We start from the raw sequence: 53,171 nt of genomic DNA, 5'->3' as shown, positions 1-53,171 counted from the left end.
GCTCCACCTGCCAAGGCGGCGAGTGAAGACTTCAGTCTGGATTTCGATTTGGATCTGGAACCCGAAGCCCCGTCTGCCAAGGCGGCAAGTGAAGACTTCAGTCTGGACTTGGATCTGGATCTTGATTTTGCGGCAGAAACGCCTGCAGCCAAGGCTCCGGTTAACGCATCCACCACCGAAAATCTCACCCTGGATCTTGACCTTGAACCTACCCCTTCTGCCCCCCAGGTCAGTGCCAAGTCAGCCTCCATGGATCTGGATATTCAGGAACCCCTTCCCCAAAATAAACCTGCCCGTGTTCTGGCGGCAGCTCCCATCATTAGTGCAGATGACTTTTCTGAAAGTAGAAAGGAAAAAGTTTCCGGAAAGCCTGAGCGAAAATCGCAGACACTTCGCGTTGTGCTACTTCTGCTTCTTCTTCTGCTGCTTATGGGAGCAGGTATTTTTGGCGGACTTCTTTATATGCAAAAAAACAATATTTCCCTGCCCTTCATTGGTGCATCCGGCAATGGGAACCATACGGTAGAAGTGCAGGATCCGGGTAATCTCAAAATTCAGACCATCGGGGTCACTCACCGTTTTATCAGCCATGAAAGTGCAGGCAGACTTCTTGTTATTTCCGGTAGAATCCGTAACGATTATCCTCAGCCCCGTCGTCATGTGCAGTTACGAGCCAGGCTGTTTTCCGGAGAGACGGCGGCGGCTACCCGCATGGTGTATGCGGGGAATGTGCTTCCTGAAATGGAATTGAGCCGTATGGGCATTGCGGACATTGAAAAGGTGCTGAACAAAAGGGGGGGAGACCGGAGTATCGGAGAAAATATTCCTCCGGGCAAAGAAGTACCTTTCATGTTTATCTTTTCAGATTTGCCCTCGGGTCTTTCGGGGTTTGAGATCGATATTCTGCGTTCTTCCCCCCTTTCCCAGTAAAAATAGGGAAAAGCCTAAAATTAAGGTTGACGTTATAAAGTGATCCTGCTAGAAAGCTTCCGTTTGTTTCGACAGACGGAAGTCCGTTTGGCGATGTAGCTCAGCTGGTTAGAGCATGCGGCTCATATCCGCAGTGTCCGGGGTTCAAGTCCCTGCATCGCCACCAATACCACAATTTAAGCCGCCGAAAGGCGGCTTTTTTGTTGCCTGAAATCCAGTCCCAACGCCCCTTTCAGCCTTTTTCCCCCGTGCAGACCCTATCCCTTTACCCATCACCATTGACCCCATGGTTCCTGCGTTCCAGCATCTTGGCCCTGTCATGGCCGAAATTCTGTATGCAGTCCAGAAACTGGATACGCCCCATTACTGGAGAATGGATTTCCGAGGCTACTGGCCCTGAGCACAGAAGCGCCCAGGGCCAGTATCCTCGGCAATCCTTTCTCAGGGAAAGGGGTATGATCGAAGCACCGGGACAATCCAGACCAAAACATGAAGCGTATCCGGTTTCTGGACTTCCTAAAGGCTTTTGGGTCATGGCAGTGTCCGGGATTCAAGACGCTGGAGCGTCTCAAGATGCATTCCCACGCTGGAGCGTGGGAACGATGGGTTCAATGCCGCATGGGCAAAATCTGCGATTGCATGACTAAGGTAAGGTGGTAATCAAATTCTTCTTTGTAAAGAACACAACAAAAGGATACCCAAAAAGTATTTTTTTTAGTAACCAGAAAACATGTAAAGAATAAACAGAAGGAAAGCGTCTCTTTGCAGATGGCACGTTAAAAATGTTTCCGTCTCCCATGTACCTCTGATCTCATCTTTTCCGGGAAAATCCTGCCCCGTATCCTCCAAATGGAAGAGTACCCATGTCAGCCCCTGATGTTACAATATTTTTGGCTATACCATTTTGTCTCAGCCTTTTTTTCTGTTTCTGCCTTGTATATTCCAGAGTACGCTTAAAAGAAAAACTGCGTACCACCGAACAGTCCCTTGTGCTTTGCGAAGAAAAACTGCGTTTTATTCAGGATGGGCAAGAAAGTCTTACACGTAGCCTGGAAGGGCTTTCTGCAAAAATCTTTGAGGAAAATCAGCGCTACTTCATGGAAATGGCGGACAGAAATTTTGCCAGACATCTGGATACGGCCCGGCACAATATGGAAATACGGGAGTTGAATTTTCGCAATCTTCTGGATCCTGTAAGGGACATGCTTTTTTCCTATGAAAAGGAAGTGCAGCGTTTTGCAGAGGAAAGAGAAAGAAGCCTGGGGGATCTTGGCCGTCAGCTCAGCCTGCTGGGTCATGCCCAGGCGGAATTGAAAACGGAAACTCAGCGTCTTGTTTCCTCCCTGAGGCAGCCTCAGGTACGGGGCCGCTGGGGAGAGATCACCCTGAGGCGGGTTGTGGAAATCAGCGGTCTTTCAAGTCATTGTGATTTTACGGAACAGGTACAGACAGAAACGGAAGAGGGGCGATTTCGGCCGGACATGGTCGTTACCCTTCCCGGAGGCGGTCAGGTTGTCGTGGACGCCAAGGTGCCCCTTGCGGCTTACCTGGATGCCATGGAGGCCGATACGGAAGAAGCTGCCAGGAAAGGTCTTGACGGACATGCCCGGCAGGTCGCTGAACATATCCGTCTGCTTTCCCAGAAAAGCTACTGGCGCCAGTTCACACCTTCTCCTGAATTTGTGATTCTCTTTATTCCTGGTGAAAGTTTTTTTTCTGCCGCCCTGGAAAAAAAACCGGGACTCCTGGAACAGGCAGCGGCCAGTAATGTACTTCTGGCCACACCCTCTACCCTCATCGCCATGCTGAAAACCATCGCTCTGGTATGGCGAGAGCAGGCTTCCTATGAAAACAGCAAAAATATTGTTGCCATGGGAAAGGAGTTGCACCAGCGTTTGCTGCGTTTTTCCGGCCACATGAACCGCCTGGGTCAGGATATGGAAAAAGGGCTGAAGGCCTACAACGAGATGGCGGGTGCCTTTCAGCGTCGTGTTCTTCCCTGTCTTCGGCAGTTTGAGGATATGGGTATTGCCGGGGAAACCCGTATCCCGGAATCCCGGAGTGTGGATATTCCCGTTCACCTTGCAGAGAACAGGATGCAGGAGGAAGTACCGCACCAAAGTGATCTTTTTTAAAGGAATTTTTAATGGTGTTTTTTTTAAAAAAAGCGATTCGACAAAAAAAGGGGGCGGGGCTTCTTCAGGCTCTCTTTGTGGGAATGGTGCTGATCTGGATGGGAGGATGTACGGGGAAAACTCCGGCAATACAGGATGCATCGGCATCTCCTCCGGAAGATCCGCCAGCTCTTGTGCGTCTTGCTTCGGAACAGTATCCTTTTTTTGAGGATGACCTTGAGTATGAAGGGCTGATGGCAGTTCTGCATGGGAGCTTTGAATTTTACCGTCGCCTGCCGCCGGAGCGGCCTGTCCGCTTTGGGGGGGATGTGTATTCTGCCCGCCATATGGCGGATTCCACCCTTTACCTCATGAATCTTATCCGGGAGCGGCTGGATGGCAGGGCCTTGAACGAGAGAATCCGGGAAACCTTTTTCGTTTACCGGGCCGCAGGTACACCGTCCCCGGGCAGCGATCTCCGGCCTGCGGGAAAGGTATTGTTCACGGGATATTATGAGCCTCTGCTTACGGGAAGTCTCCAGAAAAGCGAGCGCTTTTCCGTCCCCCTTCATGGCATGCCGGAAGATCTTGCAGAAGTGGATCTTTCCCCTTTCGGAAACGAGTACGCAGGAAAACGCATCCTGGGACGTTGGACAGGAAAAACTTTTGAGCCTTATCCGGATCGGGACAGCATTAGCCACGAAGGGGCGCTGGAGGGCAAGGCCCCGGTTCTTGCCTATATCGACTGCCCCATCGATAAATTTTTTCTTCAGGTGCAGGGATCCGGTATTGTGTATCTGGAAGAGGGCGGGTTTATCCGTATGCATTACAAGGGGCAGAATGGAAGGGTTTACCGTTCCATCGGAACCCATCTGATCCAGACAGGCAGGATTCCAAAAGAAGAAATGTCCATGCAGCGTATCCGGAGGTACCTTGAGGAACATCCGGAGGAACAGCGGGAAATTTTAGGCTCCAATCCCTCCTATGTTTTTTTTCATACGGTAACGGAAGGCCCCCTCGGTGCCCTGGGTTTCCCCCTGACTCCAGGTCGTTCCCTGGCTGTGGATCGCAGAATTTTTCCCGATGGTGCACCGGCCTTTATTCATACGCTCAAGCCTTTGCTTTTTGCGGATGGGAATATTGCCGGATGGCGGCCCTTTTCCCGCTTTATGGCTGCTCAGGATACGGGGGGGGCCATCCGGGGCAGCGGACGGGCGGATATTTTCTGGGGCAATGACGGGTACGCGGAAACAACGGCAGGCCATATGCAGCATCCCGGGGAGATGTTTTTTCTGGTGCTGAAACCGCAGTAGGGGGGGAAGGCAGGGGCAGTACGCACAGTATAAAATACACCATCCCTGGGGATGGTGTTCCAGGAGATGGTGTATTTTTTTTAAGAGGGCATACCCCGGAACTGTTTAACGGGCAGCCTTGGCTTTGCGGATCTGGTCAATCAGGGCGGGAACAATTTTGGAGGCATCCCCCACAATACCGTAGTGGGCAAAATTGAAAATTTCCGCCTTGGCATCCTTGTTGATGGCCACAATGGTTTTGGCTTCGGACATCCCCGTGGTATGCTGTACCGTACCGGAAACGCCTACGGCAAGATAAAGCTCCGGCCGGATGGTTTTGCCGGTCTGGCCGATCTGGCAGTCGTGGGTGATGAGGCAGGCTTCCACCACAGGACGGGTGCCCCCGACCTGGGCGTCCAGCTCTTTGGCCAGTTCTTCAAGCCGGGCAAAGGTCTGGGTATCCCCTGCACCCATTCCCACACAGACAACCCGTTCCGCTTCGCGGATATTGATACCGCTGTGCTCCCGTTTTTTCACGGAAAGCACTTTTACGGGATCTGCGGTTTCATCAATGGAAAGGCTCAGGGCCACCACTTCACCTCTGCGGGCGGTATCTTTGACGGGCATGTCCATGACACCGGGCCGCACCGTGGACATCTGGGGCCGGTGATCCGGGCAGAGAATGGTCGCCATCACGTTGCCCCCAAAGGCAGGGCGGGTGGAGACCAGAATTTTTTTCTCTTCATCAATATCCAGAAGGGTGCAGTCCGCGGTACATCCCGTATGGAGACGGAAAGAAATGCGGGGGGCGAGATCCCTTCCCACAGGAGATGCACCCACAAGCAGCACATCAGGTTTTCTCTCCAGGGCTTCCTTGCAGATGATGTCCGTGTAGTGTCCCGTCCGGTATTCAGCCAGGGCAGGGTCGTCGGCGAGAAGAACGATGTCCGCTCCGTAGAGAATCAGCTCTTCCGCCAGTTTTCCCACATTGTGGCCCAGGAGGAAGGCGGTCAGGGGGGCACCGAGCTTGTCGGCAAGTTTACGGCCTTCTCCCAGCATTTCCAGGGAAAGGGTCGTTCGGGTCAGGTTTCCTTCCTGCTGTTCAATGAAAACCCAGACGCCTTTATAATCACTGAAATCCTTGGTATCTGTCATGATAGGTTCACCCTGATTTAGATAAAGTTGTGTTCTTTGAGCTTTTCCACAAGCTTGCGGGCGGACTCTGCGGGATCACCCTCCAGAATCTCCACCTTCCCCTTGATCCGCTTGGGACTGAAAACCTTGCGCAGCCGTGTGGGCGAACCTTTCAGGCCGAAGTTGGCGGGGTCACCATCCAGGGCATCCATGCCCCAGATTTCAATTTCCTTGGCATAGGCTTCCATGAGCATGTCCATGGGGGCGACACGGGGTTCGTTCAGCTCTTTTTCTGCGGTGATGAGGCAGGGCAGGGGGGCTTCCAGCTCCCGTACCATGTCCCCCATGTTCTGCAGAACAAAAACCTTATCCCCTTCACAACGGATATCCAGGGCATAGGAGCAGAGGGGAAGCTTGAGGAAATCGGCAATTTCAGGCCCCACTTGGGCGGTGTTGCCGTCCATGGCCTCTACACCGGTGATGACCATGTCAAAGGCACCGATTTTCCGGATGGCAAGGCCCAGGGTATAGGCCGTTGCCCAGCAGTCGGCACCGCCGAATTTGCGGTCTGTCAGAAGGATGGCGCGGTCGCATCCCATGCCCAGGGCTTCCCGCAGGGATTCTTCCACCTGGGGAGGCCCCATGGAAATCACGGTGATGGTGCCACCGTGGACATCCTTCAGGGCGAGGGCCGCCTCAAGGGCATGTTTGTCATTGGGGTTGATAATGCTGGGAAGTCCGGTGCGGATCAGCGATCCGTTTTCATCCCATTTCACTTCCGTAACGTCCGGTACCTGTTTGATGCAGACAATAATATTCATGGTGCTTCCTTAAAATACTCCCTGGAAAAGGGCCGGTGACCAGGGCCAGCGGCCACATCAGTCCTGTTTCAGCGACCGGCCAGATAGGCCATACCCGCAATGGTCTTGTTGATTTCAAGGCTGGAGGCCACAATACCGCCATGCATGGCGTTGCGGAACAATTTTTCCACCTTGTATTCCTTGGAATAGCCGTAAGAACCATGGATCTGTACCGCCATACGGCAGACCTCCTGTACCATGGGCACCACAAAAACCTTGAGTTCGGCGGAGGGAACTTCAAAGGGTTTTTTCTGATCCTGAAGCAGGATGGCATTGTACACCATGAGCCGGCAGGCATCGACCTTGGTTTTCATTTCCGCCAGCATCCAGGTGAATCCCTGCATGAAGCCCAGGGGGAAACCGCTCACCACACGCTCCTTGCTGTATCGGGCCGCTTCTTCCAGAGCACCCTGGGCACCGCCCACAAGGGCAGCCGCCTGCTGGATACGTTCACCGGCAATCCAGCGCAGCAGAATCTTGAACCCCTTGCCCTGTTCACCGAGGATATTGGCCTTGGGAACACGTACATCCTTGAAGAAAATGTCGCAGGTGTCGGCACCGTCAAGACCCATCAGCTCATAATGGCCGGAGCAGGTGATGCCAGGGCTGAACTTGTCCACGATAAAGGCGGTTGTATCGGTTTTGGCACCCTGCATGGAAAGATCCTTGGCAAAAAAGATGCCGTAGCCGGGTTTGTTGGCCATGCTGATGAAACGCTTGGTGCCGTTGAGGATAAAATCATCCCCATCGGGTTCGGCCACCATGGTCAGGGCCTTGGGATCGGAGCCGGTTCCGGGTTCGGTGAAGGCCATGCTGGCCCAGGCGCTGCCATCACACAGAGGAGGCACAAACTTTTTTTTCACCTCTTCCGTACCCCAGTGACAGATGGTTTCCGCCACGGAATTGTTCATGAAAAAGGGCAGCATGCAGGTGGATCCGGTTTTGCCAATTTCTTCGGCAAAGAGGATGAGGTTGAAGTTGGTGCTGCCGATGCCCCCCAGCTCTTTGGGAACATCCATGCCCAGAAGTCTTGCCTTGGCAAAACGCTGGAGGAGATCGGGAGGATAATCCTTGTGCTCGGCCATATAGGCGTCAATTTTGGTAACTTCTTTGTCACAGAAATCTTTGGCGGTTTTCTGAACCATTTTTTCAAGGGGAGACAAATTGAAATCCATGGAAAATCCTTTCATTGACGACGTTCATAAAAAGGTAAGGGGGGTGCTGTACGGAATGTAATTTATTGTAGATCAAATGTTTGCGTACATAGCAAATACTTTTTCTGCTATCGGAGAATGGATCTGAATTTATTTTATGTTTTTCTTTAATTTTTTAAGAAAAACAAAGAAAATAAAAGATTATGTTTATTTATTCCATTCTCAGAAGGAATCTGGTTATATGAAATAAGAATATGGCTTTTTTCTACCGTGTAAAAATTCTCTTTTTTGGGAATAAACGCAGAAAAAGGGTGCTGCCCGTCCAGGGAGATCCTTGGCCGTCACTCTGCTCCTCTTACCGGAAAACAGTCTCCCCGTATCCGGCCGACTATTCTGGAACCCCTTGTTTTTCAAGGTCAAAGGTATTTTTTTAAAGGAAAAACTTGACGATTTTTCTGAAATGGGATTTAGTTAGTATGCAAGCTATTATGGTTTCATGCTTCCCCACAGTGCCCTTTCATTTGAAATTATCACCTGACAATAAAATCAAAACCCATGTGCGTCATGAAGGACATGAATCTGTAACCCAAAAATCTCATATAAATTTTGTATACGAAACTTTTTTTCCTAAGGAGGCAGTATGAGCAAAGTGACCCGAGGCATCGACCCCCTGTTCCAGGCCATCCAGATCGGCAGCATGACAGTAAAAAACCGCATCTACATGCCGGCCATGCACCTTGCCATGTGTGAAAATTATACGGTAAGCGAGCAGATTGTCGCCTTTTATGCGGAAAGGGCCAAAGGGGGGGCGGGTGCCATCTGCGTAGGCTATGCCACTGTCAATGAACTTGCCGCCAATCCCAGCCATATCGGTGCCCATGAAGATGCCCATATTCCCGGAATGAAACGCCTTGCCGAGGCCATCCAGGCCCATGGAGCCCGCGCTCTGGTACAGATCAACCACTCAGGCCGTTACAACCATTCCCTGCTGCTTAACGGAAAGCAACCTGTGGCCCCTTCGGCCATTGCCTCCAAACTGACCCATGAAGTGCCACGGGCCATGACTCAGGAAGATATCCGGCAGACCGTCAACGACTTTGCCGCAGCCGCAGGCCGGGTGAAAGCTGCGGGTTATGACGGGGTGGAAGTCCTGAGTGGCACAGGCTATCTCATCAGCGAATTTCTTTCCCCGCTCACCAACAGGCGGGAAGATGAATACGGTGGATCCTTTGAAAACCGATGCCGTTTTGCCATGGAAATCTTCACTGCCATCCGCAAAACCGTAGGCCCGGATTATCCTGTGATCATCCGCATGAACGGCAACGACCTCATGCCCGAGGGGATGGGGCGGGTGGAGCTGCGGGACTATGCCCGGAAACTCTCCGGATCTGGTCTGGTGGATGCCTTCTGTGTCAATGTGGGCTGGCATGAAGCCCGCATCCCCCAGATCGTCACCAGTGTTCCCAGAGGGGTCTATGCCTATCTTGCCCGGGGCATCAAGGAAGTGGTGACGGTTCCCGTAATCGCCAGTCACCGCATCAACGATCCCAAAGATGCCAGAAGGCTCATTGCGGATGACATGTGTGATATGGTGGCCATGGGCCGCAGTCTTATTGCCGATGCCTTTTTACCGAAAAAAACGGAAGAAGGGCGGGAAAATGAAATTATCCACTGCATTGCCTGCGCCCAGGGCTGTTTTGACAATCTTTTTAAATTCAAGCATGTGGAATGTCTCTGCAATCCCAGGGCGGGCTATGAATTCAAAATGGCTCCCGTCACCACGAACAAGCCCAAAAGGGTTTTTGTCATCGGTGGCGGGGCTGCGGGGATGTGCGCTGCCCTGGCGGCCCATGAAAAGGGGCATGATGTGACCCTTTTTGAAGCCTCAGGCCGTCTTGGAGGTCAGCTTTATCTGGCTGCGGCTCCTCCGGGTCGGGAAGAATTCGCGGAACTGGCGAAGGATCTGGCTGTTCAGGTGCAGGTGAACAATATCCGGGTGATGCTGAAAACCCCTGTGGACAAAGCCCTGCTGGAAAAGGAAAGGCCCGATGCCGTGATTCTGGCCACAGGTGCGGAGCCCCTTTCTCCCCCCATTCCCGGTGCAGATCTGCCCCATGTGGTGCAGGCCTGGGATGTGCTGGAAGATCGTGCCCATACGGGCAAAGAGGTGGTTATTATCGGCGGTGGGGCCGTGGGTGTGGAAACGGCCATCTTCCTTGGAGAAAAGGGAACCCTTTCCGGAGAGGAGCTGAAATTCCTCTTCGTCAACAGGGCAGATGATGTGGAAAAACTCTATGAGCTGGCCACAAAGGGAACCAAAAACGTGACCCTCATTGAAATGACCCAGGCTGTGGGAAAAGATATTGGGAGATCCACCCGCTGGACCATGCTTCAGGAAATGCAGCGCATCGGTATCCGGACGGATGTGACTACCAAGGCCCTTGAAATTACAAAGGAAGGGGTAAAGGTGGAAGGAAAGGATGGGCTGGAGCTGATTCCTGCGGACTCCGTGGTGCTGGCAGCAGGTTCAAGACCCCTTGCTGTGCTGAAAATGGACATTGAGGCCCTGAATATTCCCTGCACTGTGGTGGGAGATGCCGGTAAGATCGGTCTTGCCTTTGATGCTGTGCATCAGGGGTATGCCGCAGGCCGGGCTGTGTAAGGAGAAGCAGAAGCTTCAGGTTCAGACATACAGAAAACTAAGGGGCCGGGAAAATTCCCAATCCTGAATAAAAATCCCGCCTCCCTTTCGGGGGCGGGATTTTTCCGTTTTTTGATCTCCATCTGAGGGAACCGGGAAAAATTTTTATTTTTCCCGGTCTACTTCCCCAGCATTCCGGCCCGAACCGTCTTGTCTCCGGTGAAGGTGTCCTCTTCCAGAAGCCAGATTCTGAAAAGGCTTTCTTTGAAAGCCATCCCCTCAACATGCAGGGTCTGGGTGTCATTGTAATACATGGAGGTTCCTTTGCCGGGAATATAAACGATTTTTGTAACGGCATTTTTTTCACAGGGTCTGAGGGCCGCCATGAAGGCATCAATATTTTTCTGAAGGGATTCATCTTTGTTGATGGCCGCGTACTTGAAGGCCTCCACATAAACATCCGTGATCTTGTCAAGGGGGATGTCTCTCACCCAGACCATGGTAATGGCCATGGGCTCATCCGCTGCGGCAATTATTTTTGAATCCGAACTTTTTTCCTTCAGATAAAGCGATCCAACATAAACCTTAAACCCAAATCTGCTGCGTACGCCGGCCCCGTTCAGAACAAGGGATGTCGCACCGTCTTCCAGAGTCAGGGTTTCCGGTACATCAATCCTGCCAACTTCCCGCGCAGGAACCGTTGTGACGACAAGAAACAAAAGGGATAAGCACAACAGACTTTTCTTAAACATGAAAGCTCCTTTCAAAAAAATGTGCTGAAAAACAGACATCGTCCAAAAGCATGGGGAAACCATGCCCCCCTGTACCTTCTCCGTGATCCGGCAGCCTGTACGCCTGATCACAAAGGCTGCCGATCACGGAGATCCAAAAAAACCTCATACCTGAAACTGCCCCACAATCTGCCTGAGTTTTTCAGCCAGATGGGACAGGTCTTCGGCGCTGTTGTTGAGCCGGAGACTGTTTTCCGAGATTTTTGCCGCATCTTTGTTGGCACCACTGATATCACCGGAGATTTCATTGGATGCCGTGGAGCAGTGGGCCACATTTCGGGTCACTTCCTGAATGGCCAGAGAGCCCTGGGCCACATTGATGTTGATTTCATGGGTGGCGCTGGACTGATCCGCAATATTTCCGGCTGTGCTGGAGATGATTTCATTCACCCGGACAATGGTTGTGGATATGGTTTCAATACCCGTAACGGTGCCTGCGGCGGTCTGCTGAACATGCTCAATCTGTTTCCGGATCTTTTTTGTGGCTTCGATGGTCTGGGTGGCCAGGATTTTCAATTCATTGGCCACAACGGTGAAACCCTTGCCCGCATCCCCGGCTCTGGCGGCCTCGATGGTGGCGTTCAGGGCAAGGAGACTGACATTCTCGGAAATCTCCGCTATGGTTTCCGTTACCTTGTCGATATCAGAGGCTGCCCTGGCAAGGGCCTGCATGTCCGCAGACGTGCCTTCCGCCTGCTTCACCGCCTCCCTGGAGATCCTGCTGGCCTCGTCCGTGCTCCGGACGATTTCCGTGCTGGTGGCCGTATTTTCTTCTGAAGCGGCGGCGACACTGTTCAGGGTGGCTGAGGTTTCTTCTATGGCTGCGGCAATGGAGGTCAGATTGGCGCTCATTTCTTCCGAAGCAGAAGCCACAGAGCCAAAACGCTCCGCAGTTTCCCTGGCGCTGCCCGCCATATCGCAGGAGATTTCCTTCAGGGACATGGAGGCATCGGACAGGGTTCGGACATCCAGAGCAATGTGACGAATGACGTCTCCAAGCCCTTTCACCATACCGTTCAGGGCCTCAGCCAATAAGCCGATTTCATCTTTCTGTTCAATGTCGAGTCTGCTTGTGAAATCGCCTCTGGCCATCTTTCTGGAAAAGGCAGCGGCCCTTGCAATGGGAACCGTGATTTTTCGTGTAATGAAAAGAGAGAGGGAAAACCCTGTGATCATGGCGGCAATCCCAATGAAAAGGGCAAGACGGGAGCGTTTTTCCGCATCCTGATCCACCCGCAGACTGCCCTGGTTCGCCTGACTGCGGGCTTCCATGAAAAGGGTATGGATCAGGGGTTCCGCAAGATTGACGGCCTCCAGCATTCCGCCGTACAGAACCTCAATCCGCATATCCTCGGCAACCAGTGCTTCGAAGGCTCCCCTGTAGGCCTCAAGATAGCGTGTGACGTGCTTTTTATAATCCTCGATAATACGGCTTCCCTCAATGCGTTTGAAAAGTACCGTCATGCTTTCCCGCACCTGCTCTGCCTCCTGCGGCCCCCGGTGCAGGAGATAATTTTTCTCCCGGTTCCAGATTTCCAGGAGGTAGGGTTTGACATTGGGTAAAAAGCAGGTGCTGAAAACCCCATCCAGTTCCGCAATGGCTTCTTCCATCTCGCCGAGGTGGACACTTTTTTCCTGAGGAGAGGGGGCCGCCTTCAATGCCGCGAGGGCCTCCGCATACAGTCCCATCATTTCACCCATCAGGTCTTTGACCATGCCTTCATTGGCCGCAGACTGGGTGAGGATGTCAGGGTACATCTTCACCAGAGTGTCAAGCTCTCCCAGGATCTCCGTATCTTTTTCCATGCTGTAGCGGTTCTGCATCTGAACGATGCGAAGCATGTACAGATACAGGTCTTCCACATCCACATAGCTCATCTCAACTCCGAGACGCTGAGAGGCCTCAGCAAAGACGCCCCTGAGACCGGAGGAGGCATCCAGCCCGCGGATCTCATAGGCGGCACTCAGCTCCTGAAAACGCTGGGCATAGCTATCCATCAGGCGAACAATCTCTTCCCCCCTCTGGATACTCGTTCTGTCATCTGCTGCCCGGGCCTTGTCCATCATTTCATGGGATTTTGAGGACAGTTCTTTGATGGCGTGCTCAATGTCTGCAAGGTATTTTCTGTCCAGAGTGGCAAGAAAATCTTTTTCTGCAATGCGACACTGTTTCATGAGTGTCTGAATCTCCGAGGCCTGGTTCGCCATGGATACATGCACCCGCATGAGATTCTGAAAATTTTGGGCCGTGGATTTTACGGTCACCTGATAAAGCCCCATGACGCAGGCAAAGAGCAGTAGCACCACACCAAAACCACCGACAAGCTTGGTGCCCATCCTGAGATTATCAAAAAATTTCATCATCGTTTTTTCCTTAATATATTCAAAAATCTGTACGGGAAAAATCTTTCTGGAGGATTGAAGATGAAGGCCTTATCACAGCGTAATTCTTTTCTGTTAAAAAAGACGGGGCAGACAACAGAAATCAAAACAATGTTCATGTGTTGAAAAGGTACTGCTTTCGGGGGGATCCCAAGGTGAATCTGTACCGTTTGATGCCTGAAAAAGGTCGTCATTTTTAGCACGCATGGATTTTCGGGTCAAACGGGACTTTTGAAAAAAAACAGGGTTTCTGACGTTTTGAGAATATCCGGGGTTTTGGGGACGGAAACAGGAGGCGACGGCATGATAAATCCGGTAAAAATTTGACGGGCTGCTTGTCTCAGAGTGTAAGATGGATGCGAAGGCTGGTGAGAAGACGTTTTTCCTGCCCCTCGTGTATGGACTGGATCAGGGTATTGCCGTCAGAACCCTGTCGGGAGGTGTGAACGTCAAGGTTCTGATGCAGTCCGATATCGTGATGATAGCGGATATCCAGTTTCCGGATACGGCAGGGGAAAAGTTCTTCCGGACTGAGGGCTTCAAGGGCCCATTTCAGGTAAGCGGTATTGTTGGCATGACGGTTGTAATCCATATCCTCCTGAAGAACCCGAAACCGAAGACAGGCCGCTCCGGCATCGGGAAGGGGAAGATCGTCAAACTCAAAGGGAATTTTCCCCTCAGCCTCGCAGAACTGGGGAGGCAGGGAGCGGTCAAGCCGGGCAGGCTTCCCCGTCCCCCTGTCCACAAGCACCCAGGCGCAGGTACTCTCCATGAGGGGGCGTTCTTCTGCGTCGAGGAAGACAAAACGCCGCATTTCATAGAGTCGCCGGAGAGGGGCGCGCCAGGAACGGATGGAGAAGACCTCATCCCATCGGGGAAAACGATAAAAATCAAAATGATAGCGATGCACCACCCAGATCCTGTTCCGGGCTTCCATGTGCAGGGCGGAAACGCCTAGGGCAAAGGCATGGCGGCTGGCCACATCCTGACAGAGATTCAGGGCAGCCACGGGTTTCAGGCAGCCATCCAGCCCTACCTGGGAATAGCCGACCTGGCAGTGCTGAACAAATATCCCCTGTTCCCCCTCTTTTTCCATGGCTCTTTCCTGTGTTTTGCAAACCCGTCTTTGTATCATCGGATCCAGAATATGGGGCTTAACCGTGCAGCTTACCGCCTGTGGCAAAGTCCTGAGGCGAAAAATCATCAAAGCGGATCCAGATCTTGGAAGGATCCACTTCCATGGTTTCCGCCACAATGCGGGTGATCTCCTGGGCGACCTTTGCTTTTTGTTCCGGACTGCGCCCTTCCTTCAGGGCAATGGTGATGATGGGCATAGGATATTCCTTGTGAAATGATGTTTTTGAAAACAGGGCCAGATATCACGGGCCTTACCTGCATTCATTCTGTATAGCTGGAAATGTCCTTTTTCCCAAGCATGAAAACTTACGGCTTCTGGAAAATCCGGATATAGCCGGAGACGGATATGATCCGTTCTCCCATGTGGAAGGTTCCGAAATCCGGCCCGCTCTGAAACCCTGCGGGCCGGACATGGGCATAGGTTCTTTCCGGTGTCTGAACAGTATAGTGATCCAGAATAAGGGTATCGCCCTCAAGGTGCATCGTCCCACCAATGTGCCGTGCCGCTTCTCCGGAAATATCGGCGGAAAAAAGACGTTCCTGACCGGGAAGATAGCGTTTTTCAAAATGGGGGACAAGGGCAGGGACAAGGGCAGCGGAAAGCCCCATCTGGGCACGGCATTCTGCCATTTCCCCTTCTGACAGGGCTTGCAGTTCCATGGCATAGGGGGATGAAAATGTCCCTGTCAGTGTCAGGGCCAGTGTCAGGCGGATAAGGGTACTTCTCCATGATTTCATCATAAGCTCCTCTCTTTGATTTTTCCTGCTCAAAGATAGGTCGCCCAATTATAAAATCAAGCAATAACTTATTGTAACTATTGATTTTTTTATGGAACATCGTTCTTGATCCTTGACTTGGGTTTCCACTCTCTGTAGATCAGATCCGGATGGTATGCAACAGGACGAAAACCCCTTTCGTCCAGACCATCTCTCTTCCCTGAACATCCAAGAAGGAATCCCCAATCCATGCTGCACCCCCATACGGAAGTGCGCTTTATCAATGAAGAAATCGGCAGAGGTGTTTTCGCCACCCGGCCCATCCCCAAGGGAACCGTGGTCTGGGTACAGGATCGCTTTGACCGGGTCTTTACGGAATCGGAGGTTCGCAGTCTGGAACCCGTGTATCAGGAAATTCTGGAAACCTACTGTTTCCGGGATCGCCTGGGCCGCTGGGTTTTTTGCTGGGACAACACCCGTTTTGTAAACCACAGCTTCCGGCCCACCTGTATCCTTACGCCCTATGGTTTTGAACTGGCCGTTACGGATATTGCGGCAGGGCAGCAGGTCACCAATGACTATGGATTTTTCAACATCATCGAACCCTTTGACTGTCTTCCCGAACCCGGATGCGACCGGGGCCGTGTGCTGCCCGATGATCTCATGCGTTATGCGGACAGATGGGATACGCAACTGACGGAGGCCTTCCGTTTTTTCGACAAGGTCAGCCAGCCCCTTTCAAAGCTTCTTTCAGAGGAAAACCTTCAAAAAGCCCTGCGCATTGCAAAGGGCGAGGAGACCGCGGACTCCATCCGTATCTGTTATTTTTCCGGTGACAGGGGAGGCTGTGCCCATGCTTGATTTCATTCCCCTCACAGCCGATACCTTTTACGAATTTGAGCAGGATATTCTGGCATCTGAAGCCATCTTTCCGGAAAATATCCGGGAGTCTTCGGAGGGCTATCTGGAAGCGCTTCAAAAAGAAAACAGCCTGGGGCTGGTGGCTCGTTTTCAGAACCGTTATGTGGGCAATGTGGTGGGATTCCAGCCCTGTACGGAGGCCTGTAAAGAACTGCGCCTCCATGAAGTTCACAATGACGTGGACGATCTGGTGTATCTTTTCAATATTGTCACCCTGCCGGAATTTCAGAATCAGGGCTTTGGGAAAAAGCTGCTCCGGGCCTTTCTGGATACGGTAAAGGATGCCGGATTCCGCAAGGTGGGCGGACATTTCCGGGGAAACGGCTCCCTGAAGAATTTCAAGGTTCTGGGAGGCAAGGAAATGGCCTGTTTTGATAACTGGTTTGATACCGGGGAAAGCTATACCTATTGCGTTATCTGCATGGAGGAGGAAAGCACGCAAGCGTATTGAATTTTTGTGCCTTCTTGTTACCCCCGTCCTAAAAAGAAAGATCCTGAAGGCCTGTCTTGGCTTTCAGGATCTTGATTCGTTTCAGATGGTACCGGAGGAGAGACTCGAACTCTCAAGGGCATAAGCCCGGCGGATTTTGAGTCCGCTGCGTCTACCAATTCCACCACTCCGGCATATGCGTAGGCTTATGTAGAGGAGAACCGTCATTTTGTCAATGGTCTTGACGCTTTCCGGAAAGAGCCGTCAGAATTTTTTCCGCAGAAACCCTCCCTTCCCGGAGAATACGGGGAGGGGTGCAGGTCAGATCCACCACAGTTGAGCCTGTCCCGCCCTGAAGGACACCGGCATCCAGAATAAGATCGGCGCCTTCCCTTACGGCCCTGTCAATCTTTGTCACCTGGGCAGCTCCGGGCTGCCCCGAAAGATTGGCGCTGGTTCCGGTAAGCGGTCTTCCTGCGGCCCGGACAAGGGCTGCGGCCACAGGATGTTCCGGAACCCGGATGCCGATCTTTCCCGTTCCTGCCGTAAGGCTTTCCGGAAGATGGGGTCTGGCCCGGAGTACCAGAGTAAGGCGTCCCGGCCAGAAGATCTCCATAAGCCGCAGGGCCTCCGAAGAGACGTCCTGTACCTGATCCAGGGCTGAAGCCATATCCGGCACCAGGATCAGCAGGGGGTTGGTTTCGGGCCTTCCCTTGACCCGGAAAACCCGCTGGATGGCTGCGGGATTCAGGGCATCCACTCCTATGCCGTAAAGGCAGAAAGTGGGGAAGATCACCAGCCCCCCTTCCCGGATGCAGGCACCGGCCTTTGCAAGCAGGGCGGCATCCGGAAAGCAGGGATGAAGGGTGTGGACTGTATGTCCAGGGCAGGGTGTATCAGGGAACAAGAGCCTTGGCCTTTTCTTCAACCTTATCGGCCATTTCCTGCTTGAAGGCAGTCAGTTTTCCGGCAAGATCCGCATCGGCAATGGAAAGCATCTGTACGGCAAGAATTCCTGCGTTGTAGGCACCGGGCTTGCCAATGGCCACTGTGGCCACGGGAACGCCGGGAGGCATCTGCACGGTGGAGAGCAGGGCATCGAGGCCCTGAAGAGCGGAAGAATCAATGGGGACACCGATGATGGGAAGGGTGGTGCCTGCCGCCATGGCCCCTGCCAGATGGGCCGCATGACCGGCTCCGGCGATGATGACCCCCATGCCCTTTTCTCTGGCCGTTGCCGCAAAACGGGCTGCTTTTTCCGGGGTTCTGTGGGCAGAAGCGATGGTCATTTCATAGGGGACATCAAATTTTTTAAGAACGGATACCACTTCCATCATGACGGGAAGGTCGGAATCGCTTCCCATGACAATGCCCACGCGGGGGGGGCGGCTTTCCTTTTCAATGGCCTTCATGGCAATATCCTTTCGGTAGTGACACTTGTTGAATGAAATATCAGAAACGGCAGCGTAGGCCTGCTTCCTTGCCTCCTGCACCGTATTCCCCAGAGCCGTGATTCCCAGTATCCTGCCGCCGTTTGTGACAATGTGTTCCTGATCCCTGGCCGTACCCGCATGGAAGACCACCGCATCCGGATGCTTTCCCGCCTTTTCAAGCCCCAGAATCTTTTCTCCCTTGGCATAACTGCCCGGATATCCGCCTGCTGCCATCACCACACAGACCGCAACCCGGGGATCCACCTTCAGGGTACAGGTGTCCAGGCGTTCTTCCACCACAGCTTCCATAAGATCCACAAGATCGGACTGGATGCGCATCATGAGGGGCTGGGTTTCCGGATCCCCAAAGCGGGCGTTGAACTCCAGTACCCGGATCTGATCCTTGTGAATCATAAGACCGGCGTAAAGTACCCCCTTGAAGGGGCGGCCTTCTTTGGCCATGGCTTTGACTGCGGGAAGCATTACCTCTTTCATGATTTTGCGCTGCATGAAGAGATCCACCACAGGTGCCGGGGAATAGGCTCCCATACCGCCGGTGTTGGGGCCTTTATCCCCGTCAAAGACCGCCTTGTGATCCTGGGAGGAGGGCAGGGCCAGTACCGTCTTGCCATCGGTCAGGGCAAGGATGGAGGCCTCTTCCCCATCCAGCCGTTCTTCCACCAGAATGGTGGCCCCCGCATCGCCAAAGACCTTGTCCCCCAGCATGCTCCGGATGGCGGCCTGGGCTTCTTCCAGGCTGTAGCAGACCACAACCCCTTTACCTGCCGCCAGCCCATCGGCCTTCACCACCACCTGCCCCTTAAGGGCTTCGGCAAAGGCCAGGGCCGGATTCAGATCCGTAAAACTCTGTCCTCTTGCGGTAGGGATGCCGTACCGCAGCATCAGATCCTTGGCAAAGGCCTTGGAGGCTTCCAGCTCCGCCGCCTTTGCCGAAGGCCCGAAAATCTTCAGGCCCTTGGCGGAAAAAAAGTCCACAATACCTGCTGCAAGGGGAACTTCCGGCCCGACCACGGTCAGATCGATTTTTTGTTCCACAGCAAAGGTGAGAAGGCCTGGGATATCCTCTGCCGGGATGGGGACGCACTGGGCCATGCCCGCCATTCCGGGATTACCCGGTGCACAGAAAATCTGTTTGACCCTGGGACTCTGATGGATTTTCCAGACCAGGGCATGCTCCCGACCGCCGCTTCCGATGACAAGTATATTCATGGATTCTCCTTGTGCTGGGATTTTCAGCTATCCCTCTGTCCGTTCGTTGTTGGCTGGATGACAAAAAGCCTCAGGAGTCTGCCATGCCTGGGGCCTTGTAAAAAAAAGCCCTGGCTTTCACCAGAGCGGAATCTCTTTATGAGAGATTGTATAAAATCTGCGATTTTTCAAGATGAAACGCCTATAAACGCCCCTTTTTTAACCGCAACTGGATCAGACCGTCAATCAATTTCGAAAAAGAGATCCCTGCTGTTCTGGCAGCCAGAGGCAGCAGGCTGGTCTGGGTCATCCCGGGAAGGGTATTGGTTTCCAGAATGTAGAGTTCTTCACCACGAAGAATGAAGTCCGAACGGCTGTAGCCTTCACAGTAAAGACTTTTGTGGGCCAGAATGGCGGCTTCCTGCACCCTGAGGGCCACCTCTGGCGGGATGGGAGCGGGGCAGATTTCTTCCGTGGCACCGGGGGTATATTTGGCCGTGTAATCAAAAAAGGCAAATTCCTTTCCGGGCCGGATTTCAATGACAGGCAGCGCCTCCACAGGCGCATCCCCCCAGACGGCACAGGTCAGTTCCCGGCCCTGGATATAGGGTTCCGCAAGCCCCTGGGGGCCGCAGGAAAGGCAGAGTTCACAGGCTTCCCGGATCTTTTCCCTTTCATGCACAATGCTCATGCCCAGGCTGGATCCCCCATGGGCGGGCTTGATGACCATGGGAAGGCCGATACTTTCCACAAGCAGGGCTTCCAGTTCCGGTGTAAAGCGGTCAAAGGTTTCCCAGGCAGGGGTAAGCAGTCCCCTGAAGCGGAAAATATCCTTGGCCGCCAGTTTGTTGCAGGCAAGCGCACTGCCCAGAACACCGGAACCCTGGTAGGGAAGATGGAGCAGATCCAGAAGACCCTGGAGCCTGCCGTCTTCCCCGTTTTCGCCATGAACGATGAGAAAGGCAAAATCAATTTCATCCCTGTTTTGAATAAGGCGGGGAAGATCCGTTGCCGCATCATAACGGGTGATGGCATAGGAGGCCGGGTTGAGGGCTGCTTCCACCGCTTTGGCACCGGCAAGGGCCACTTCCCGTTCATTGGAAGTCCCTCCCGTAATCAGGGCCAGCCGTATTTTTTTCATAAGCCTCTTACCGTCCTTTCCACCTCCGGAGTGTGGGGTGTGATGTCCACAACACGGTCTTCCGCGGTTGCCGTTTCCGGAAGGACGGGCTGGTGGCTGTTGCGGAAAAGCTCCTGCTTGGCCAGGTCATACTCCTCCCGGGTAATCAGTCCCTTTTCAAGCATGCGGCCCAGCTCTGTCAGATCCCGTACCCGGATACCTTCCGGGGCCTCCAGTTGCAGGAAGGAATATCCTTCAGGGCCGGACAGGGTCGGCGGGCTGATTTTCTTCTGGCCCATACGCAGAGCGGCAAAGCCTCCCAGAAGACTGATTTCCACATTTCTGCCCGCAAATTCGGGCAGAGCCAGAATTTCCTTCAGTTTGCGCTGTTCATCCCGCATACGGCGGAGAAAATAATAGCCTGTGGCAAAGAGGGCGATGATCCCTGCTGCGAAAATCCAGGTCATGTAGTGCACCACACCCCGGAAAAAAAGCACAAGGAGACCAATGGCGGCTACAAGAAGGACATTGAGCAGGACAATGCCATAGGCCAGGAAAACACTGCTGGCAAGCCCTTCGGTGGGCAGAGGCTCACGCTGGGGTCTGGGGTTGGGCCGGGCCTGGGCTTCTTTTTTTCTGCGTCGGAATTTCATGGGTATCCATCTGTCTGTTCAGGAGTGTTTTTTTCAAGACGTTCCACCACCCTGGGCAGGTAGTGTTCCGGGATTTCCCGGTCTGGGCGTGAAGGTTGCAGAATGTTCAGTTTTCGGATCATGAGGTTGAGGCGGGTCAGCACTTTCTGTTTTTCCGCAAGATCCGGTGTGGCTTCCAGAAGCTCCCGCGTGTTGTGGATTTCTTTTCTGAGTTCCAGCTCCGGGGGGAGAAAATCTGCGGTTTTCAGCATGCGGTAGGCCATACGGAGATCTTCCGGAATAAAGAGCTCTTCGGAGGGAAGGGGGAGGCCGGAACCGGGAAGATTGGAAAAAAGCCCCCGTTTCTGGGCTTCCAGAATTTTTTCTTCAGCGATTTTATCAGAAAGCATATTTTGTCCTCAGGGGTTCTGTTTTTCCTGCGCCCCGCCTCAGGAAAGGCATTACCTTATAAAATCATGGCCCATTTGGCAACCGGTCTTCCGGGACGGGACTGTCGGATTTTGCCATGACGTCTGCGGAAGCTCAGGGGGCCTCAGGGGAGGGAGGGGACGCTTCCCGCAGTCCTTCTGCGGACACCAGCTCGGCAATGAAATGCCCGATGGTGACCTTGCTCCGTACCCGGACAGGAATGCGCCGTGCATCTGCGGTAAGCCAGATTTCGATACGGGAACCGGGACTTTCTTTAAAGACACCGCTGATATGGGGCATTTCCGGTTCCACCCGATAGGTATCGAAACTTCGGCCATCTCTGAGGGTGATGGTTTCCCGTTCCAGAACCCGGAGTTTCCCCAGAACATTTTTCTTGCCATCGGTCACGGGACGTTCCACCAGCAGACCCGTTTCAAGGGGCAGGGTACGGCTGAAATACAGGGCTGAGAGGGGATCAAAACTTCCATCCATCAATGGGATGGGTTCCTGTTTCTCACCGAAGTTGGCATATTGGGCCTGAGCCTTTTCCCAGTCAAAGGTCACCTTCTCGTCCCGTTTGTGACGGCCTTCCTGTTGCTGTTTATGGTAGGAGAGGGATCGGTTCATCCCGAGATCCGTGTGGGCATGAATCTGATCCCGTACCTTGTAAAAGAGGTCAATGGCTTTGTTGGATCGGGCTGTCATGACAAAATGCCAGGCTGCTTCCCCTTCCATGGTGGTGGGGGGCAGCACTTCCAGGCAGGCGCTTCCGGCGGGAACATTCTGCCATCTCAGGATAAACTCCAGCCTTTCTCCGGGAACAAAGGGCAGATCGGTCTGGGCCCATGCGGGTAGAGGAAGGAGAAACAGCAAAGGGATCAGGAGAAATGCCCTGAAAGAGAAGGCGGGTAAGTCTGACTGCATGGTTCCCCTGTCTGGCATGGAGTGCCTGTGAATGTACCGTCCAGGCCTTCTGAGGGGAGACCTGCCGTCCTGTTTCGGAAAAGGGCTTGTTTTTCTGTGTGAGTTTTTTTTACGAAATACGACAGGATGCTGTCGTATTGAATACTGTAAGGTAGTGCCGGAAAATGTTTCCGGACATGCGCATCATGCTACCCCAAAATAAGCGAGGAGAAAACAACCATGATTGACACAACATTCTGCCAGAGCTGTGGTATGCCCATTGTGGAAGAGAAGATGAAAGGCACGGATAAAAACGGTGCACTGACGGCGGAGTTCTGCACCTACTGCTATCAGGAGGGTACCTTCATCCAGGATGTGACCATGGAAGAGATGATAGCGATTTGTGTTCCCCATATGGTGGATTCGGGAATGCCCGAAAAGGAGGCCCGGGCCCTTCTGGAAAACACCCTGCCCAATCTGGCACGGTGGCAGGAAAAGTAAATGAAGACCGACCGCCTTCTTGCCATCATTTTCCATCTGATCAACCGGAAAAAGGCCACGGCCAGGGAACTGGCTGCGCACTTTGAAGTGTCTCTCCGTACCATACAGCGGGACATGGAGTCTCTGGCCCTTGCCGGGATTCCTGTATATGCGGACAGGGGCAAGGAAGGCGGATACCGGATTCTTGATACCTGCACCGTGGATCGGTATTACTTTGCCCCGCAGGAGCTTGCTTCCCTGGTGGCTCTTGTGGGGCGGCTCAACAGTCTTTTACATCCCAATGAGCTGAAATACACCGAAGAAAAACTCAGAAACCTTGTCCGATCCGGAGGACAGCGAAAAAAACACCAGACCCTGATCATGGATTTTACGCCCTGGGGTCTGGATGCAGGCAGGCGCCAGCTTTTTCAGGAAGTGTACCGGGCCGTGGAAAACAGCCAGATCATAAATTTTCGGTATGCGGCACCCGACGGAGCCATTACCGTTCGAACCATTGAACCCCTCAGCCTCATCATCAAGGGATCGGCCTGGTATGTTTATGGGTTCTGCCGTCTCCGTCAGGCTCTTCGTTTTTTTAAGATCACCCGGATTCTGGATGCCGAAGTACTTCCCGAGTCCTTCAACGCGGATGTGCATCCCCCATGCCCTGAAGATCTGGACGGATCGGAATCTTCCCGGCCCACCACCCTTTTTGTCCTGCGTTTTGCGCCTTCGGCCAGGGGGCGAGTCACGGATTACTACAGTCCGGACGGCCTGCATTTCATGCCCGATGACAGTATCATGGGGTTTTTCCCCTTTCCCGAAGATGACTGGGTTTACGGCTGGATCATGAGCTTTGGGCCTCTGGTGGAAGTTCTGGAACCTCCCCATGCCAAAGCCCGTATCCGGGACTGGGCCACACGTCTTGCTGCGCTTTGTGCAAAATCCTGATAAGGCACAGATATTTTTATTGTTTTCGTACCTTTTTAAGGGAAGGCCGACGGAGTTGACAAACAATTTTAATTTAGTTAGGCTTACTAACAATAGAGGAGGGGAAATGGATCTCACAAGAAGTCTGAAAAAACTGGAATCACACATGTGGCAGCTTTGGCGGGAAATTGTTCGGGAAAGCGGTGGTCTTGAACTCACGCACAGTGAAATGGCCTACCTCTATACCCTGATGACAGAGCCTTCCGGCATGCGTCTTACAAATCTGGCTCAAGCGATGAAGGTGAGCAAGGCTTCAGCCAGCACCATGACGACAAAGCTGGAAAGCAGGGGCTATCTGCGGCGAATCCCCTGCCCAGAAGATGGTCGGGCCACCCTGCTTCAGGCTACGGAAAAGTCTCTCTGTCTGGAACGGGAAGAGGACAATGTTTACAGACGCACAGCCAGGGCTTTTGAAAAAGCCCTGGAAGTGCCGGAGTATCAGGAACTCTGCCGGTTAATGGCCAAAGGGTGTCCTGAAATTAAAAAGGAATAGGGGTTATGAAGATAGAATCGAGAAACATCACAATGGTTTTCAGGCGGTATACCATCCCTTCTGTAGCGGCACTCATGGTCAGCGGTATGTATCAGATTGCAGACGGAATTTTCATCGGCCATTTCCTTGGCGTGGAGGGCCTGGCAGCCATCAATATGGTCTGGCCCTGGGTCGGGATTCTCTTTGGCATGGGAATTATGGTGGGGATGGGAACCGGTGTTCAGTGTGCCATTCTTCAGGGCAGCGGTGAGAGGAAAAAAATGGGGCGGGTTCTGGGGCAGGGATTCTGGATTCTGCTGCTTCTGGGCATGTTTACTGGTTTCCTGCTGATTCAGAAGAGTTCTTCTTTGCTGAATCTGCAAGGAGCCAGTGCTTTCGTAAAAACTCTGGGTATGGACTATCTTTTCGTTATGGGAATCTGGGCTCCCCTGGTGATGGCCAGTATTGCGTTGCCTCTCTGGATCCGCAATCTCGGAGCCCCGAGGCTTGCCACCGTCTGTATTGTTACCGGTGCGCTTGGAAATATCGCACTGGACTATCTTTTTCTTGCCCATCTGGGGTGGGGCCTGAAAGGTGCCGCCTTGGCCACGGTAATGGCTGAGGCTCTTTCTGTTCTTATCGGCCTGGTTTTCATCCTTGGGCCTTACAGTGGAGTCTCTTTGGGTCTGAGACATTTGAAAGTCCATCCTCGTCTGTGGGCCGCTATTCTGGGATCCGGTTTTTCCAGCATTGTCATGTATCTTTATATCAGTTTTGAAGTGTTGCTGCATAATACCCTGTTCATGAAATACGGTGGTTCGGTACAGGTGGCAGCCTTTGCTATTGTGGGCTATGTGCTGGCTTTTTACTATATGTTTGCCGAAGGTGTGGCAGGGGGGATGCAGCCGCTGATAAGCTATTTTTTCGGTGCCGGCCAGACCAGGGCGATTCGTAAAGTGGTGCGGCTGAGCCTTTTGGTGGTTCTGGGGACGGGAATACTGCTGGCCTTTTCTCTGATTCTCTATCCCATGTGGGCGGTTTCTATTTTTGTGAAGGACGATTCCGATCTTTTTGATGCAGCGGTTCTGGGGATGCGCCTGCATCTTTTTGCCCTTTTTCTGGATGGTTTCATTGTTCTGGTATCCAGCTTCTTCCAGTCCATGAGCATGGCGCAGAAAGCCATTCTCATTGCACTGGGCAATATGGCTATCCAGTTGCCCTTTCTGAGTCTGCTGCCCAAATCCATGGGGCTTTATGGCGTATGGCTGGCTCTGCCTTTTTCCAACATCGTTTTTTCCCTGATGGTATTGATTCTTTTCCTGCGTCAGATGGAAGGCCTCAAAAAACCTGGTTTATTGTTAAAAAGCTGATGTTTGAAAGCGTACCTGATCCGTATTGAGACAGATGGATGTCTTCTGTTTTGTAAAACCTGCAAAATATTCTTTGACAGGTATGGAAGAGAAGCGTAAAAAAATTTCAAAAAATGAAATTTTAAAGATCGGAAATAATGAGAATCAGAAATAAATGAGGATCGGAAATTAAAGATGGCCAGGATTGAAGAGGATCTTCTGGAAGAACAGGTCTGCCGCCTTACGGGTTTTATGGAGCAGATGCTGTACAGTATCCGGGTGCTGGAGCAGAACTGCCTCAGCATTTTTATTGAAACGGGGGTGAGTCTGCAAGAGTTGCAGGTGGTGGTTTTTCTCGGGAAAAACGGGCCGTCCCGCATGGGAGATATCGCAGAGCATCTTTTTATCGGCGGCAGTACCCTCACCGCCATCATCGACAAGCTGGTCGCCAAGGATCTTGTGGTGCGGACGCGTTCCGAGGAGGATCGCCGCATTGTCCGGGTGTCCCTGGGCGTTGGCGGGGAGCGCCTTTTCATGGATCACCGATCCATCAAACAGCGTTATAGCCGGGATATCCTGGAGGTACTGGATGCCGAAGAACGCAGGCAGCACCTGGAGCTGATGGAAAAGATTACGGCCCGTATCGGTCGGGGCCGGGCTCTTTCTGAAGAGCTGCTGTCCTCTCCTGAGCCGAAGGAAGAGGCGCCGGAACGTTAAGCCCTCCGCGCAGGCAGAAAAGCATATGTGGAGAATAAAAAGCCCATTCTGATGCATACACTGGAACAAGGAGAACCCCCTGTGAGAAGATCTGTGAGACAATACTTTGTGATACGCCCTCCTGAAAGAAGACCGGTGAAAAAAGCGGTGCTGCTTGGATGCGGGATACTGTTCGGACTGCTTCTGGGAAGTGCCCATGCCCAGGGGCCGGAAGCCGGCGTGGTGCTGAGCCGGGTCGGAGACGGTGTGGTGGCAGAGCACGCGGAGATGATTGGTACCCTGTATTTTGAAACCACAAGCCGTCTTTCCGTGGAAGAGGGAGGCCGGGTGCTTTCCGTACATTTTAAGGAAGGTGACCGGGTTCGGGAGGGGGATGTGCTGGTCAGGCTGGATAGCCGGGTGCTGGAGACCCAGCTGGGCCTGCAGCAGGCGAAGCTGGCCCAGCTCGACGTGCGCATGGAACATGCCCGGAAAAACCTTGACCGCTATACGGAGCTGTTCCGCAAGGAAGCCGCCAGCGAGGCCACCTATGATGACCTCCGTTTTACCTATGCCGGTCTGGAAAAAGAACGGGAGGCTCAGCTCCGGGAAATCGAAATTTTGAAAATCCGTCTTGAAAAATATGCGGTTCGGGCGCCCTTTGACGGTCTCGTTCTGGAAAAATCTGTGGATATGGGAGACTGGAGCCAGCCCGGCCAGCCCGTCTGCCGTCTGGGGCGGCTGGATGAGCTTTTCGTGCAGGTGGCTGTGGCGGAATCCGTGGTCCGGTTTGCGGAAAAGGGAGCAAGGCTCCCGGTAGTGCTCCATGCCTATGCCTTTGAAGGCACGGCTGTGATGGAGGGAATCCGGCCTGTGGCGGATCCTAAAACCAAAAATGTGGTCTTGCGCCTGCGTTTTCCCTATACAGGGCCTCTGGCGGAAAATATGTCCGTCACGGTACGGGTTCCGGTTTCGGAAAAGCGGGCGGCCATCCTGGCCCCACGGGATGCCCTGGTGCGAAGCCCCGGCGGGAACGGGGTCTATGTGATTGAGGAAGGCAAGGCCCGGTTCATGCCCGTCACGGTGCTGACCTATGAGGGCCGTCAGATGGGGCTGCTTGCCAATGGTCTGAAAAGCGGGATGTCCGTGGTGGTGGAAGGCAATGAGCGCCTGCGTCCCGGACAGGCTGTAACGGTAAGGGGAGAGAACTGATGGATTCCATTCGCTATGCCATTGAAAAGCCCATTACTGTGGCTGTGGCTGTGATTCTTATACTGCTGTTCGGCTTGATCGGGCTTTCCAAACTCCCGAAACAGCTGACGCCGGATGTGGAAAAACCCAAAATTTCCGTGCGTACCCTCTGGCCGGGAGCCACCCCCTATGAGGTGGAGCAGGAAGTGATCGAAAAGCAGGAGGAGTCTCTCAAGGGTCTTCAGGGACTCGAAAAAATGGAAAGTGCCTCCTACAACAACTACGGGGAGATCACCCTGACCTTTCCCGTGGGGAGCGACCTGGATGCCGCTCTGCTGCGGGTTTCCAACAAGATGAACGAGGTGGGGAGTTATCCGGATAACGTTCAGAATCCCTCCATTGAAGCGTCGGGAGCCCAGTCCAACCCGGTGATGTGGGTGATGCTGAAAACCCTGCCGGACAACCCCCGCCATATCAACACCTACCGCAGTTATTTTGAAAATGAACTGCGTCAGCACATTGAACGTGTGGAGGGGGTGGGCGCGCTCTTTGTGGGCGGCGGGACGGAAACTGAAGTTCATATTGAAATTGATCCGGAGAAGATGGCCCGCAACAAGCTCACCATCGACCAGGTGACGGCCCGGATCCGGGGGGCCAACCGCAACGTCTCCGCCGGGGTGCTCGGTATCGGCAAGAAGGATTACCGTATCCGCACCGTAAGTCAGTTCCAGACACCGGAAGAGGCGCTTAACACGGTGATCTTTGATGACGGCCTGAAGCGGGTTTATCTGAGAGACATTGCCACAGCTTATTACGGCTATGAGACGGTGCAGTTTTCCGTACAGCAGAACGGGGATGACGTCATTGCCATCGGTATTCGCAAGGAAGAAGGCGCCAATGTGGTGGCTGTTGTGGAGCGGGTGCTGTCCGTCATCGATGAAATGAACGGAAAAATGCTGAAGGATCAGGGACTCAGGCTGCACTGTGTGTACGAAGATGCCTCCTATATTCTGAAAGCCATTGAACTTGTGAAGCAGAATGTGATTGTGGGGGGGATTCTCGCCGTGGTGGTGCTGTTCACTTTTCTGCGCAGCATCAGTGCCACCCTGACCACGGCGGTGGCCATTCCCGTTTCCATCATCGGCACCTTTATTTTTCTCTGGATTTTTGGCCGGAACCTCAATGTGGTGAGCCTTGCGGGGATCAGTTTTGCCGTGGGGATGCTGGTGGACAACGCCATTGTGGTGCTGGAGAACATCGACCGCCACCGGAGCCTCGGGAAGTCTGCCTTCCGCTCCGCCTATGACGGGGCGCTGGAGGTGCAGGGGGCCATTTTTGCCTCCACAGCCACAACGGTGGCGGTTTTTCTTCCCGTTATCTTTATTCAGGAAGAGGCGGGGCAGCTTTTCCGGGATATCGCCATTGCCATCACCTTTGCCATCCTCTTCAGTTTTCTTGTGTCCATAGCCGTCATTCCCACCATCATGAACCGTCTTTACGGATACGCCAAAAAACCCGTACAGGAAAAAACAGGAATCGTTTACGCCTTTGGTGCTTTCATTCACCTGAACATCATGCGGATAGCGGGGTTTTTCCTGCAAAACTGGCTGACCCGCATTTTCTGTGTGCTGGCTTTTACGGGGATTGCCGTGGTCATTGTGCTGGGGCTGGCGCCCAAGGCGGAATACCTGCCTCAGGGCAACCGGAATCTTGTTATCAATATTCTCATTCCGCCACCGGGCAGCTCCGTGGAAAAACGGAAGGCTGTGGGGGATTTCATCAGGGAAGAAACCCGGCCCTATTTTCAGGAGGAGTGGAAGGACGGTGTCCCCCGGATTTCTGACATGTGGTACGTGGGCACGGAGCAGCTCAGTCTTGTGGGAGCGGTATCGGCCCATGAAACGGAGGCCGGAGGTCTCATCCCCCTTTTTACCCGCATTATCCGTCAGATTCCGGATATGTTCGGGGTCAGTTTTCAGGCGGGTATCTTCCAGGATGATCTGGGCGGCAGCCGCACCATCGACGTGGATATCACGGGGGATGATCTGGATCGCATCATCGCCGCAGGCGGGCAGCTTTACGGGGCCATCATGGGAGCCATGCAGGGAACCCAGGTACGGCCCATACCTTCTCTGGAAACGGCCTATCCTGAAGCGAACTTCATTCCGCAAAAGGAGATGCTGGCGGCCAGTGGTCTGACGGAAAATGACCTGGGGGTGTATGTTGACGTGCTCATGGATGGCAGGAAAATTGATGAGTTCCGGCCCGAAGGGGATCGTCAGCTGGACATGGTGCTCAAGGGCCCCAAAGACCGGGTGGCAACCCCCGAGGCCCTGCTCAACACCCCCCTTGTGAATCCCTATGGCTCCCTGGTGCGGGTGGGGGATGTGGCCCGTCTGGTCTATACCCAGGGCATGACCCAGGTGAACCATCTGGAAAGAAAACGCCATGTGCGGCTTCAGGTGACCCCGCCGGAAACCATTCCTCTCCAGGAGGCCATTGATGTGATCAGCCAGACGGTGATCCGCCCCATGCAGGAGGCGGGCCGCCTTCCCGGTGTGGAGATCGGCATTGGCGGCAACGCGGACAAGCTGACCCAGACCCGAAACGCCCTGCAGTGGAACTTTCTCCTCGCCGTGGCCATCACCTATCTGCTCATGGCGGCCCTGTTCGAGAATTTTTTCTATCCCCTCATCATCATGTTCACCGTCCCTCTCGCCGCAGCCGGAGGTTTCATCGGCCTGCGGCTTGTGGATGCCTATGTGGCCCCCCAGGGCTTTGACGTGGTGACCATGCTGGGTTTCATTATTCTTGTGGGGACGGTGGTCAACAATGCCATTCTCATTGTGCACCAGTCCCTGAACAACGTGCGGTACGAAGGCTTTTCCGGTGTGGAAGCGGTTCGGGAATCGGTGCGTACCCGTATCCGGCCCATTTTCATGAGTGCGGCCACCTCCGTCTTCGGTATGCTGCCCCTGGCCCTGTCCACGGGCGCGGGCAGTGAGCTGTACCGGGGACTGGGCAGTGTCATTCTGGGGGGGCTTGCCCTTTCCACGGTTTTCACCCTGTTTGTGATTCCCGCGCTTCTGGCCTTTTTCATTGGTTTTGAGAAGAAACGGGATGACAGTGCCTTTACCTGAAAATACCTGCGGTTTTATGAAAATATGCCGAATAAAGGGAGATTCCCCATGAAAAATTTTTTGCAAAGATCCGGTATCCGGCTTTGCCTGCCTGTCCTGCTGCTCCTTCTCCCAGGACTGGTTCTGGCATCGGAGGGAAACCGCTGCCTGTCCAGCCTCATGGAGGCAGCCCTGGAAAACCGGGATATTCTGAAAATGTACGAGATTTCCCGACGTCAGGCCGAAGAAGGGGTAAAGGAGAAAAAGGCGGCTTTTTTTCCCGGAGTGGACGCCTCCTACACCGCCCATCGTCTGAACGACAGCACCCTTTTTGAAAACGATGAAAACGCTGCATGGAAGCTTGCCGCTAAATGGAATCTTTTTTCCGGTTTTCAGGATCAGAGTCTTCTGGGGATGGCCCGCAGCAGGGTCGCCGTACAGGAAGCCCTGCTGGAAGGGCTGCGTCAGGATATCCGTCTGGAAACCGCTCTGGCCTTTCTTACGGTACACCGGGCGCTTGCGGAGCGGGAAGTGGCGGAAAATGCCCGGAGTCTGTATCGCCAGGAATACGAACATGCCCGGAGCCGTCATGGGGTGGGGGTCATCCGCAAGGCCGATTATCTCAAGATCAAGGTGGTGCTGGACGATGCGGAACAGGGCTGGGTACGGGCGGACGCTGCGGTTGCCAAGGCCATGAAGCAGCTTTCCCGCACGACGGGGCTGGATCTGGAGCTTTCGGATCTGGATTTTTCCGATTTTGACAGGCTGCCTTCCCTGGAAAAGGAAGACGTTCTGTCTGAGCGGATGCGGGCAGGCAGAAGTGAGCTGAAAATTCTGGCCCTTTCAAAAACCATGGCCGAAGAAGGCCTGCGTCAGGCAAAAAGTGCCTATCTTCCCAGGGCGGATCTGGCCCTGTCCCATGGGCAGTCAGCGGATAATTATGCGCTTTCGGACAATACGAAGGATGAGACCCGGCTGACCCTCTCCCTTTCCATCAATCTTTTTGACGGCCTGAAAAAGCCCGCTGTGGTGGAGCAGAACCGTCTGGCCGTCAGCCGTATGGATCATGAGCAGCGGGAACTTCTGGACACCCTGGACATGCAGCTTGACACCCTGTTTCTGGATGCCCGGGTGGCCGAGGACAACCTGAAGGTTGCCGAAGCAGGGCTTGCCGAGGCGGAAGAGCATCAGCGGGTAACGGAATACAGTTACAGGGAAGGGGTGAGCACAGCGACCGATCTTCTTGATGCCATCGCCTATCTTTCCCAGGCCCGGGCCAACCGTATTGTGGCCCGGACGGGGTATCTGGAAACCGCCCTGCGTATCCGGCATCTGGCTGCGGATCTGGACAGGCCCTTCTGAGGCTCCGGAAATGTCCGGACAGGTGCCATGTCGCGCTTTCTGTGTCTTGTCCCAACGTCCTTTCAGTTTTTTATCCCTGTGAAATGACGTTGGGATATTTTTAGAACGCCCGGTGGATTCAGCCGGGCGTTTTGATTCCGGCATGTAAAACACTATGCCTGAACGTGAGAGATTGAGAGGTTTTCCGTGCTGCATATCTTTGTGGATGCCGATGCCTGCCCCGTAAAAGAAGAAGTCTACCGCGTTGCCCGCCGCTATGGTCTTGACGTGACCCTGGTCACTAATGCGCCGATGCGGATTCCCAATGAGAGGGGGATACGGCTCCAGGTGGTCGGGGGGCGTTTTGATGCGGCGGACGACTGGATTGTTGAAAAGGTTCAGTCCTTTGACATCGTGATTACCGCCGATGTGCTTCTTGCCAGCCGTTGCATCGCCAAGGGGGCCTCTGCCCTCGGTTCCGGGGGAAAGCCCTTTACGGAAAGCAATATCGGGGATGTGGTGGCCAGCCGCAATCTTTTTGCAGAACTGCGGGGAGCCGGGGAAATCACCGGCGGGCCGAAACCCATGGGGCCAAAGGACAGATCCCGGTTTCTTCAGAAACTCGATGAGATCATTCAGGCCATCCGGCGTCAGCATCCTTCCGGAGGATAGGGGAAAACTCCGGAGAGACTGTTTTTCAGAAAAAAGAGGCCGGATTTTTCAGAAACCAGGCTTTACCTCCTTTCACCCAGAAGGTATCATCGGAGCCTTTGAACCCGACAGCATCCCCCATAAACTTTCCGTGCACTGAGGAGGTGTTCTGCATGTCCGGCCCCATCCTTCCCTGGTTTCTTTCCTATCCCGCCGCCTTTGCGGCCCTGGCCCTGGCTCTGATTCTGAACATCTGGTCTTCCGGTCATGCCGTCCTGATGGCAGTCCAGATTCTGCTGCTTTTTGCAGCGGCCCTCTGGCTCCTTCTCGGCCTTCCCTTCATGCAGGCCCGTTACAGGGAAAAACGCAGCCGGCGGAGGGCCGCCTTTTCCCGAATGCAGGAAGAAGGGCTCTCCGAAGCAGAGCGGGCCAGCATCCTCAAGCCCGGTAATGGAGAAACGGATCCGGCAGAAAGGAAGGATACGCCCGCCTCTTCAGATACGAACCGCGGAAACGAAGGGAATTCCGCCGGGGGAATTGATCCCGGAAACTGGCTTTTCGATACGGGCTCAGAAGAGAAGACGGTGGAAAAAATCCCCCCTGTTCCCCATGCAACTCCGGAAACAGGCCATGCGGTTCCGGATCTCTCCCTTTCTCCCGAAGAGGCTTTCCGGCAGACCGAAGAACCCGTGGAGGCGCCTTGTCTTCCCGAAGCCCTTATCCCTCCCCAGAGTCTTGAACGGTTCCGGGAGCTTCCGGCATCCCTTCAGCGGATACGGGAACTTCTTGAAAAAGAAGCCCCCCTTTCCGTGGATATGGCCGAGGTGTTCTGTCTTCAGGAAGGCTATGCCCTGAGTGAGGCTTTGGGGGAAATCAATATGGATGCGGAGGAAAGACTGGGCAGGCGTCTGTTTCTGGTGACTGGGGAAAGGGTCGAGCGTGTGAGCTGAGTTTTTCGCAGAAAAAGCGGGCTTTTTTTGCTCTGGCCCAGATATTTCAGGTTATGGCAATGGGCTTTCCTGCCACTGGGGCACAAGATTCTGGGGGCAGCCCAGGTGATCCAGAATGCGGGCCACCACCGTATCTACAAGGGCTTCCACATTCTGGGGATGGTTGTAGAAAGCGGGGCTGGCGGGCAGGATGGTGGCACCTGCCCTGTGCAGGGTCAGGAGATTTTCAAGGTGAATGGCATTGAAGGGCGCCTCCCTGGGAACCAGGATGAGGGGCCTTTTTTCTTTGAGGCTCACATCCGCTGCCCTGTGGATGAGATTGTCGCCGATGCCTGCGGCAAGATTTCCGATGCTGCGCATGGCGCAGGGTACGATGACCATGCCCTGATGTCTGAAGGAACCCGATGCCGGAGGCGTGAAGAAGTCCTGGACATCATGGACGTGGAGGTGGGGCGTAGCGGAGACCCGTCCCCGTTTCCGGAGAAGCTCCTGGGGATCGGCGGAACCCATTTCATGGGCGAGTACGGCTTTGCCGGAATCGGAGAGTATGAGATGGACTTCCACCCCGCCGTCCAGCAGACATTCCAGGGTACGGATGCCGTACAGCACACCGGAAGCCCCGGTGATGGCCAGTACAATGCGCATCTAAAAGCCTTTCGCTGTCCAGAGATCCAGAACAATGCCAAGAAAAAGCAGCAGGCTGATGACGCTGTTTACATGGAAAAAGGCCATGGGAATACCGGAGAGATCCTCTGCTTTCACCATGCGGTGTTCCAGGATGAGCAGCCCGCAGACCACAAGGGCAACGATCAGAAAAACCGGGCCGAGGTTAAAGGCGGGGTAAAGCGAGAAAATAAAGGCTGCACAGACAAGGTGGGTTAAGCGTGCAAGGAGAAGGGCCTTTCTGATCCCCAGTCTGGCGGGGATGGAATGGAGGCCCGCGTTCTGATCAAAGTCCGCGTCCTGGCAGGCATAGAGCATGTCAAAGCCCGCAATATGGGTGAAAAGCACGGCGGAAAGCAGCAGTACTTCCGGAGCCAGGGTGCCGGTAAGGGCGACCCAGGCGGCGGCCGGAGCCAGGGCAATGGCAAGGCCCAGATAAAAATGGCAGAACAGGGTAAAGCGTTTGGTATAGGAATATCCGAAAAGGAAGAACAGAACGGGAAGGGCCAGTTTGCCGCACAGGGGGCTCAGAGCAAAGGCCGCAGCCACAAAGATCAGGCTGGAAAGCAGGACAAGCAGCAGGGCGGCGTGGGTGGAAATCTTACCCGCAGGAATTTCCCGCATGGCGGTTCTCGGGTTCCTGGCATCCAGGGCGGCATCCACAATGCGGTTGACCCCCATGGCTGCGGTACGGGCCGCCACCGCAGCGATGAGAATAAGCAGAACGGGCAATCCCTGCAAACGCACTTCCCGGCCCGCCAGTACCACGGCGGACAGAACAAAGGGCAGGGCAAAAACGGAATGGGAAAACTTGATCATGCGCCCATAGGTGAGGGTGCTGCGCAGGGCATTTTGCAGGAAAGGCATGGAATCCTCTTGTAAGGGGGTTCTACTCAGGGGTCTTTGCTCAGGGTTTTAACGGAATCTGCGGCAAAGCCTGTCAGACCTTCCTGATAGCGGGATCCGGAAGAATAGGGAAGGGCCAGGGGACGCAGACGGAACCGGGGTTTCAGGGTAATCACCATGGCGACAAAGGTACCGAAGGGCATACGCTGGGAAATGGGCCAGTGCTCCAGAGAGCAGGCCAGGGGGCCGGAAGGTTCGGGAAAAAGGCAGATGGAACGCCAGGTGATGGGGACATCCCCCAGCAGCTCCCGAACCATGGCTTTGATCTCCCAGAGGGAGAAAAAGTGGGCCCGTGCATAGATGCCCCGTCCGAAAAGCCCCTGAATACGACGTTGCAGGCCCTTGATGGCGTAGCGGTTCAGCACACCGATAAAGACCCTGTCCTTGGCAACACGGAAGGCCTCTTCCAGGGCTTTGCGGGGATCGGCGACAAATTCCAGGGTGGTGAAAAAACAGGCATGGTTGAAGGAGTTGTCGTCAAAGGGCAGGTCTTCCGCATAGCCCTGAAAAAGGTTGGCCCGGTCGCCCAGCCGTTGCAGGGCCAGATCCAGCATAGAGGGAGAGGGTTCAATGCCCGCCGTATCCAGCCCCATGGCAATGCAGCTTTCCATGATTTCTCCGGTACCACAGCCAATGTCCAGAATGGAGTCTCCCCGGTTGGGCCGCAGCAGATCAAAGAGAAGACGGGATTCCGTATCGGCTGCACGCTGCTGGCTGCATCCCTGTCGCCACTTCACATAAGCTTCGGTATCTTTGGGATCGAAAACATGTGCCATGGGCTGTTTTTAGGCAATTTGCCATCCGGGTGCAAGAAAAAAACCGTGGAATGAAAAGATCGGGATCTTCGGACAGAAAAGAAGGGGGACGTTTTCAGCAGCGCTGGGGGATGTGTTTTTCAAGGATCAGGTGATTCCCCTTCTCGTTGTAGGTGAACAGATTGAAATAATTTTTCATGATATGAATCCCCCGGCCGTTTTCCGCATGGGGGTCGTTTTTCGGAGGGCTGCGCCAGTTGAAGCCTGTGCCCTGATCCAGCACTTCAAGGACAATGCTTTTATCCGTTAAGTTCAGATGGTAGGTGATGATGGCAGCGGGATTTCCCGCATTGCCATGACGCACGGCATTGGTAAGGGCTTCCCGCATCCCGAGACAGATGGAAAAAACCAGGCTGTCCAGGCCATGTCTGTGCAGAAAAGCCTGGGTCTCCACACTGGCCCGGTCAATGTTTTCCATATTGGAAGCCATGCGTATGCAAAAGCCCATGGATTTTTCCTCTATGAGGAACAGGGGCTTGCTCATGGAAGACCCCATGGGTTTTGCTGCCATATCCGGTCAGGAAGAAGGGCTGTGTGTCTCATATGTCCACTCCCAGGCATACGATGTCATCTTCGGGATGCAGTTCCGGTGGCAGCAGAATGTCCCGGATACGCCTGACCGCCCTTTCAATGGGAAGTCTGCGAACCGCCTCACAGGTATCCAGCATACGTTCTGCGGCCTGAAACCAGACGGAACGGTTCAGGCTGCTTTCCACCAGGCCGTCGGTGTAAAGATAAAAACGGTCTCCGGTTTTAACGCTTAAGGTTTGTGCGCTGAACATGGCGTTGCGGAAGATCCCCAGAATATCCCCGTCCATGCGGATCAGCTTAGCAGGCCCGTCGGCGGGAACATGCACCACGGGGGGGTGCCCGGCATTGACCAGGGTCAGTTTCAGGGTTTTACGGTTGAGATGGGCGTAGACAGCGGTCAGATACTTGTCATCGGGCAGAATTTCCACCAGTACATCGTTCATGAGCTTCATGCTCTCCGATGGCTGGTAGATGGGAGTGCAGTTCTGTTTCATCAGGGCCTTGAGGGCGGCCGTGAGATAGGCGGTGCTGATGTCGTGCCCCGAAAAATCCGCCACAAGATAGGCATGAATGTCCCTTGATATGGCGATCACGTCGTAAAAATCTCCCCCGGCTTCCTGAAGGGATTCATAAAATACCCCGAACCGGGCCTGGGGCAGGGCTTCAGGAAGTACCAGAAAAGAGGTCTGGGCCTGATGAATCTGCCGGAGTTTCTGGGCCTGGGTGGCAATGAGGGAGTTGGTGGCGAGGGAAAGCTTGAGGTGCAGGCGCACCCTGGCCAGGACTTCCATGGGATGAAAGGGTTTAATGATATAATCCACGGCCCCCAGATTGAACCCTTCGATCTTGGATTCAATTTCACTGACGCCTGTAAGAAAGATCACGGGAATATTGGCCGTCCGGATATTGCTCTTCAGGAAACGGATCACCGAAAAGCCATCTTCTCCGGGCATCATGATGTCCAGCAAAATAATGTCCGGCTGATGCTTAACGGCCAGTTCCCGGGCTGTCGGCCCGTTATCCGCCGTAAAAATTTCATAGCCTTCCTTGGAAAGGGCCGTCTCCAGCATCCGGATGTTGATGGGACTGTCATCCACAACCAGAAGGGTAATGCCTTCGGGAGGGGCAAAGGCAAGGCTTTCAAGTGAAAAATCTTCCAGCATGTCCGTGTCGGAAAATACGGCGGGATCCTGTTTTTCAGAGGGCATTGCGGATACTTTCCAGTTCCTGGGTCAGTCTTTTGCCGAGGGATCCAAGGACGTCCAGATTTCCCTCCCGGGCCTTTTTTTCCGCAACCTGGGTCAGGGTATAGATGGCTCTGAATCCCAGATTGCCCGAAGCTCCCTTGATGGCATGGGCCACCTCTGTGACGGCTCCCGCATCCCGGGCTTCCAGTGCGCTTTGCAGACGCTCAATGTCCGCCAGGGTGGTTTCCACAAAAAGCTGTGTCAACTCCATAAAATCTGCAAGATCCAGTCCGAGTTCATCGGCGAGGGTTTGGAAATCCGTCATGGGTGTGCTCCTGGAGGGAAAGGGAAAAAAACAGATCCGGAAGGGCTGTTGCAGTCTTTTTATTTTCTTCAATATCTTAGACTGTGGAACGGTGTACCGCAAGTCTAAAACGGCATCTGGAACGGTGTTTTGGAGGGTGGGCATCGCCTTTCAGGGAAAGGGCCTGGAAGCAAAGGCAAGACCTGAAACGGCATGGCTGGGCCAGGACAGGTGTCAGAATTTTTTTAGGGGGGGATACCGGCAAGTCCTGCCAGGGCAGAAAATTTGAAATGGCCTCCGGACTCTGGCTCTGGCCCTGGGGGATTGCATGAAGCCGCAAGCTGAAGAAGGGGGAAGATGGGAATGCGATGGATAAAAAACTTGACCTGAGGGCCTGTTTAGGAGATATCAAGAAATATGGATATTTTAATATTCTGCAAGGCTTTGTCCGATCCCACCCGAATCCGTCTCCTCCATATCCTGGACCGTCATGAACTCAGTGTCAATGAGATTGTGGCCGTCATGGGCATGGGGCAGTCCCGCATTTCCCGGCACCTGAAAATCATGACCGATGCTGGCCTGCTGTCCTGCCGCAGGGACGGGGTCTGGGCTTTTTACGGTGTGCCTGCCGGAGGCAGCGGGAAGCGCTTTGCCGCAGCCATCCGGGAATGGATGGAAAAGGAGCCGGAGCTTGCGGCAGACCGTATCCGTGCGGCAGAAGTCCTGGAAGCCCGGCGTAAAAGCACCTCCCGCTTCTTTGACACCATTGTGACGGACTGGGACTGTCTGCGGCGGGAAATTCTGGGGGGTTTTGATCTGAACCAGACCCTGCTGGCTGCTGCGGGAAAACCGGAGCTGGCTGTGGATCTTGGCTGCGGCACAGGCGAGCTGCTCCGGGGACTGGCCCGTCAGGCGGCTAAGGTCATTGGCGTGGATTATTCCACGGAAATGCTGGCCGAGGCCAGAAGACGCTGTGAAAAGGAAGGGCTCAACGCGGATCTGCGCATCGGAGCCATTGAGCATCTGCCCGTGGCGGATCATGTGGCGGATCTGGCGGTGATTTCCCTGGCCCTTCACCATCTGCCTGACCCCGAAGGCGGTATCCGGGATGCGGCCCGCATTCTCCGGCCTGGCGGCCTTCTGCTCATTGCGGATTTTGACAAGCACGAAAACGAGTACCTGAGGGAGCGTTTCGGAGATCGCTGGCTCGGGTTCCCCAAAGAAACCATTGCCCGTTTTCTGGATGCTGCGGGTTTCCATCTGGCTTCTGTGGAAACCTTTACCCTGCCTTCGGAACTGGATCTGAATCTTTACCGCTGTGTGCGGATCCAGCCGGATGCGCAGTCCCGGATTTTACCCTGAAAAGTGTCATCCCAGATTTATCTACCCATAAGAAAAATGAAGGAGAGTTCCCATGACGGTTCCAGCCCTGGATTTGAGCCTTGGCTACAAGGTTGCGGATATGGCCTTGGCGGATTTTGGACGCAAGGAAATGCAGCTTGCGGAAAACGAGATGCCCGGTCTCATGGCAGCCCGTGAAAAATACGGGAAGGAAAAGCCCCTGGCAGGCCTCAAGGTCACAGGTTCCCTGCACATGACCATCCAGACGGCCATGCTCATTGAAACCTTAAAAACCTTAGGCGCAGACATTCGCTGGGCTTCCTGCAACATCTTTTCCACCCAGGATCATGCGGCAGCAGCCATTGCTGCGACAGGTTCCGCAGCGGTTTTTGCCTGGAAGGGCGAAACTCTGGAGGACTACTGGTGGTGTACGGAGATGGCCCTCATCTGGCCCGACGGCTCCGGCCCGGATCTCATTGTGGATGACGGCGGAGATGCCACCCTGCTCATCCATGAGGGGGTGCGCGTGGAAAAGGATCCCTCCCTTCTCAACCGGACACCGGGTTCCCTGGAGGAAAAATGCCTTTTCGACCGCCTGCGTCTGGCCTATGAAAGGGATCCCGGTCAGTGGACCCGCATGGCGGCAAAGATCCGGGGCGTATCCGAAGAAACCACCACGGGCGTGGGCCGTCTCTATCAGCTTCAGAAAAAGGGCGAGCTGCTCTTTCCCGCCATCAACGTGAACGATTCCGTGACCAAGAGCAAATTCGACAACCTCTACGGCTGCCAGGAATCTCTGGCGGACGGCATCAAGCGGGCCACGGATGTGATGATCGCAGGCAAGGTGGTGGTGGTCTGCGGATACGGGGATGTGGGCAAGGGCTGCGCCCGTTCCATGAAGGGCTTCGGAGCCCGGGTGCTGGTGACGGAGATCGATCCCATCTGCGCCCTCCAGGCGGCCATGGAAGGCTTTGAGGTGCTGACCATGGAAGAAGCGGCATCCATGGGCGATATTTTTGTAACCGCGACGGGCAATTACCATGTCATTACGGCCAGCCACATGGAAGCCATGAAAAACGAGGCCATTGTCTGCAACATCGGTCATTTTGACAATGAAATCGACATGGCCTACCTCGAAAACACGCCGGAGTGCAAGCGGCTCAACATCAAGCCCCAGGTGGACAAATGGACTTTGAAGTCCGGTCGTTCCATCATCGTGCTGGCCGAGGGCAGGCTTGTGAATCTGGGCTGCGCCACAGGGCATCCCAGCTTTGTGATGAGCAACTCCTTCACCAACCAGACCCTGGCCCAGATTGCTCTGGCCACCCAGCCCCATGAAAAAGAGGTCTATACCCTGCCCAAAACCCTGGATGAGGAAGTGGCACGCCTGCACCTTGGCCGCCTGGGTGTGCGGCTGACACGGCTGACACCGGAACAGTCGGCCTATCTGGGAATTTCCCCCGAAGGGCCTTTCAAACCGGAGCATTACCGCTACTGATCCGGACAGGGCGTCCTCCCGCAGGAGGACGCCTTTTTTTGTGCCCGTTCAGACGGCACCCCAGCCTCTTCTCTGGTTGCATTGCAGCAAAAGCCTATGAAAATCAAAGAGATATTGGAAAACATCTTGCAAACAAAGCAATTGACAGGGCTTGTACCCCTCTGCTAAATGAAAAAATTCACTGTATCCATTGTTTTTCCGGATATCCTTAATGCAACAGGGAGGAAAACATGAAAAAAATTCTGTGTCTCTTGGCAGGTTTATCCTTATTGACGGTTCCCGTTTTTGCCCAGACCATCCGTATCGGTCTCATGGCGCCCATGACCGGTTCCTGGGCCAGTGAAGGGCAGGATATGCGGGACATCGTGACCCTGATGGCCGATGAAGTGAATGCCAAGGGCGGGGTTCTCGGTAAAAAGATCGAGGTTGTGGTGGAAGATGATGCCGGTGATCCCCGTGCTGCAGCCCTGGCAGCCCAGAAACTGGCCACCCGCAAGGTGGTGGCGGCCATCGGTACCTATGGCTCTTCCGTGGCGGAAGCGGCCCAGAATATTTATGATGACTATGAAATCATCCAGGTTGCCAACGGTGCCACCTCCAACCGGCTGACGGAAAAGGGGCTGCCCTATTTTTTCCGTACCTGTCCCAAAAATGACGAGCAGGCCATGGTGGCGGCCAAGGCCCTGAAGGGTATGGGATTTTCAAAAATTGCCATTCTCCACGACAACACCTCCTACGCCAAAGGGCTTGCCGATGACGCCCAAAAATTCATCACTGCGGCCAAGGGAAGCCAGATTGTCTTTTTTGACGCCCTGACTCCGGGAGAGCGGGATTTCAACACCATCCTCACCCGTATGCGGGCCGCCAGTCCTGATGTGATTCTTTTCACAGGCTATTATCCTGAAGCCGGACTTCTCCTCCGCCAGAAAATGGAAATGGGCTGGGATGTACCCATGATGGGCGGGGACGCCACCAACAACCCCGACCTTGTGGAGATTGCAGGGAAGCAGGCGGCCAAGGGCTTCTACTTCTTAAGCCCTCCGGTTCCCCAGGATCTGCCCACGCCCGAAGCCAAAGCCTTCCTGAGCGCCTTCCAGAATAAATACGGGAAACTGCCCGGCTCCATCTGGGCTGTTCTGGCAGGGGATGCCTTCACCACCATCGTGAAATCCATTGAAGGCTCCGGTTCCACCAAAACAAAGGATGTGGCGGCTTATATGCACAAACAGCTTAAGGATATGCCCGCCCTTACGGGAACCATCTCCTTCAATGACGATGGGGATCGTATCGGTGACGTGTACCGGGTCTATCAGGTCAGCCCTGAAGGTGCCTTTGTGCTGATGCCCTAAGCTCCAGAGAGGCAGCCGGTCGGACGCATAAACTGTTCCGGGCCGCTTTCTGATAAGGAAGGCGGCCCGCTCCTGTCCGCCCTTTGCATGGATGTTGGATTCTGATGTTTTTTCCGGGAAGAGAACCATGGATTTTTTCTTGCAGCAGTTGTTCAACGGTCTGGCCGTTGGCGGTATCTATGCCCTGGTCGCCCTGGGCTACACCATGGTGTACGGGGTGATGAAGCTCATGAACTTTGCCCACGGCGAGCTTTTTACCATGGGCGCCTATCTCGGGCTGACCTTTCTCGGTGTCTTTGCCTTTACGGAGCTTCTGGGGCCTTTTTTCGGGGTGCTGGTACTGATTCTTCTGGTCATGGGCATGGTGGCTCTGGTGGGAGTGCTGCTGGAGCGGGTGGCTTACCGGCCCCTGCGCTCCTCCCCAAGGCTTTCGGCCATTGTGTCCGCCCTGGGGGCATCCATTTTTCTGCAGAATGCCATCATGCTGGTATACGGAGCCCGCTTTCAGGTTTATCCCCATGGTATTTTTCCCAACATGCCCCTTTCCGTTCTGGGTGTTGAGATTCCCCTTCTGCGTATCCTGCTTTTTCTCGTTTCCATTCTCATGATGGCGGGGCTTTATGGTTTTGTGCAGAAAACCCGCATGGGGACGGCCATACGGGCGGCAGCCATTGATCAGGACGCGGCCCGGCTCATGGGCATCAATGTGGATCGGGTGATCCAGATCGTCTTTCTCATCGGCCCGGCCTTAGGCGCTGCCGCAGGGGTTATGGTGGGCATTTATTACGGTCAGATCAACTTCACCATGGGCTGGGTCTTTGGCCTCAAGGCTTTTACGGCAGCGATCATCGGCGGTATCGGTAACATTCCCGGTGCCATGCTGGGCGGGCTTCTTCTCGGTGTGCTGGAAGCCATGGGAGCCGCCTATATCTCCACCGCATGGAAGGACGCCATCGCCTTTGCCGTGCTCATCCTCATTCTTCTGGTGCGTCCCCGGGGCCTTCTGGGAGAACGTGTGGCGGACAAGCTATGAATCAGAAACATGTGATTTTAAGTATTCTTCTGGCCTTTTTTGCCTGCTTTCCCGTGCTGTTTGACAATCCCTACTGGATAGGGGTTTTAAACGATATCTGGCTTTATGCCCTTTTAGGCTTAAGCCTGAACTGGATTGTGGGACACACGGGGCTTTTCAATCTGGGCCATGCGGCCTATTACGCGGTGGGGGCGTATACGGCGGCCATTCTCGCCACCCGTTACAATGTGCCCATCCTCTGGGCCATGCCCCTTTCAGGTCTTGCGGCAGGGATTTTTGCCCTCATCGTGGCCCGGCCCATCATCCACCTGCGGGGGGATTATCTGGCCATTGTCACCATTGGTGTGGGGGAGATCGTACGCATTGCCCTGGAAAACGATATCTTTGGCCTGACCGGCGGTTCCAACGGGATTTTTGGCATTCCAAGGCCGGAACTTTTCGATATCCGCATCCGCAGACCCTGGCAGTTCTATTATCTCATTGGTGGTTTTCTTCTGCTCACCATCTGGTTTTTCTACCGTCTGGAACAGTCCCGCTTCGGACGGGCCCTCAACTACATCAAGGAAGACGACACCGCAGCCGAAGGCTCAGGCATTCCCACGGCCTCCTACAAGCTTGCGGCCTTTGTTATCGGTGCGGTATGGGCGGGCATGGCGGGCACCCTGTTCGCCGCCAAGATGAGTACCATCTCGCCGGGTTCCTTCAATTTCTGGGAATCCGTTCTGATCTTTGCCATTGTGATTCTCGGAGGGGCGGGCAGCATTCCCGGCGTTATTCTGGGGGCGTTTCTGCTGGTGGGCCTGCCGGAAATCTTCAGGAATTTTGCCGACGCCCGTATGCTCTTTTTCGGTGCGGCCATGGTGCTCATGATGATTTTCCGCAACAAGGGACTGCTGCCGCCCCTTGTGCGTAAGTACGCCGGTGTGATCCGGAAACGGGGAGGTCCGGCATGAGTCTTCTGATCCTTGAAAAAGCGGTGAAAACCTTTGGCGGCCTCACAGCGGTGAACCGGGTGAGTTTTTCCGTGGAAGCGGGTTCCGTAGTGGGGCTTATCGGGCCTAACGGGGCCGGAAAAACCACGGTGTTCAACCTCATCACAGGCAACTACACCCCGGATTCCGGAGATATTCTTTTTGACGGGGTTTCCATCAAAGGCAGAAAACCCCATAAAATCGTGGAAATGGGCATTGCCCGCACCTTTCAGAGCATCCGTCTTTTTCAGAACATGCCCGTGGTGGAGAATGTGCTGGCGGGCTGCCACTGCCGCATGAAGTCCGGCATTTTCACCTCCATGCTCCGGACACCGGGGCAGCGCAGGGAGGAAAAACAGGCCCTGGAAACGTCCCGGAAGATGCTGGAATTTGTGGGGCTCTGGGAACAGGCGGGTCTTCCGGCCTCCAGCCTTTCCTATGGCAAGCAGCGGCTTTTAGAGATAGCCCGGGCCCTGGCCAGCGGGCCGAGACTCCTCATTCTCGACGAACCCGCAGGGGGCATGAACGATCAGGAAACGGCGGAGCTGCTCACCCTGATCCGGGAGATCGGGAAAATGGGCATCACCGTACTCCTCATCGAGCATGACATGGGTCTTGTGATGCGGGCCTGTGAAAAGCTTGTGGTGATCGAGTATGGCACAAAAATCGCCGAAGGCAGCCCAGAGGAGGTGAAGAACAATCCCAGGGTGATTGAGGCCTATCTCGGCGTTGAGGAAGAGGACTGTGAGGAAATCCGGAACGGAGACGGAGAAAGCCCATGCTGAGCCTTGAAAATCTTGTGGTGAAATACGGCAATGTGGAGGCCCTGCACGGCATTGACATGAAGGTCTCCGAAGGGGAGATCGTCAGTATCTTAGGGGCCAACGGTGCGGGGAAATCCACCACCCTCATGGCCATCAGCGGGCTTGTGAAACCCGCATCCGGCGGGATTCTCTTTGACGGCAGGCCCCTGCACACCCTGCCCGCCCACCGCATCGTGGAAATGGGAATCGCCCAGGTTCCCGAGGGTCGCCGGGTCTTCGGTACCCTTACCGTGGAGGAAAACCTGCGTCTTGGGGCCTTCACCAGCAAGGATAAGGAGAGGGATCGGGAAACGAGGGACTGGATCTTCACCCTTTTTCCCATTTTAAAGGAAAGACGCAGACAGCTGGCCGGAACCCTTTCCGGCGGCGAACAGCAGATGCTGGCCATCGGCCGGGCCCTCATGGCCCATCCCCGCCTGCTTCTTCTGGATGAACCTTCCCTGGGACTTGCCCCCCTCATTATCAAGGCCATCTTTGAAACCATTCGTCAGATCAACGAGAGCGGGGTCACCGTGGTGCTGGTGGAGCAGAATGCCAGGGCGGCTTTGCGTCTGGCCCACAGGGGTTATGTCATGGAGGTGGGCCGGGTGGTGCTGGCGGATACGGCCCCGAATCTTCTGGCCAATCCCGAGGTGCATTCAGCCTACCTGGGCGGCCACGGAGCCTGATTTTCCCCGCATCGGGGTGGTGAAACAGCGCAGCTCATGATCTTTGGCCGATCCTCTGCCCCACCCTCATCCCCCAAAAGTCTGAAAAAGAGATTTCCGGACATCTCTCGACGAGGAAAACCTGGTGAAGCCCGCCCCTGAAAAACCTCTCTCCTTAAGCTCCCTTCTGGTACAGCAGGGAATCATGGGCTTTCTGGGGCTGGCTCTGGGGGTTCTGGGGCTGGGGGCTGCGGTTTTTCTGCTGGCGGTTTCCGGGTGGTTTCTCACCGCAGCAGGGGTGGCGGGTCTTCACCTTGCTACCCTGCACACCTTCAACTATTTTCAGCCTGCTGCCCTGATCCGCCTGCTGGCCATTGTCCGAACCCTGGCCCTGTACGGTGAGCGCGTCGTTTCCCATGACGGTATCCTGCGGCTTCTGTCACATTTACGGCTCTGGCTTTTTGACCTTCTTTCCCGCATGAACCGTTTCCGGCTGGCCCGGTTTGGCAGCGGCGATCTCATGCAGCGGATGCTGACGGACATCGACCTGCTGGATCAGTGGCCTTTGCGGGTTCTGGCTCCCTGGGTCTGCTCCCTTTTTCTGGGGCTTGTCTTTCTGCTGACCCTGTTTTTCTTTTCCCTTCCCCTGGGTCTGATTTTTTCAGCTGTACTTTTTTCTCTTCTGGTTATTCTGCCCCCCCTTCTTCTGTTTCCCGCCCTGCACCTTGCCCGCAGCCAGACCCGGAAAGCCGGAGAACGCAGACAGTATTTTATGGAAACCCTGGCAGGTCTGCTCACCCTGCGCACCACAGGGGCCTTTACGGCGCGTCTGCGCACCCTGACCGGCCATGACAGGGAAGTGCTTCAGAACCAGTGGCGCTTACGCTGTCTGGGGATTTTTGCCCAGCTTCTTGTGTTTCTTTTTCTTTCCGCAGGGCTGTTGCTGATGCTGCTGTACGGGGGAAAGGCCGTTCAGGGGGGAAGCCTTTCTGCCGCCCTGCTTGCGGGGTTCTCTTGTGTGCTGCTGGGTCTTGTGGAAGCCATGCTTCCCCTTGGCCAGACCTTTCAGGCCTTAGGATTTACCCTGGGAGCGAGGACACGGTTGCGGGAACTGGGGCAAGGGGAGGGCGGGGAGGAAAAAAAAGGAGGGATCACGGCACTTCCGGGGGATCCCAGTCTTTGTCTGGATGCCGTCCACGCCCGTCAGCAGGGCGCGCTGAACGGGCCGGACGGGGTGTCTCTGGATCTGAAAAAAGGGGACAGTCTCTGGGTGTGCGGGCCTTCAGGCTGCGGGAAATCCACCCTGGCAGCGGTCATGGCAGGCTGGCTTTCCCCCGTATCCGGAAAGGTGCGTGTGAATGGCCTTCCCATGGAAGACATTGAAGAGGGCTGTCTGCGCCGTTATGTGGGGCTTCTCGATCAGGAGCTGCACCTTTTTCCCCTGAGTCTTGGAGAGAATCTGGCCCTGGCCCGACCCCAGGCCGGAGAGGGGGTGCTCTGGGAGCTGCTGGCCGATGTACAGCTCGCCGACTGGGCAGAGACTCTGCCCGAAGGACTGGATACCCCCCTGGGAGCCTATGCCACCGGACTTTCCGGCGGTCAGGCAAGAAGACTGGCTCTGGCACGGCTGCTTCTGCTGGAAACGTCCATTCTCATTCTGGACGAGCCCTTTGAAGGCCTGGACAGCCCCACCGCAGAGGCCCTGCTTGCCATGCTCCGGAGGCGGCAGCGGGACGGTATTCTCATTATCATCAGCCATCAGGCCCTGCCAGGCCACTTTACCCATCACCATGAACTTGACCCCGGAAAAGGGGCCAGCCCTCTTCTGGTTCAAAATCCGTAAAATTTATCCCTTGCATAGTCAAAAATGGCTTTCTCCTGCGGGTTTATGTCCTTCTTGTGGGCCAGAAGAATACCCTTTTTGCAATTCGTCTTGATATGGCAAGTGCATGTCCGCCTCTATGGCTGTTTGAGTATAAAAAACAGCCCCGCAAATCCTGGGGATTGCCCAATATCAGAAGAGCAAAACAAGGAAGAAAGGCATTTCAGCTGAAGAAGCTGAGTCCCCATCCTCCCGCCCCCGCACCCAGCACCACCAGCCAGGGCGGCAGTTTCCAGAACATGAGGGCGATGAAGGCGATGAGACCAAGCCCGAAATCCTGGGGCCTGAAGATGGCACTGGTCCACACCGGCGTGTAGAGGGCGGCAAGGAGAAGGCCCACCACGGCGGCGTTGATGCCCGCAAGGGCTGTCTGCATACGGCTGCTGCGGCGTAAGCCTTCCCAGAAGGGCAGGGTGCCGAAAACCAGAAGAAAGGAGGGCAGGAAAATGGCCCCGAGGCAGAGGAGACCGCCCATGAGGCCCGATGGGGGGGGCTGCATGGAGGCACCCAGGAAGGCTGCAAAGGTGAAAAGGGGGCCGGGAACGGCCTGAGCCGCGCCGTAGCCCGCAAGAAAGGCGTCTCCGCTCACCCAGCCCGAGGGCACCACCGCCGCCTGAAGGAGGGGCAGCACCACATGACCGCCTCCAAAGACGAGGGAGCCTGCACGGTAGAAGGCATCGGTCATGGCCAGGGCCGGATGCGGGAAGAGGCTGGCCAGGAGGGGCAGGCCTCCGAGGAGAAGGAAAAAAAGGAAAAGAAAGAAAAAACCTGCTTTCCGGCCCAGGGTCAGGGGCAGGCTGTCCTGGGCTGTGGAGGCCTTGGGTTTGAAGAAAAGAGTGCCGAAAATTCCGGCCCCAAGGATCACCAGCATCTGTCCCAGAGCCGTGGGAAAGAGGAGCACCCAGCAGGTGGCAAGGGTCATGATGCTGATCCTCAGGGTGTCCGTGCAGAGGCTTTTGGCCATACCCCACACCGCATGGGCCACCACGGCCACGGCGACAATTTTTAGGCCGTGGAGAACGCCGGAAGAAAGCAGCTCCCCATAGTGGGAAATGCCCAGGGCAAAGAGAATGAGGGCAAAAGCCGAGGGCAGGGTGAACCCCAGCCAGGCGGCAAAGGCTCCGGTATAGCCCGCCTGGGAAAGGCCGATGGCAAGCCCCACCTGACTGCTGGCAGGCCCCGGGAGGAACTGGCAGAGGGCCACGAGATCGGCGTAGCTTCTTTCCGTCAGCCATTTGCGACGGCTGACAAATTCCTCCCGGAAGTATCCGAGATGGGCGATGGGGCCGCCAAAGGAGGTGAGGCCAAGGCGCAGGAAGATGAGAAAGACGGCCATAGGGCTGCGATTCTGGAACTTCTTGTCTGTCATGGGCGTTTTTTCCTTTCAGGGTTCAGGCGATGGGAAGGCATCCTGAATCCGGGTTTCCTGCATCAACTCCCGAACCTGAATCAGGGCCATGGAAAGAATTTCCTCTCCCAGGGGGGTGGTGTAAAAGGAGCGTCTGCTGCGGGAGGCCGCATCGTTTTTCGTTTCACTCCGGAGCCAGCCCAGGGCTTCCATGCGGTGCAGGATGGGATACAGGGTGCCGGGACTGACCTCATAGCCGTGGCGTCGGAGTTCCTTCAGCATCCATTGCCCCACCACAGGTTCTTCGGTGGCATGGTAGAGGATGTGGATTTTCCAGAACCCAAGAAGAATTTCGCGTTGCAGGGCTTTGAGCGTGTCTTTGTCCATGGGAACCTCCGTTTTTTTTGTTACGATAACCGTATATGATTTCCGTGTACAGTCAAGAACAATTTCATATAAAAGGGGTCAGACCCTTTTTGGATGAAACTTTACGCAAGTTTACTTTCCAGATGCACAGGTTCTTCGGTATGAGGACGGGGATCTCTTTTTGGATCGGGGTAAGGAAGAAGTGTAATTTTTTTGATGACCACCTTACCCCAGCGATCGTTCCCATGCTGAAACATGGGCACCATCAATAAAATTGATATCTGAAACAACGCGGTAATCAGAAATCTTTTTTGAAGGGCGGGGTGAAGGTTGTCATGGGAAAAGCCATGAAGCAGGCGGACGAAAAAAACGGAAGACGGCAGGGAAGAGCGGTTTGGATCGTATATCTCTTTGTGATGTTTGCAGTTGCGGGTGCGGTACTCTGGCATTTTTTCTCCAGAGAGACATCCCGGGCCGAAGGATGGATAACAGCATCTGTCCAGCGGGGAAGTATCGAGGATCTGGTAGCGGCTACGGGTGTGCTGCAGCCCAAAAGCTATGTCGATGTGGGAGCCCAGGTTTCGGGGCAGTTGCAGCGCATTGCCGTTGCAGTGGGCGATGGGGTGAAGGAAGGGGATCTTCTGGCGGAGATCGATCCTACCCTTTTTATCGCTAAGGTGGATGCCAGCCGTGCCCAGCTCAAGTATCAGAAGGCCCAGCTGATGGATCGCAGGGCCCAGCTTCAGCAGGCCAGAAACCATAATGAGCGCCAGAAAAAGCTTCTCGCCGAAGGCGCGGCCACCCTGGAAACGGCTCAGAATGCGGAAACCGCCCTCCTTTCCGCTGAAGCCCAGGTGGCCATGCTTCTTGCCCAGATTGAGCAGACCGAATCCAGTCTGCGGGCGGATGAGGCCAGCCTCGGTTATGCCCGTATTTATGCCCCTATGGGGGGTACCGTGGTGTCCATTTCTGCCCGTCAGGGTCAGGCGCTTAACGCCAGTCAGCAGGCTCCAACCCTTCTTCGTATCGCCGATCTTTCCACCATGACTGTGGAAACCCGGGTGTCAGAGGCGGATATCAATCGGCTTTTTAAAGGAATGCCCGCCTATTTTACCACCCTGGGCAGCCAGAAGCGCAAATGGCAGGGAAGGTTGCAGCGCATTGAACCCACCCCTGTGGTGGAGAACAATGTGGTACTTTATAACGCCCTTTTTGATGTGGACAACAGGGGGGCTGAACTTTTTACCCAGATGACGGCCCAGGTTTTTTTTGTGGTGGCTTCTGCGGAAAAGGCACTGATCCTGCCCGTTTCTGCTCTCATGACAGGGGATAGAGGGGCTGCGCGGCTGCCCCAGAAACGGGAAGGGGGAACAGGGGATGAGGCAGGATTTCATGGAGAACGGCCTGCGCGGGAATTCGGATCCCGGAACCCCTCTGCCAGGGTGCGTGTGCTGGGTGCCGATGGCCTTGTCCAGATTCGGGAAGTGCAGACCGGGGTCAGCAACCGGGTGCAGGTTCAGATTCTTTCCGGTCTTGAGGAGGGAGAGGTGGTGATAACGGGGCAGAAGCTTTCCGGTTCCGGAAAGGAGGCTGCTGCCCGTTCAGGGGGGAATACCATGCCCGGAATGCCGAGGATGCGATGACAGACAACAAGGAACCCCTGCTGGAACTCTGCGGTGTCACCAAGGTGTACCGCAGCGGTGATATGGATGTGGAAGTGCTGCATGGCATGGATCTCAGCATCTATCCCGGAGAGTTTGTGGCCATCATGGGCAGCTCCGGGTCTGGAAAGTCCACCCTGATGAACATTCTCGGCTGTCTGGATCGTCCGACAGAGGGGCAGTACCTGTTCAGAGGGCAGGATGTGTCCCTGCTGGACAAGGGAGAGCTGGCCCGGATGCGGCGGGAGGAATTCGGCTTTGTTTTTCAGAATTACAACCTCATCGCCACGGCCAGTGCCCAGGAGAATGTGGCTGTCCCCGCCGTGTATGCGGGCATGAAATCCGGGGAAAGAAAGGAGAGGGCCACCCGCCTTCTTGAGGATCTGGGACTGGGCGACCGGATTTTCCACAGACCCTCCCAGCTGTCCGGCGGGCAGCAGCAGCGGGTTTCCATTGCCCGTGCCCTGATGAACGGTGGCCGGATTCTTCTGGCGGACGAACCCACGGGGGCGCTGGACAGCCGGAGTGGGGATGAGGTCATGCGGCTTCTGAAGGGGCTTTCGGAAGAGGGGCATACCCTGATTCTCATTACCCATGAAAGGGAGGTTGCCGCCCATGCGGATCGTATCATTGAGATCCGGGACGGGCGTATCCTTTCTGATCCCGGCCCCCAGCCGATTCGTGGAGATTTTCCGGAAAGCAGGGCCGTCCCCGGGGGGGCTCCGGTTTTCGGTGAGCTGATGGAAGCCACCCTTACAGCATTCCGTTCTCTGAAAAGCAATATTTTCCGAACCATTCTTACCCTTCTTGGCATTGTCATCGGCGTAGCCTCGGTGATTGTCATGATGGGGATCGGTGACGGAGCGCGGCAGACGGTTGTGGAAAGTATCCGCAGCATGGGCAGCAACCTCCTCACCGTCAGGCCGGGGGCTCCCAACATGCGGGGCCGCGGGGAGGTTGCCACCCTTCTGCCTGCGGACGTGCAGGCTGTTTCAGAACTTGCCAATGTGCTGGTTGCGGTACCGGAGCAGTCCGGCTCCGTGACCCTGCGTCATGGCCGTATGGATCACAGAACGGAAATTAACGGTACCTCCTGGAGCTATGTGCTGGCCAGAAGCTGGGAGCCTGTCAGAGGAACTTTTTTCACCGGCGAAGATGAAGCTGGTTATGCCACCGTAGCCGTTCTGGGACAGACCGCTGCAAAAGCCCTTTTTCCGGATTCTGATCCTCTGGGGGCGTATATCCTCATCAATCGCATTCCCTTTCAGGTGATCGGGGTCATGGCACCCATGGGGGCAGGTTTTGGCGGCAGGGATCAGGATGATGTGGTGCTGGTGCCCTACACCACGGGCAGTCTGCGTCTCACCGGGCAGCGGCACTTGAGGAACATCACGGTGGCGGTGGAAGATGTGGCCCGCATCGACGCCACCCAGGACGAGGTACATGCCCTGCTTCTGGCCCGTCATGGGGTGGAGGACTTTCAGATCCGCAACATGGCTTCCCTCATTGACTCCGTTTCCGAAACCCACAACACCCTGACCCTTCTCCTCGGTTCCATTGCCGCCATCTCCCTCCTGGTGGGCGGCATCGGGGTCATGAACATCATGCTGGTGAGTGTTACGGAACGCACCCGTGAAATCGGTATCCGCATGGCCACCGGAGCCAGGATGCGCAACATTCTTCAGCAGTTTCTCATTGAGGCACTGGTGGTCTCCACCTTTGGGGGACTTATCGGTGTTGCCGTCGGCATCGGAGTGGGGGCGGTCGTCGCTGCCCTGGGAACGCCCGTGTACTACAGTTCTGCCCCCGTGCTGCTGGCCTTTGGCTGTGCCTTTGCTACGGGTCTTGTGTTCGGGTACCTGCCCGCCCGGAAGGCCGCAGGGCTGGATCCGGTGCTGGCCCTTGCCTCGGAATGATGAAGGGGAAAAGTACATGGAAAAAACATGGTGGTCTGCTAAAAAAATCCTTTCAGGGCTGTCTGCCCTTTTTCTTCTGGCCTGCATGGCAGGAGGCTGCGCCCTCAAGGATCCGCAGGCCCTGGAGAGCCTACCCGCCCTGCCGGAAAACTGGTCTGCTGCGGTAAATCCTGCGGGACTTCTGCCGGAAAAGGACTGGTGGTGCAGTTTCGGGTCTTCGGATCTGGAAGGGCTTCTGGATGAGGCTCTTGCCGCATCGCCGGATCTGGCCATGACGGTGGAGCGGGTGATTCAGGCGGAAACTCAGCTCCGCCTTGCGGGAAGCTCCCTCTTCCCTTCCCTGAGCCTCAGCGGGGGCAGTGCCTGGCGCAAAAGCTGGGAGTCCGGAGGCAGGGGCGTTTCCGCCGAATCCACCTCCCTTTCCCTCGGAGTCAGCTATGAGGCGGATGTCTGGGGAAGGG

At 55.0% G+C, this 53,171-nt stretch carries 51 protein-coding genes and 2 tRNA genes (1 of these 53 only partly in view); 29 read left to right on the top strand and 24 right to left on the bottom strand.

Features of this window, described 5'->3' with window-relative positions:
• From BR04_RS05485 to mltA, 5 genes are all read left to right on the top strand, one after another.
• Positions 1–930 (top strand): DUF3426 domain-containing protein (locus BR04_RS05485; RefSeq protein ID WP_496354995.1); only part of this gene is annotated, 930 nt, incomplete at its 5' end.
• 89 nt (positions 931–1,019) lie between these two features.
• Positions 1,020–1,096: transfer RNA gene (locus BR04_RS05480), tRNA-Met, on the top strand.
• 289 nt (positions 1,097–1,385) lie between these two features.
• Positions 1,386–1,577, top strand: coding sequence for a hypothetical protein (locus BR04_RS05475; protein ID WP_496354994.1), 192 nt, complete (start codon positions 1,386–1,388; stop codon positions 1,575–1,577).
• A gap of 216 nt (positions 1,578–1,793) precedes the next feature.
• On the top strand, positions 1,794–3,065 hold the full coding sequence (locus tag BR04_RS05470) for a DNA recombination protein RmuC (protein WP_496354993.1): 1,272 nt from the start codon (positions 1,794–1,796) through the stop codon (positions 3,063–3,065).
• A gap of 11 nt (positions 3,066–3,076) precedes the next feature.
• Entirely contained in the window at positions 3,077–4,357 is a 1,281-nt protein-coding gene (gene mltA / locus BR04_RS05465; protein ID WP_496354992.1) for a murein transglycosylase A, read from the top strand.
• 105 nt (positions 4,358–4,462) lie between these two features.
• Here the strand turns inward: mltA and BR04_RS05460 are convergent, their stop codons facing one another.
• From BR04_RS05460 to BR04_RS05450, 3 genes are all read right to left on the bottom strand, one after another.
• Positions 4,463–5,491, bottom strand: coding sequence for an electron transfer flavoprotein subunit alpha/FixB family protein (locus BR04_RS05460; protein ID WP_496354991.1), 1,029 nt, complete (start codon positions 5,489–5,491; stop codon positions 4,463–4,465).
• A 17-nt stretch (positions 5,492–5,508) separates the two neighbouring features.
• The gene (locus BR04_RS05455) at positions 5,509–6,291 is read right to left on the bottom strand and encodes an electron transfer flavoprotein subunit beta/FixA family protein (protein WP_496354990.1); all 783 of its coding nucleotides are present in this window, start codon (positions 6,289–6,291) and stop codon (positions 5,509–5,511) included.
• A gap of 68 nt (positions 6,292–6,359) precedes the next feature.
• A complete protein-coding gene (locus BR04_RS05450) occupies positions 6,360–7,505 on the bottom strand; it encodes an acyl-CoA dehydrogenase family protein (protein WP_496354989.1) in 1,146 nt (381 codons plus the stop codon).
• 619 nt (positions 7,506–8,124) lie between these two features.
• Between BR04_RS05450 and BR04_RS05445 the strand changes: the two genes are divergently transcribed.
• Complete coding sequence (locus BR04_RS05445) at positions 8,125–10,146, top strand: oxidoreductase (protein ID WP_496354988.1); 2,022 nt, start codon at positions 8,125–8,127, stop codon at positions 10,144–10,146.
• 158 nt (positions 10,147–10,304) lie between these two features.
• On the opposite strand, the gene BR04_RS05440 is transcribed toward BR04_RS05445, so the two are convergent.
• From BR04_RS05440 to BR04_RS05420, 5 genes are all read right to left on the bottom strand, one after another.
• On the bottom strand, positions 10,305–10,877 hold the full coding sequence (locus tag BR04_RS05440) for a chalcone isomerase family protein (RefSeq protein ID WP_496354987.1): 573 nt from the start codon (positions 10,875–10,877) through the stop codon (positions 10,305–10,307).
• A 144-nt stretch (positions 10,878–11,021) separates the two neighbouring features.
• Complete coding sequence (locus tag BR04_RS05435; RefSeq protein WP_496354986.1) at positions 11,022–13,277, bottom strand: HAMP domain-containing methyl-accepting chemotaxis protein; 2,256 nt, start codon at positions 13,275–13,277, stop codon at positions 11,022–11,024.
• A gap of 361 nt (positions 13,278–13,638) precedes the next feature.
• Entirely contained in the window at positions 13,639–14,394 is a 756-nt protein-coding gene (locus BR04_RS05430; RefSeq protein WP_496354985.1) for an acyl-[acyl-carrier-protein] thioesterase, read from the bottom strand.
• A 58-nt stretch (positions 14,395–14,452) separates the two neighbouring features.
• Positions 14,453–14,632, bottom strand: coding sequence for a tautomerase family protein (locus tag BR04_RS05425; RefSeq protein ID WP_496354984.1), 180 nt, complete (start codon positions 14,630–14,632; stop codon positions 14,453–14,455).
• A gap of 109 nt (positions 14,633–14,741) precedes the next feature.
• Complete coding sequence (locus tag BR04_RS05420; RefSeq protein ID WP_496354983.1) at positions 14,742–15,173, bottom strand: hypothetical protein; 432 nt, start codon at positions 15,171–15,173, stop codon at positions 14,742–14,744.
• 228 nt (positions 15,174–15,401) lie between these two features.
• Here BR04_RS05420 and BR04_RS05415 point away from each other — a divergent pair, with 228 nt between their 5' ends.
• Together BR04_RS05415 and BR04_RS05410 are read left to right on the top strand one after the other, a co-directional pair.
• Positions 15,402–16,013, top strand: a complete 612-nt coding sequence (locus BR04_RS05415; RefSeq protein WP_496354982.1) for an SET domain-containing protein — start codon at positions 15,402–15,404, stop codon at positions 16,011–16,013.
• Complete coding sequence (locus tag BR04_RS05410; protein WP_496354981.1) at positions 16,006–16,524, top strand: GNAT family N-acetyltransferase; 519 nt, start codon at positions 16,006–16,008, stop codon at positions 16,522–16,524. Before BR04_RS05415 ends, BR04_RS05410 begins: the two co-directional genes overlap by 8 nt.
• Before the next feature lie 86 nt (positions 16,525–16,610).
• Here BR04_RS05410 and BR04_RS05405 read toward each other — a convergent pair.
• From BR04_RS05405 to BR04_RS05375, 7 genes are all read right to left on the bottom strand, one after another.
• Positions 16,611–16,697, bottom strand: a tRNA-Leu gene (locus BR04_RS05405).
• Positions 16,698–16,735: 38 nt separating this feature from the next.
• Positions 16,736–17,410 (bottom strand): L-threonylcarbamoyladenylate synthase, encoded by a 675-nt coding sequence (locus BR04_RS05400; RefSeq protein WP_496354980.1) that lies wholly within the window; start codon positions 17,408–17,410, stop codon positions 16,736–16,738.
• Positions 17,400–19,166 (bottom strand): phosphoribosylamine--glycine ligase, encoded by a 1,767-nt coding sequence (purD, locus tag BR04_RS05395; RefSeq protein WP_496354979.1) that lies wholly within the window; start codon positions 19,164–19,166, stop codon positions 17,400–17,402. Before purD ends, BR04_RS05400 begins: the two co-directional genes overlap by 11 nt.
• A 181-nt stretch (positions 19,167–19,347) precedes the next feature.
• On the bottom strand, positions 19,348–20,286 hold the full coding sequence (locus BR04_RS05390) for a D-alanine--D-alanine ligase family protein (protein ID WP_496354978.1): 939 nt from the start codon (positions 20,284–20,286) through the stop codon (positions 19,348–19,350).
• Positions 20,283–20,918, bottom strand: coding sequence for an SHOCT domain-containing protein (locus BR04_RS05385; RefSeq protein WP_496354977.1), 636 nt, complete (start codon positions 20,916–20,918; stop codon positions 20,283–20,285). Before BR04_RS05385 ends, BR04_RS05390 begins: the two co-directional genes overlap by 4 nt.
• Positions 20,915–21,307, bottom strand: coding sequence for a DnaJ family domain-containing protein (locus BR04_RS05380; RefSeq protein WP_496354976.1), 393 nt, complete (start codon positions 21,305–21,307; stop codon positions 20,915–20,917). The genes BR04_RS05385 and BR04_RS05380 overlap by 4 nt, the downstream gene beginning before the upstream one ends.
• Positions 21,308–21,440: 133 nt before the next feature.
• Positions 21,441–22,250: a DUF3108 domain-containing protein gene (locus tag BR04_RS05375; RefSeq protein ID WP_496354975.1), complete on the bottom strand. Its 810-nt coding sequence runs from the start codon at positions 22,248–22,250 to the stop codon at positions 21,441–21,443.
• A 219-nt stretch (positions 22,251–22,469) separates the two neighbouring features.
• On the opposite strand from BR04_RS05375, the gene BR04_RS05370 reads away from it, so the two are divergent.
• From BR04_RS05370 to BR04_RS05325, 10 genes are all read left to right on the top strand, one after another.
• Positions 22,470–22,730, top strand: coding sequence for a zinc ribbon domain-containing protein (locus tag BR04_RS05370; RefSeq protein WP_496354974.1), 261 nt, complete (start codon positions 22,470–22,472; stop codon positions 22,728–22,730).
• Entirely contained in the window at positions 22,731–23,660 is a 930-nt protein-coding gene (locus BR04_RS05365; protein WP_496354973.1) for a helix-turn-helix transcriptional regulator, read from the top strand.
• Positions 23,661–23,766: 106 nt separating this feature from the next.
• Entirely contained in the window at positions 23,767–24,192 is a 426-nt protein-coding gene (locus BR04_RS05360; protein WP_496354972.1) for a MarR family winged helix-turn-helix transcriptional regulator, read from the top strand.
• A gap of 5 nt (positions 24,193–24,197) precedes the next feature.
• On the top strand, positions 24,198–25,541 hold the full coding sequence (locus BR04_RS05355; RefSeq protein ID WP_496354971.1) for an MATE family efflux transporter: 1,344 nt from the start codon (positions 24,198–24,200) through the stop codon (positions 25,539–25,541).
• Positions 25,542–25,715: 174 nt separating this feature from the next.
• On the top strand, positions 25,716–26,237 hold the full coding sequence (locus tag BR04_RS05350) for a MarR family winged helix-turn-helix transcriptional regulator (protein WP_496354970.1): 522 nt from the start codon (positions 25,716–25,718) through the stop codon (positions 26,235–26,237).
• Positions 26,238–26,318: 81 nt separating this feature from the next.
• A complete protein-coding gene (locus BR04_RS05345; protein ID WP_496354969.1) occupies positions 26,319–27,428 on the top strand; it encodes an efflux RND transporter periplasmic adaptor subunit in 1,110 nt (369 codons plus the stop codon).
• On the top strand, positions 27,428–30,547 hold the full coding sequence (locus BR04_RS05340; protein ID WP_496354968.1) for an efflux RND transporter permease subunit: 3,120 nt from the start codon (positions 27,428–27,430) through the stop codon (positions 30,545–30,547). Before BR04_RS05345 ends, BR04_RS05340 begins: the two co-directional genes overlap by 1 nt.
• 48 nt (positions 30,548–30,595) lie before the next feature.
• Positions 30,596–31,888, top strand: coding sequence for a TolC family protein (locus BR04_RS05335; protein ID WP_496354967.1), 1,293 nt, complete (start codon positions 30,596–30,598; stop codon positions 31,886–31,888).
• A gap of 186 nt (positions 31,889–32,074) precedes the next feature.
• Positions 32,075–32,539 (top strand): YaiI/YqxD family protein, encoded by a 465-nt coding sequence (locus BR04_RS05330; protein WP_496354966.1) that lies wholly within the window; start codon positions 32,075–32,077, stop codon positions 32,537–32,539.
• 152 nt (positions 32,540–32,691) lie between these two features.
• Positions 32,692–33,468, top strand: coding sequence for a hypothetical protein (locus BR04_RS05325; RefSeq protein ID WP_496354965.1), 777 nt, complete (start codon positions 32,692–32,694; stop codon positions 33,466–33,468).
• 51 nt (positions 33,469–33,519) lie between these two features.
• Here the strand turns inward: BR04_RS05325 and BR04_RS05320 are convergent, their stop codons facing one another.
• The 6 genes from BR04_RS05320 to BR04_RS05295 form a co-directional block, all read right to left on the bottom strand.
• Positions 33,520–34,113: a UbiX family flavin prenyltransferase gene (locus tag BR04_RS05320; protein ID WP_496354964.1), complete on the bottom strand. Its 594-nt coding sequence runs from the start codon at positions 34,111–34,113 to the stop codon at positions 33,520–33,522.
• Positions 34,114–34,998, bottom strand: a complete 885-nt coding sequence (locus BR04_RS05315) for a UbiA-like polyprenyltransferase (RefSeq protein WP_496354963.1) — start codon at positions 34,996–34,998, stop codon at positions 34,114–34,116. It abuts the gene before it with no gap.
• Positions 34,999–35,024: 26 nt separating this feature from the next.
• Positions 35,025–35,813, bottom strand: coding sequence for a class I SAM-dependent methyltransferase (locus BR04_RS05310; protein ID WP_496354962.1), 789 nt, complete (start codon positions 35,811–35,813; stop codon positions 35,025–35,027).
• A gap of 94 nt (positions 35,814–35,907) precedes the next feature.
• Positions 35,908–36,336 carry an ATP-binding protein gene (locus BR04_RS05305; RefSeq protein WP_496354961.1) on the bottom strand — a complete coding sequence of 143 codons (429 nt, stop codon included), beginning with the start codon at positions 36,334–36,336 and terminating at the stop codon, positions 35,908–35,910.
• Between the two features lie 55 nt (positions 36,337–36,391).
• Positions 36,392–37,591 carry a PP2C family protein-serine/threonine phosphatase gene (locus BR04_RS05300; RefSeq protein ID WP_496354960.1) on the bottom strand — a complete coding sequence of 400 codons (1,200 nt, stop codon included), beginning with the start codon at positions 37,589–37,591 and terminating at the stop codon, positions 36,392–36,394.
• A complete protein-coding gene (locus tag BR04_RS05295) occupies positions 37,581–37,895 on the bottom strand; it encodes an Hpt domain-containing protein (protein ID WP_496354959.1) in 315 nt (104 codons plus the stop codon). Before BR04_RS05295 ends, BR04_RS05300 begins: the two co-directional genes overlap by 11 nt.
• Before the next feature lie 396 nt (positions 37,896–38,291).
• On the opposite strand from BR04_RS05295, the gene BR04_RS05290 reads away from it, so the two are divergent.
• The 8 genes from BR04_RS05290 (at position 38,292) to cydC (ending at position 47,380) form a co-directional block, all read left to right on the top strand.
• Complete coding sequence (locus tag BR04_RS05290; protein WP_496354958.1) at positions 38,292–39,236, top strand: ArsR/SmtB family transcription factor; 945 nt, start codon at positions 38,292–38,294, stop codon at positions 39,234–39,236.
• A 52-nt stretch (positions 39,237–39,288) separates the two neighbouring features.
• Positions 39,289–40,713: an adenosylhomocysteinase gene (gene ahcY / locus BR04_RS05285; protein ID WP_496354957.1), complete on the top strand. Its 1,425-nt coding sequence runs from the start codon at positions 39,289–39,291 to the stop codon at positions 40,711–40,713.
• Between the two features lie 230 nt (positions 40,714–40,943).
• A complete protein-coding gene (locus BR04_RS05280) occupies positions 40,944–42,062 on the top strand; it encodes a branched-chain amino acid ABC transporter substrate-binding protein (protein ID WP_496354956.1) in 1,119 nt (372 codons plus the stop codon).
• Between the two features lie 127 nt (positions 42,063–42,189).
• Complete coding sequence (locus tag BR04_RS05275; protein WP_496354955.1) at positions 42,190–43,095, top strand: branched-chain amino acid ABC transporter permease; 906 nt, start codon at positions 42,190–42,192, stop codon at positions 43,093–43,095.
• Positions 43,092–44,048 carry a branched-chain amino acid ABC transporter permease gene (locus BR04_RS05270; protein WP_496354954.1) on the top strand — a complete coding sequence of 319 codons (957 nt, stop codon included), beginning with the start codon at positions 43,092–43,094 and terminating at the stop codon, positions 44,046–44,048. The genes BR04_RS05275 and BR04_RS05270 overlap by 4 nt, the downstream gene beginning before the upstream one ends.
• On the top strand, positions 44,045–44,851 hold the full coding sequence (locus BR04_RS05265; protein WP_496354953.1) for an ABC transporter ATP-binding protein: 807 nt from the start codon (positions 44,045–44,047) through the stop codon (positions 44,849–44,851). Before BR04_RS05270 ends, BR04_RS05265 begins: the two co-directional genes overlap by 4 nt.
• Positions 44,845–45,558 (top strand): ABC transporter ATP-binding protein, encoded by a 714-nt coding sequence (locus BR04_RS05260; protein ID WP_496354952.1) that lies wholly within the window; start codon positions 44,845–44,847, stop codon positions 45,556–45,558. The genes BR04_RS05265 and BR04_RS05260 overlap by 7 nt, the downstream gene beginning before the upstream one ends.
• Before the next feature lie 124 nt (positions 45,559–45,682).
• A complete protein-coding gene (cydC, locus tag BR04_RS05255) occupies positions 45,683–47,380 on the top strand; it encodes a thiol reductant ABC exporter subunit CydC (protein WP_496354951.1) in 1,698 nt (565 codons plus the stop codon).
• A gap of 202 nt (positions 47,381–47,582) precedes the next feature.
• Here the strand turns inward: cydC and chrA are convergent, their stop codons facing one another.
• The 3 genes from chrA to BR04_RS05240 all read right to left on the bottom strand — a co-directional run bounded on the left by chrA (position 47,583) and on the right by BR04_RS05240 (position 49,582).
• Positions 47,583–48,788 (bottom strand): chromate efflux transporter, encoded by a 1,206-nt coding sequence (chrA, locus tag BR04_RS05250; RefSeq protein WP_496354950.1) that lies wholly within the window; start codon positions 48,786–48,788, stop codon positions 47,583–47,585.
• A 15-nt stretch (positions 48,789–48,803) separates the two neighbouring features.
• Positions 48,804–49,154 carry a PadR family transcriptional regulator gene (locus BR04_RS05245; protein WP_496354949.1) on the bottom strand — a complete coding sequence of 117 codons (351 nt, stop codon included), beginning with the start codon at positions 49,152–49,154 and terminating at the stop codon, positions 48,804–48,806.
• Positions 49,155–49,255: 101 nt separating this feature from the next.
• Positions 49,256–49,582: a hypothetical protein gene (locus BR04_RS05240; protein ID WP_496355058.1), complete on the bottom strand. Its 327-nt coding sequence runs from the start codon at positions 49,580–49,582 to the stop codon at positions 49,256–49,258.
• Here BR04_RS05240 and BR04_RS05235 point away from each other — a divergent pair.
• The 3 genes in view from BR04_RS05235 to BR04_RS05225 are tightly spaced (at most 16 nt apart) and all read left to right on the top strand, a layout consistent with a single transcriptional unit that may run on beyond the window.
• Positions 49,469–50,776, top strand: a complete 1,308-nt coding sequence (locus tag BR04_RS05235; RefSeq protein WP_496354948.1) for an efflux RND transporter periplasmic adaptor subunit — start codon at positions 49,469–49,471, stop codon at positions 50,774–50,776. The two genes, BR04_RS05240 and BR04_RS05235, sit on opposite strands and share 114 nt — an antisense overlap.
• Complete coding sequence (locus BR04_RS05230; RefSeq protein WP_496354947.1) at positions 50,773–52,710, top strand: MacB family efflux pump subunit; 1,938 nt, start codon at positions 50,773–50,775, stop codon at positions 52,708–52,710. The genes BR04_RS05235 and BR04_RS05230 overlap by 4 nt, the downstream gene beginning before the upstream one ends.
• A gap of 16 nt (positions 52,711–52,726) precedes the next feature.
• On the top strand, positions 52,727–53,171 hold the 5' end (the start) of the coding sequence (locus BR04_RS05225; RefSeq protein WP_496354946.1) for an efflux transporter outer membrane subunit. 989 nt of this gene lie beyond the right edge of the window; the window shows 445 of its 1,434 coding nt (coding positions 1–445); its start codon is at positions 52,727–52,729; its stop codon lies off the right edge, out of view.

It is taken from the genome of Desulfobotulus sapovorans DSM 2055 (genome assembly GCF_059569355.1).
Note: the sequence above shows the minus strand (reverse complement) of the source record. Positions and strands in the feature narration are given on the sequence as shown.

What these genes read in the sequence shown, in the direction of transcription:
- BR04_RS05475 (WP_496354994.1), top strand. Translation starts at nt 1,386, where the DNA reads ATGATCGAAGCACCGGGACAATCCAGACCAAAACATGAAGCGTATCCG.
- BR04_RS05470 (WP_496354993.1), top strand. Translation starts at nt 1,794, where the DNA reads ATGTCAGCCCCTGATGTTACAATATTTTTGGCTATACCATTTTGTCTC.
- mltA (WP_496354992.1), top strand. Translation starts at nt 3,077, where the DNA reads ATGGTGTTTTTTTTAAAAAAAGCGATTCGACAAAAAAAGGGGGCGGGG.
- BR04_RS05460 (WP_496354991.1), bottom strand. Translation starts at nt 5,491, where the DNA reads ATGACAGATACCAAGGATTTCAGTGATTATAAAGGCGTCTGGGTTTTC.
- BR04_RS05455 (WP_496354990.1), bottom strand. Translation starts at nt 6,291, where the DNA reads ATGAATATTATTGTCTGCATCAAACAGGTACCGGACGTTACGGAAGTG.
- BR04_RS05450 (WP_496354989.1), bottom strand. Translation starts at nt 7,505, where the DNA reads ATGGATTTCAATTTGTCTCCCCTTGAAAAAATGGTTCAGAAAACCGCC.
- BR04_RS05445 (WP_496354988.1), top strand. Translation starts at nt 8,125, where the DNA reads ATGAGCAAAGTGACCCGAGGCATCGACCCCCTGTTCCAGGCCATCCAG.
- BR04_RS05440 (WP_496354987.1), bottom strand. Translation starts at nt 10,877, where the DNA reads ATGTTTAAGAAAAGTCTGTTGTGCTTATCCCTTTTGTTTCTTGTCGTC.
- BR04_RS05435 (WP_496354986.1), bottom strand. Translation starts at nt 13,277, where the DNA reads ATGAAATTTTTTGATAATCTCAGGATGGGCACCAAGCTTGTCGGTGGT.
- BR04_RS05430 (WP_496354985.1), bottom strand. Translation starts at nt 14,394, where the DNA reads ATGGAAAAAGAGGGGGAACAGGGGATATTTGTTCAGCACTGCCAGGTC.
- BR04_RS05425 (WP_496354984.1), bottom strand. Translation starts at nt 14,632, where the DNA reads ATGCCCATCATCACCATTGCCCTGAAGGAAGGGCGCAGTCCGGAACAA.
- BR04_RS05420 (WP_496354983.1), bottom strand. Translation starts at nt 15,173, where the DNA reads ATGAAATCATGGAGAAGTACCCTTATCCGCCTGACACTGGCCCTGACA.
- BR04_RS05415 (WP_496354982.1), top strand. Translation starts at nt 15,402, where the DNA reads ATGCTGCACCCCCATACGGAAGTGCGCTTTATCAATGAAGAAATCGGC.
- BR04_RS05410 (WP_496354981.1), top strand. Translation starts at nt 16,006, where the DNA reads ATGCTTGATTTCATTCCCCTCACAGCCGATACCTTTTACGAATTTGAG.
- purD (WP_496354979.1), bottom strand. Translation starts at nt 19,166, where the DNA reads ATGAATATACTTGTCATCGGAAGCGGCGGTCGGGAGCATGCCCTGGTC.
- BR04_RS05390 (WP_496354978.1), bottom strand. Translation starts at nt 20,286, where the DNA reads ATGAAAAAAATACGGCTGGCCCTGATTACGGGAGGGACTTCCAATGAA.
- BR04_RS05385 (WP_496354977.1), bottom strand. Translation starts at nt 20,918, where the DNA reads ATGAAATTCCGACGCAGAAAAAAAGAAGCCCAGGCCCGGCCCAACCCC.
- BR04_RS05380 (WP_496354976.1), bottom strand. Translation starts at nt 21,307, where the DNA reads ATGCTTTCTGATAAAATCGCTGAAGAAAAAATTCTGGAAGCCCAGAAA.
- BR04_RS05375 (WP_496354975.1), bottom strand. Translation starts at nt 22,250, where the DNA reads ATGCAGTCAGACTTACCCGCCTTCTCTTTCAGGGCATTTCTCCTGATC.
- BR04_RS05370 (WP_496354974.1), top strand. Translation starts at nt 22,470, where the DNA reads ATGATTGACACAACATTCTGCCAGAGCTGTGGTATGCCCATTGTGGAA.
- BR04_RS05365 (WP_496354973.1), top strand. Translation starts at nt 22,731, where the DNA reads ATGAAGACCGACCGCCTTCTTGCCATCATTTTCCATCTGATCAACCGG.
- BR04_RS05360 (WP_496354972.1), top strand. Translation starts at nt 23,767, where the DNA reads ATGGATCTCACAAGAAGTCTGAAAAAACTGGAATCACACATGTGGCAG.
- BR04_RS05355 (WP_496354971.1), top strand. Translation starts at nt 24,198, where the DNA reads ATGAAGATAGAATCGAGAAACATCACAATGGTTTTCAGGCGGTATACC.
- BR04_RS05350 (WP_496354970.1), top strand. Translation starts at nt 25,716, where the DNA reads ATGGCCAGGATTGAAGAGGATCTTCTGGAAGAACAGGTCTGCCGCCTT.
- BR04_RS05340 (WP_496354968.1), top strand. Translation starts at nt 27,428, where the DNA reads ATGGATTCCATTCGCTATGCCATTGAAAAGCCCATTACTGTGGCTGTG.
- BR04_RS05335 (WP_496354967.1), top strand. Translation starts at nt 30,596, where the DNA reads ATGAAAAATTTTTTGCAAAGATCCGGTATCCGGCTTTGCCTGCCTGTC.
- BR04_RS05325 (WP_496354965.1), top strand. Translation starts at nt 32,692, where the DNA reads ATGTCCGGCCCCATCCTTCCCTGGTTTCTTTCCTATCCCGCCGCCTTT.
- BR04_RS05320 (WP_496354964.1), bottom strand. Translation starts at nt 34,113, where the DNA reads ATGCGCATTGTACTGGCCATCACCGGGGCTTCCGGTGTGCTGTACGGC.
- BR04_RS05315 (WP_496354963.1), bottom strand. Translation starts at nt 34,998, where the DNA reads ATGCCTTTCCTGCAAAATGCCCTGCGCAGCACCCTCACCTATGGGCGC.
- BR04_RS05310 (WP_496354962.1), bottom strand. Translation starts at nt 35,813, where the DNA reads ATGGCACATGTTTTCGATCCCAAAGATACCGAAGCTTATGTGAAGTGG.
- BR04_RS05305 (WP_496354961.1), bottom strand. Translation starts at nt 36,336, where the DNA reads ATGAGCAAGCCCCTGTTCCTCATAGAGGAAAAATCCATGGGCTTTTGC.
- BR04_RS05300 (WP_496354960.1), bottom strand. Translation starts at nt 37,591, where the DNA reads ATGCCCTCTGAAAAACAGGATCCCGCCGTATTTTCCGACACGGACATG.
- BR04_RS05295 (WP_496354959.1), bottom strand. Translation starts at nt 37,895, where the DNA reads ATGACGGATTTCCAAACCCTCGCCGATGAACTCGGACTGGATCTTGCA.
- BR04_RS05290 (WP_496354958.1), top strand. Translation starts at nt 38,292, where the DNA reads ATGGATATTTTAATATTCTGCAAGGCTTTGTCCGATCCCACCCGAATC.
- ahcY (WP_496354957.1), top strand. Translation starts at nt 39,289, where the DNA reads ATGACGGTTCCAGCCCTGGATTTGAGCCTTGGCTACAAGGTTGCGGAT.
- BR04_RS05280 (WP_496354956.1), top strand. Translation starts at nt 40,944, where the DNA reads ATGAAAAAAATTCTGTGTCTCTTGGCAGGTTTATCCTTATTGACGGTT.
- BR04_RS05275 (WP_496354955.1), top strand. Translation starts at nt 42,190, where the DNA reads ATGGATTTTTTCTTGCAGCAGTTGTTCAACGGTCTGGCCGTTGGCGGT.
- BR04_RS05270 (WP_496354954.1), top strand. Translation starts at nt 43,092, where the DNA reads ATGAATCAGAAACATGTGATTTTAAGTATTCTTCTGGCCTTTTTTGCC.
- BR04_RS05265 (WP_496354953.1), top strand. Translation starts at nt 44,045, where the DNA reads ATGAGTCTTCTGATCCTTGAAAAAGCGGTGAAAACCTTTGGCGGCCTC.
- BR04_RS05260 (WP_496354952.1), top strand. Translation starts at nt 44,845, where the DNA reads ATGCTGAGCCTTGAAAATCTTGTGGTGAAATACGGCAATGTGGAGGCC.
- chrA (WP_496354950.1), bottom strand. Translation starts at nt 48,788, where the DNA reads ATGACAGACAAGAAGTTCCAGAATCGCAGCCCTATGGCCGTCTTTCTC.
- BR04_RS05245 (WP_496354949.1), bottom strand. Translation starts at nt 49,154, where the DNA reads ATGGACAAAGACACGCTCAAAGCCCTGCAACGCGAAATTCTTCTTGGG.
- BR04_RS05235 (WP_496354948.1), top strand. Translation starts at nt 49,469, where the DNA reads ATGGGAAAAGCCATGAAGCAGGCGGACGAAAAAAACGGAAGACGGCAG.
- BR04_RS05240 (WP_496355058.1), bottom strand. Translation starts at nt 49,582, where the DNA reads ATGCCAGAGTACCGCACCCGCAACTGCAAACATCACAAAGAGATATAC.
- BR04_RS05230 (WP_496354947.1), top strand. Translation starts at nt 50,773, where the DNA reads ATGACAGACAACAAGGAACCCCTGCTGGAACTCTGCGGTGTCACCAAG.